The organism is Paenibacillus sp. J31P190 (genome assembly GCF_059692075.1).
This window is the reverse complement of the sequence record NZ_JCAUAS010000002.1, coordinates 1-57671: the sequence shown is the minus strand read 5'-3', so window position 1 is coordinate 57671 and position 57671 is coordinate 1. Positions and strand designations below refer to the sequence as shown.

Below are 57671 nucleotides of genomic sequence, written 5' to 3'. Positions count from 1 at the left end.
CAAACGGCAGGCAGTACCACAGCACCGTCTGCATCCACAGCTCCAGTCGCAACTGTAGATACCAGCAAGCCGAAGCCAGAATTCAAGGCGCTGCTGCAATATGCGCGTTTTGATCCCAATGCTGAAGTCGTGGCGAAGTTCCTGAACGAAAAAACCGGTTACAAAGTTACCTACGACATGCTGCCGGTCGAGAACCCAGACGATAAGCTTAATCTGCTCATGGCCAACAAGGAGAAATACAGCTTCATGCTGCTCAGTGGCCCACAGTATTCCAGACTCTCATCTTCCGGCGCGTTGGAGCCGATTGATGAGTTGGTGAATAAATATGGCACGAACATGAAGAACGTTATTTCCCAAAACTCTTGGAACGGGGCGAAGCTGAACGGTAAAATTTACGGTATTCCACAGACCGGATCGGGTACGATCGTCAACACAGCGCTGATCGTGCGCCAGGATTGGATGGATGAGCTCGGACTTAAGGCCCCGACAACACGCGATGAGCTGTACAACATGATGAAGACAATCAAAGAGAAGAAGAATGTCATGGCGTTGTCCGGCGGTAAATCTCCGCTCGTGCCTGAAATCATGCCGACCTTCGGTCTCACGCTGGTTCAATCTACCGCAACGACCGGCTGGCAGGATGTTAACGGAAAACTGGTCAATGTGGTAGAAAATCCGAACATGAAAAAATATTTAGAGTTCATAAAGAAGCTTTATTCGGAGAAATTGATTGACCAGGAATGGTCTCTCAATCAGGCGAACAAAGTCATCGAGAACTTCACGAGCGGCAAAGCGGCTATGATCTCAAACGGCTACTTCAACGCGCCTACTGTACAAAATGCACTTCTGAAAAACACGCCTAACGCCAAAATCGCAAGCCTTCCTTACCTGAAAGGCGATGATGGCAAAGTACAAGTTATGGGTTCCGCAGGTATCAGTTATTACGTAGGTATACCGAAATGGGCCGAAAACAAGGAAGAGATTATCAAATACCTGGATTTGAAGCTCGACAAAGACATTCACAAGGAAGCGACGATCGGCAAAGAAGGCGTTCACCACAAGGTGGAAAACGGCAACTACTTCCCGATTCTGCCGATTTTCAACGACCAGTATAATAACGCTTCTTCGTTTCTCACTGGCGTGGATGAGAAAAACTACCCGATCTACTGGCAGGCGCGCGTTCGTAAAGATCCTATCCTGACCGATGCATTTAACAAAAATCAGGAAGCTGCCAAAGGCAACATCGTCGTAGATCCGCTCTCTTTTGCACCTCCGCTTGAAGCAATCGGTAAATACAATTTAAAACTGCAGAAGTTGATGGAAGACACCTTCCTTAAGTACATTACAGGTGCAGAGCAGCTCGAAAATTATGATAAATTCCTAGCACAGTGGAAAACAGATGGCGGAGACGAAATGACGAAAGCTGTCAACGAATGGTACGCAGCGAACAAGAAGTAATTTTAAGCGCAATATTCCCCTGCGGTTCACGCCGTGGGGGTTTTATTTCTCTGAGGGAGTGAGAAAAGGATGAAAAAGATCGGATTTATTGACTATTTCCTAGACGAGTGGCATGCGGAGAAATATCCTGGTTGGATTGAAAAGGCATCGAGTGGCAGCATGAAGGTCGCGTACGCTTATGGCAAGTCTAATATCGAAGGAAAGCTTAGCAATGCGGAATGGAGCGAGAAGAAGGGAATCCAGCTTCTTGACTCGATCGAGGCGGTTGTGGAGCAGAGTGACTATTTGCTTGTTCTGTCACCGGATCATCCGGAGTACCATGAGGAATTGTCACTCATTCCACTTCGGTCGGGCAAGCCTACCTACATTGATAAAACGTTCGCGCCTAACCGGGCAGCGGCCTTGCGGATGTTCGAACTCGCAGACAAGCATGAGACCCCCATGTACTCGACTTCAGCTCTACGGTTCGCTTCAGAGTATATAGGACTAGAAAAACAAGGAATAGAGTCCATTTGCAGCCTAGGACCGGGACAATTTGAGAACTATTCGATCCATCAAGTGGAACCGATCGTCTCGGTAATGGGGACGGATGTCAAACGAGTGATGTGGACGGGAACGGCAAACACACCAGCGCTGCTAATCGGGTATGCGGACGGTCGCCAAGCAACGATCAACCTATATGGATGGGAATGTCCGTTCAGCATGGCGCTCCGTTATGGAGCGGGGTCATCGAAGTTTCTAAAGATCGAGTCGGATTTCTTTGGGGCGTTTATTGAGAATCTTATCGGTTTTTTCGAGACGGGTAAGCCGCCTGTTCCGCAGGCAGAAACGATTGCGATTGCAACGATTCTGGAATTTGGAAGTAAGGCGGCGAATACGCCATATCAGTGGTTGGAGCTGCCGTAAACGGCGATGGGAGCTTTAAGTTGCGCGGGTAATAAGCGTGTATTAAGCGTGTAATCCGGTGTGGAACTATTTTGTCAGCATAACAGCTCCCTAGCCTGGATTGAATGGAGCATATGACTTTGGCAAGTTGACCGGAGGTCTGAAAGCGGAACGAACTGTTGATTTCATGAGGGAAGCGGAACGACGATGCGCTAAAGTGCTGTAAAAGGCCGATATTGTGGTCAAACGGAACGACGATCCTCTATTTCGCAAGAATACAACTAAATGCCCGCATTTTGAAGAAATAAGGTATTCTCATTCCGCGAAGACTCCAATTTGAGCCTTTTGGCCGAAAATAAGGTACTGACGTTCCGCAGGTCATCGTAACCAAGTGATGGGGGAGTTCCTCGTGAGAACCAACGCGCAAGCACAATTCTAACCAATAGGCCTATTTGAATCTGCTCCAAAAAGAGGCTGTCCGAAAAGTCAATTTATGATTTTTGAGCCCCCACTTAGAAGCAGATTCATATGTAAAAAGAACCTCCATCTCCCACTTTAGTGGAATTGGAGGTTCTTTTGTTTAAATTTGGGACATGCTCAATCATGCGAGCACTTTTGGGACAGCCCTTTTTTCTGAACATGTGATGTTATCCGTTGTCAAACCTTAACCCATATCTCCAACTTCATTCTCTCTATTATCATTCGCTGCATCGTCGTACACGCCATCATCATTCTCTTTATCTTCGATCTTTTCTTTGTGCGTATTGAATACCTTGATCTTAATCTCCGATTGTTTGCCACGATAAGAGGCAGTAATGGTTGCGGATCCAGGCTTCACAGCTGTGATAGTGCCGTCTGCAGCTATAGTTGCAACTTTATCGAGCGAAGAGATGAATGTCGCCCCTTGGGTAATGTAACCCATTGTGCCATCTGAGTAAGTTGCTTTGAGCGGTGCTTGGAAGGTCTCACCTTTCACGAGACTGTGTTTATTCTCTTCAAAAGTAATGCTTGCCAGTTCGACGACAGTAACAACTGATTTGGCTGTTTTTCCTTCATATACAGCAATGATTTCCGCAGTTCCGGCCTTCAGCGCGGTAACCGTTCCGTCTGCGGCAACGGCTGCTGTCTCAGGATTGCTGGAGCTGAACACAGCACCGGTTACTACGGCTCTCGTCTCGTCCGAGTAGACGGCTGTTGTGACAGTTACATGCTTGTCGCCTGCCACTAGACGGTAGGCGGCAGAATCAAGCTCAATGCCTGTGATGACAGGAGCCGTACGCGTTATGTTTACGGTTTTTTCGTTCGTTTTGCGGCCGTCTACGTAAACGGAGATTTTTACGGGATTGGAACCAACTTCCAGTGGGACCATACCGCTAAAGTCTCCGTTGCTAGCCAGCGCAGCGGGAACGCCATTTAAACGAACATCAGCCGTACCTGGCCCAAGCACTTCAACATTGCCTTTGATCTCGAGATTCTTCAGCGGTGTGCTAACGTTTGCATAGGAAAGGTGACCGCGCAGCACGGCCGATCTGACAGCATCACCGACCTTGTATGTTTTGGCGACCAGCTGCCGTCTCGTCCGAACGCCTGAAGCATCCAGAGCAGAGATCACGAAGCCGCCCTGCGGAATAACGCTGTTATTGGGTGACATATTCGTCCAGTTCCAACTAAGCGCCTGTTGTTGGTTAACGACCTTAGTGACTTTACCGGTGCTGTCTACGATCGCTTCGACACCAAAGGTGCTGGTAGCTGTCGTTAGACCGAACGAATCCGTATAGACGTTGAGATTATTCTCATTCCGGCTTACATTGTACAAATCGCCTTCTAGGAACGATTCCGGATTGCTAGGAACACTTGAGCCTACCTGATAATCCTTGACGTACTCCACGTTCTGGAGCGATGCTTTAACAACCGACCAATTAACCTGCGAATAGTCGAAAAGCATCAAACCATTCGATTGCGACAAGCCAGCCTGGAACACCGACCGCTGAAGCGGGGGATCCTGGATGTTCGCCAGCGCGATACTAGCGTACATCGGAACTTCACCGTTCGTTACAATGTTGCCCAACGTAATGTGATGCTCGATTTCTTTTTGTGTTGTTTGATACGTGCCGATCATAAGGAAATCGATGTTGCCCGTGTAACCGGTTTGTGCGTAAGACTCAGTGTAAAGACTGTCGTCCGGGAAATGCAAACGGCTGTCGTATTTGAAATTGGGGCTGCCCCAGTGGACGCCGTTTAGGTAGTAAGAATCAAACCAGGAGCCTACATAGGCGGAAGAGTAGATCTTATGGCCTTTCAGTGCTGTGTACCGATCGGTAAGCAAACGGACTTCATCCGTAAATGTCTTGATCGTCTGCGAGCGGAACTCCCACCAATCGTTGATGAGCGGTCCGTATTGCCGGACATTGTTCACGTAAGTGAAGACGTCAGCAGGCCAATTTGTAAGCTGTTTACCGCGATCGGCGAGAAACGCCTCGAACTTCGAGCGGGTTAACGGGCTGAAGTCGGCAGTTTCATTGTCATAGCGGGTTCGGTCTAGCACGACGCCGTCAACATCGTAGTTTTTGATAACTTCTTCCATGTTTTTCAACTCAAAGGCTCTTACGTCATCATTAGCCGGGTTAACGAAAGCTACGAGTGATTTACCCGTTTTGTAATAGTTGCTTTCACGCAGCCGCAGAATCTGACCGCCATCCTCAGGACGGTAAACATGCTCTTCCCAGTCGAGGTGCTGGTTCAGCAGCCCATACTCGTTGTGCGCAGGTGAGCCCTCGGCAAAGACGTTGAACGCTGCATGGATTTTGATGCCGAGCTGATGCCCGTACCTGATGAACTCCTCCAGCATGTCAAGGTTCGGATTCGCTCCCGCACGGGTCGGCGCGGTCATCTGGGAGATATGCGGACGACCGGTCAGGTCGTTCTTCTTGTAGTTGGCGAAGCCTTCTACACCTTTAACATCTAGTGCAATTGCCGTGACTCCGGCGTCTTTTGCCTTGGTCAGCATATCGTGAACATTTTCAGGCGTTTGCAGCTTGAAAATATTCGTTCCTTGGTCGACCCATAGGACGACTTCCTTTGCGGTGCCCGTTTGTTTTTTGTAAAACACGACTAGCGTCTTGCGGTCATTGTCCGTCCCGTTCTTGATGGCGATGACGTCAAGATAATTGACACCCTCCGTGAGACCAACCTCGAGCTGAAAGGTGCCGTTCGCTTGCAACGCAGCCGTGGATAGGTTCACACGAATTGAATAGGGGATACCCTGCTCTAGGTTTTCCAGCTTGCCAGTGACTACTGTTTTCGGCTCGGTTACCGTAAACCATTCGTCGTTGTTCAGTTTAAGCCGAGCTTTGAGGCCTTGTCCTGTCATTAATTCAGAGACAGGAATGACTTCCCCGTTTTTACGCAGCTTGATTTTGTCACCGACCTTGAAATTTTTCGCGAGATATTGCTTATAGGTTTTGTTCGCCCAACTGTCATCATTCGAAACTAGGATGTAACCGCCTTGAGGGATGACTAGGTCAGTAGGCCCTGTCCAGACAGGCACTCCGCCGTTCACGGAAGGGTTTACCACGCGAGTCACTTGGTTAGCTCCATCGACGACAACGCCGACGGAAGTTTTGCCAACTGTAATCTGAGGTGCATATTCCGTTGTGAATAAAGCTACATAATCGGTAATACCGCTTACATCCTTATCAACAGCATTAATTTGCTTGCGAGGACCTTCAATATCAATGGTTATATCTACCGGAGCGGCTTCTACTTCAATGTAATCGGCGGCGGCCGGAGCAGCGGCAGTGGCAGCGGAGCCAGAAACGGTCTCCGCAGCAACAGCGGTCGTGGACCAAAGGGAAACGATCATTGTGACCAATAAGGTCAAAGACATCCATTTCGACTTATTCAACGGGTTTCACTATCCTTCCATTCATTTGATAGGGCTAGTTTTGGACCAGTTCAACTTTGAGGTTTGTCGTAAACCGTTTCTTAGAAGTGTATTTCTTCGCCTTTTTCGCTAGATTCATAGATACCGCAAAGAATTTTCATCATTTCAACGCCGTCTTGAACAGGAGAAATGGTTTTCTTAATGCCTTGGCATACTTCAATGAAATAATTGATTTCATCCTGAAACCCGGCAACAAAATCAAAAGACAGGTTGTTGATCTGCGGAGTGAGATTCAAGATCGTATCGTACTTCTCTGTGACGATGGATAGCTGAGGTTCCAATTCAGCGCCGCCTTTGTCGCCATACAGCTTCACGGTAAGCTCGTCTTCCTTCGCATGAAGCGTGAAGCTTACGTCTACAAGGATGGAGGCGCCATTCTCGAAACGAATCAGCGCATTCGCCATATCCTCTACGGTATTGTGGGAAGCGTCATAGTCCGCTGCCTTGTAGAAGGCAAGGTTTTTCACGTTGGCACGATTGCCGAGTCTTTTGTAGGTATTGCCGGAGACTGACTTCACCTTCGGTCGGCCCATCAGGTACCAGCAAAGGTCGATAACGTGGACGCCTACATCGATCAGCGGGCCGCCGCCAGAACGTTCCACATCGGAAAACCAGCCGCCAGGATTACCGAGACGACGAATGCACGAAGCTTTGGCGTAGTAAATTTCACCGAGTTCATCGTTTTCTAGAAACGATTTGATGATACGAGTATTAGATGCATATCTGCGGACGAAGCCGACCTGGAGCGTTTTACCGGAGCGGTGGACTGCTTCCTCCACGGCTAACGCTTCGTCTACCGTTTTGCAGAGCGGTTTTTCGGTAAGCACGTTTTTGCCGGCATCCAATGCGGCTATGGAGATCGGCGCATGGCTATTGTTCCACGTACAGATGCTGACGGCATCGACTCCTGGATCGGCAAGCAATTCTTTGTAGTCCGTGTAAATGCGTGTTATGCCGTATTTTTCGGCTTTCGCCTTAGCGCGTTCTTCGTTCAGGTCGCAGATGGCATAAAGCTCAGCGTCTGGATTATTTTGGTATGACCTCAAATGCATTTCAGAAATGGAACCGGCTCCGATGACCGCGATACGTACTTTACTCATTTGAAAAACTCCTCGTCTCTTGAATATTTTTTTATACCGAATGAATCGTTGGCCAAGCGAGTTCAATCCCATAGCTTATAAGCATATTCTGGAAGCTTTGAAGCTCTGTCTCCATACTGCGCACCTCTCGGGGCAGGAGTTCGCGGTCGATACAACGGCTTGCTAGAAAGCCAGCAGCCTCACCGATGTTCCATTCAACAGGATGGAGCCGGTAGCAGCCGTTTGTGATATGGGTGACGCCAAGATTTTTGCATGCCGGCAGCAGATTGTTTATGCGGACCGGAATCAGGCTGCCTAGTGGAATCTGGAACGGCAGAGAAGAGATATCGATATAATGGCGGTTCCCCGTGCTCGGGTGCAGATCAATTCGGTAACAGCCGATGCCGACAGAATCGGCAAATTGCTCTGCTTTACCATCGAGGCGGCAGGCTGTGCTCACATGCTGTTCCAGTACGGTAAACTGTGCTTTGATCCTGCGTGACTCCCGCATGTACGGAGACATGGCCAGTCCGTCCTCGGTGCCGACGATGTCTTTGCGCAGATGAAGCCCGGGGTAGCCGAAACCCCCGTCCGGCCGAGGCGCTTCCGTTTGCAGCCAGTAAAGCAAGGAGAGGCTAAGCTGCTTCGCATCCCACAGATTCCGTTCTCTTTCCTCATCGCTCACATCGATGACCGAACCAAGCCAGTAGTCATTCTGCGGCCAGTTGACCAGTGTAATGCTACCAGGATAAAAGCCTTCCTCGAAGTTTCTGCTGTCGATGATGCGCCGATAGTAGAACAGAGAGTACTTTTCGGTCCCTTCAAAAAGCTCATAAGTGACATGCTCTAGCGTATGAGGGCGGACGCCGGACCAGCTTAGCAGGCGATCGGGCCAAAAATCGGCTTTGTACTGCCGCCAGAAATCATAGCGCTCTGGACGTTCGATGGTGTGGTCTTCGCCTTCGATGTAATCCATCGCAAAGCAGTATGTAAAGCCCTGCATGTCCTGCGGAAGAGCTTCGCCTTCCACGGCATGCGGTTCCCCGGTTTGGCTCTTGGACTCCGCCCCAGTCACATATTCCGCCCCGGCAAGCGGCAGAACATCTCCACATTCCGTGGCGTCAAGGAAGTAGGCGGCGGATAGCTCCACGAGTTCCCCGGTAAGCAAATTCCTTACCCTTACCGTTCGTACATCATCACCGTCCACGGAAGCCGACTGGGCGCGATGACGGGTAAGAATCTGCAGCCTCCCGCTGTGAATATAAGGAGCCAGCATTTCCTGCAGAACTGCCAATGCAGCGCGTGGCTCATGGCACAACCGCGAAACGCCGCCGTTCCCGGGGTTAAGATGAATGCGGGACCGTGCTTCTTCAGTAAGGGGAAAGTGGCGCCGATAATAATCACGTACCCCATCCCGGAACTGCCGGTACGTGCGTGTGCAGCCGAACTGCTCAATCCAAGGGTGCTCATCTGGGGGAACAGCCTGACTCGTTAATTGCCCGCCGATCCAGTCTGTTTCTTCGGTCATGATCACCGTCTTGCCTGATTTGGCAGCGGCAAGCGCGGCTGCGCAGCCGCCGGTTCCCCCGCCAATCACGACGATATCGGCATGAAATTTTTGAATGTTGTGGTTGCTTTTCATGTGTGGCAACGGAAATATTCCCTCCTTTTTCCTCCTCGCCTGCAGGATTTCTCAGGCTATCCTCATTGTAATACAGCGGGAACGAGGTCACAGCGGAGGACCATGACTTCTTTTGGTACTTTAATAACCATTGCCTATGGAAAAAAAGGGATTGCTGGATCGGAGTCGAAAATGGATAACAAAGCCCCACAATGTGAGTGGATTTTAAGGAGTAAGTAGAGGAGGAATGTTAGATGCCAAATCAACAACAACCTGTTAACGCCGTGCAATTGGACGCAAACATGCGAATTCAGCAATCCGGCGGCAATCATGTTAATTGGTATTCACCGCTAGAGAAGCCCTTCCATATTGCCGGTTTCGGTTGGCTGCACGAAGAAAGGCTTTACCGCAGGCTGCCGGCAAAACCAGATTGGAAACTCCCAGAGGCGGTAGACCAATTGGCCAACTGCACCGCCGGCGGTCAAATCCGCTTCGAGACGGATGCTACATCGCTATCTGTCAAAGTAAAACTGTCAGGCGTTGCCAATATGTATCATATGCCCGCGACGGGGCAGTGCGGGTTTGACTGTTACATTGGAGGTCCAGGAGAGCAGCTATATTATGGCACAACGGTTTATGATCACACACTCGCCGAATACGAAGCTGTTATTTTTAAGGATATGGCGCGGGAGAGCCGGATCATTACGTTGAACTTTCCACTCTACCAAGGCGTAGAGGAAGTTTGGATCGGCTTGGAACGTGAAGCGCAGATCGCTCCGCCACCGGCTTACGAAAATAACGGAAAGATCATCGTTTACGGCACCTCAATCACGCAAGGCGGCTGTGCAAACCGTCCGGGGATGGCTTATACCAACATACTTTCCAGACGTATCAACAGGGAGTTTCTCAACCTGGGCTTTTCCGGCAACGGTAAGGGAGAACCTGAGCTCGCTCATATCCTTTCGGACATCCCGAACCCTGCATGCCTGATACTGGATTATGAGGCGAACTGCGTTTCTACTGAACTGCTTCAGACAACTCTGCCCGAGTTCATATCGATCTACCGAGATAAACACCCGCTGACTCCAATCCTTGTAATGTCGCGCATCACCTATGCGAAGGATAAATTTCATGATCAAATGGTGAAAGATCGGGCGGAACGCAAACAATTCCAGCTCCGAACCGTAGAGCAGCAGCGCGAGATGGGCGATGCCAACATTTATTTTTACGACGGATCTAACCTGCTGGGTGAGGATGCACATGAATGTACCGTTGACGGAGTCCATCCGACTGACCTCGGCTTTTTGCGTATGGCAGATGGGCTGATGCCAGCCCTACAGAAGATTTTGGCCGATTGATTGCTGGTTCATTATGCCTGGAGGGGTGGTTGAGTAATGAAAAGAAAAAGCGCGGCCATTCTAGCCTTACTCACTTGCTTCGCTACCGCCGGATGCAGCTTTCCGGAATGGTCAAAGAACCAAGATAACGTTTCGGAAGCTGTCCAGGATCCGGTCATTCGAATCATCGTCAACAGCCTGGGCATGAACTTTCCGGAAGGTATGGATGAGAATAACAACCCCTATCTTAGCTACATTGAGAAAAACATCGGCGTACAGGTGAATGTGACACTCCCGCCACTGAACGGATACGATGAAAAGCTAAACGTCATTATGACGTCTGGGGAGCCTCCCGATCTGCTGAACACGAGCAATCCCTCTTGGTTTATCAATTTCGTGAATCAGAAGGCGCTCACGCCTTTGAATGATTATATTGAGAAATATGGGGCGAATCTGAAAGCCAAAATCCCAAAAGAAGCTTGGGACAACGTAACTGTCAATGGCCATATATATGCAATACCCAGTCTTAATGAAGTGAAGGGAACTGAAATTGTTTATGCTCGAAAAGACTGGCTGGACAAGCTCGGCCTGCAGCCACCGCGAACAATCGAAGAGTTTACAACGGTGATGAAGGCCTTTGCCGAAGGAGACCCGGATGGAAACGGTAGAAAGGATACCTTTGGCCTCTCGATCCTGGAGCGTCTCAGGAGAACGTCGCCATTTCTCGGCGCCTTCGGCGTACAAATGAACGCTTGGTATGAGCGGGATGGTAAGTTGGTTTACTCCGGTATCCTCCCAGAAATGAAAGAAGCACTCCTATACCTTCGCAGCTTGTACGACCAGAATATTCTGGACCCGGAGTTCCCGCTCAATAAAATCGATGTACTTGGCGAAAAGATTGCGACTGGCAGGGTCGGCTTATATTCCGCAGCATGGTCTGACACACGCACCCACATTGCGGCTAACCGTAAAAACGATCCGAATGCGGTATGGATCCCGCTTGAATTCCCGGTCGGACCGAATGGTAAACACGGGGTCTACAGCACATCAAACGTTCGTTCTTACAATGTTGTGCCCATCAAGAGTCAAAACGCGGAAGCCGTTGTCAAATTTCTCGATTTTATCGCAGGCCCCGGTCAAACAAGCCTGAAGCTTGGTTTTGAGAACGAAATTTGGACTCGAGTGAACGGAAAGCTTTCAATCCGGTTTGACGAACACACGAAGCATGGCTATCGGGGTATCTATGGATCGCTGGTCGATACCGCGGAGCGGGACATAACGCGGGATCGGCTAGAGGGACTCGGCGAACAATTTCACCTTTACGAAAACCTGCAGCGGATCGAAAGCAACCTGATGGAAGATCGGTTTAATGGACCGCCGACACCCGCAATGGGCAAGCATTACGTCAAGCTGTCCAAGCTGCAAGAAGAGACTTTTACACGCATCATCGCGGGGTTGAGCCCCATCGAGGAATTCGATGCCTTTGTGAAGAAATGGAAGGATGCAGGCGGCGATGAAATAACTGGAGAAGTGAACGAATGGTGGCGAGAAACCGGCAAGTAGCCGGAAAGTAACAGGGCACGATTGGAGGGATCGCCAATATGTTAAAAGAAATCCTGCCTAAAGTGCGCAAAATACTGGTCGGTTATATTCAGATTCGGCTAACATGGTACTTTTTACTGATTCTGCTTCCGCTCGCCGGCTTCAGTCTTTTTGCCATCTCAAAATCACAGACGATTTTAGAAGTTCAAACGGGTGAGAGGACACAAGGGGCCCTGCATACGATGACGGATTACATCGACCTGACACTGCAGAACCTCGAACAGCTTTCTTCGCTGATCGCGTTCGACATGAACATGAACACGACACTGCAGTCCGTCGGACAGGAGCCGGAAAAGCAGTCGTTCGTTCATTTTGCACAAGTGATGGACCAAATCACGAACATGACGACGGTCAATTTAATCGTGGACCAAATCTCCATCATCCATATGCCGTCACGTACCGTCATTTCCACCAAACTGGGGGGGCGCAAGCTGCCCGAAGGCGCGGAGAAGCAGGAATGGTACCAACGTTTAATGGAATCCAGCGGGGGGACGGTTTTTTTTACGCCGAAGGAGGGGGAATCTTACTTCGATGCAGACAGCGTTCATCTGATTCGGACGATGGATCCTTATAACAGGACACTCATTAATCCGAATCTGCTTGTGCTTTCCGTCAAAAAAAGCGCTCTAATCGAGTTGGCGAAACCGCTTCTTCCCTCTAGAAATGCGAATATCTATCTGTTTGGCAGCGATGGAAGCTCGATCACGGGCACGGGTGCGAGTGTACATCCCCAAGTTTGGGACACCGTGAATGAAGTTAGGACGATCCGTAAGTCACAGCAAACCGGTACGGAAATGGTTACGATCAGTGTGAAATCAAAGTTTTCCGGTTGGTCGCTCATGATGGAGCAGCCCTTGGCGGAACTACGCAGCCATACCGACTCCTTAAAGGTGTTTAGTTATGGGATTTTAGGCGTTAGTCTGTTGCTAGCTGTTTGGATTTCCTGGATCATCTATAGGGGGATTTCCGCGCCGCTGCGGAAGCTAGCTTATGGGATGAAACAGCTCCGTACAGGTAATTTCACCATTCAACTGGAAGATACGCGCGTGGACGAACTGGGATACGTGATCGAATCGTTCAATCGGATGGCTGAGAACCAGAAGACACTTATTCGTGACCACTATGAGAAGCAGCTGTTACTGTCCAAAATGGAGCTTAAGTTTTTGCAGTCGCAAATCAACCCGCATTTTCTTTATAACACACTAGATTCCATCTATTGGACGGCCAAAAACTATGAAGCGGATGAAATTAGCGAAATGGTGCTTAATCTGTCGAAATTTTTCCGGCTAAGCCTGAATAAGGGAAACGAAACGTTTGCGGTTGGGGAGACCATCGAGCATTTGAAATATTACATTAAAGTCCAGCAGCTGAGGTTCTTAGATCATTTTACTGTCCGGTACGACATTGCCGAGGAAAGCGCTCCTTATCATGTGTTGAAGCTCCTCTTGCAGCCGCTTGTAGAAAATGCTGTGCTGCACGGTTTGGAAAAGCAGAGCGGGGGCGGAGAACTCTTCATTTCCTCGTATTTGGAAGGTAATCGGCTTGTGCTTGAAGTTTGTGACAACGGGGTAGGGGTCAATGACGAAAGGCTCGCCTATATTTGCGGCAAACTGGAGGAAGCTTCTAAGCTAGCGGCAGAAGGTATTTCAACGGACTTCAAGAAGGATAAGGATCTATTCGGACTGCGAAATGTGGTCACACGAATGATCATGTACTACGGCAAGGAATCACAATTTATCTTCGAGAGCGATGCCAAAAGGGGCACCCGGATCACACTCCTCCTACCATTGGAAAAATGTGTGTCGCCATTAGAAGATCAGGCGGGCTAAGGGTATCTCCAATGTGAAGGTGATGAAGGGAAATAGTGGCATTCTTGTTTCAAATAATATGATAAAATGGTGTCAACTTAAGTGTAACGAGGGGAGGTATCAGGATGAAAAATGAAAGTTTAGCGCGCAGGTCAATAGAAACTTCCACATTAAAGGATCACGAGTTGGCAGCTTCTACGCAAGTGCAAATGAGTCCAAATTATATACATAGCTTACATAAGACGATAGGGAATCGGGCTGTTGCCCAAATGGTGCGGGCTGGCCAACTAGCCAATCCGACACAAACGGTCCAGAGAAAGACAAATCATACAGGACTCCCGGATGATTTGAAATCAGGTGTGGAGAGACTTTCGGGGATTTCCTTGGACGATGTGAAAGTCCACTATAATTCTCCCAAGCCTGCCCAATTGCAAGCCCATGCTTACGCGGAGGGGACGGATATTCATGTTGCACCCGGACAAGACCAGCATCTCCCTCATGAAACGTGGCATGTTGTACAGCAAAAGCAAGGCAAGGTGAAACCTAGGATGCAAATGGGAGACGTTGCGATCAACGATGATGCAGGGTTGGAGCAAGAAGCTGATATCATGGGTGCCAAGGCCTTACAACATGTGCAAGGGGGGTCTGAGCCTTCACCTCCAGGCATTCAAAGAAGTTCGCTGAGCGATGCCGGCGTCGTGCAAAGAATGCTTGTTTCCAGTGACAAAAAACGTAACGGTGACGAGGATGAAAAGCATGTGGAAGCCTCCGATCTCGGAGACGCCAATGTCATATTTATGGAGTATGCACAATTCCTTGAAAAAGACACCTCTGCTTATGTAAAAGGAGAGGTGAAAAAAGGGATTGCAGGACTGAAAAAAGTGTTAAATGAAGCGGAAGTTGACGCCAGTGAGTTAAAAGAAAGCTTCATTGCCGGACTGATTCAGAATGAGTTATGGAAAAAAGCAAAAGCTAGCGATTTTGAATCGCTGCGGACACAGATTTCAACGCTTTATCCTGATTACGAGGGTGTTGATGCGTATACAGATCAGGAAACGATTGATTACTGTAAGGACGATCCCGAGCCATTGCAGGCCTGGTTAGAGGAAATAATAACATTAACTGGGGACAAGGTGTCTGATTTCGTCACTGGCGCTGCTGCCTTCACGGCAGAATGGAAAAATTACCTGGCCTATGTTCTGTATGATAAGGCTAAGGTTAAATTTTACGATATGACGGAAGAATTTGTCCCGTTTGTTCAGCCGTTTATTCAACTCATCGAGGATATCAACGCAAACCGAATTGACAGTTTGGATTATGTGAGAAAGTATGGTAACAACCCAGCAAATTACGGGGCTGAATTTGAGGTTTCGGGTCCTGCTGAGATGGTCGCGAAGTATGACAATAAAGCAGTTATACATACGCATTATGGCGCTAACAATACGCAACCAAATTATGGGCATACGAAACCGTATGATAAAAGATATGAAGCGGGTTACGGATATACCGTCGTAAATCTTCCCGAACTCCTTGGGATGGATGACACCCAAAAAACGTACAATGCCTTGTAGCTGATTGATTCCGCCACCATGTGTCTGGCGGTTTTTTTATTTTAATCATGTTGGACTATGCTTTTGCTAATTTGTCTCTGTCAGCAGCTTGTGGCGGTTATTCCAACCAACCATTCTCAATCAAGATATCTGATCCATCTTTTGCAAAATTCAAAATTTCGGCCGTTAGTCGAATGTAAATTTCTCCTAAATCAGTCCTAGGACTTTGACCAAGACTTCGGCCATAATGTGCAATTCCAGCCGAGTTTAACGCGGACGTATGGAACATCATTAGTTTTTCTGAAAATGGTGCATCGGTTGATTCTGTTGGTAGTGTATCCCACGCACTTGCAGATGGAAGATATTCTTTGCTTAGTAATGTTCCGAATATTTCAACGTGTTTATCTGCAATGTTCCTGCCCCGAATGAAATAATCGCGGACCTTTTTGTCCTTAGCAACTTGACTATATCCAATCAGCAATGACCGACCCAATTGATTTTGAATGAGGTTAAAATAGATATGATTTATTTCAATAGCACTTAACGGTCTGCCATGCCCAAACAAACCTGCAAGATAACTTTGATTTTGGACATACTCAACTTTTTTCGGAATTGGAATAAAGGGAGCTCTTATGAAAGTTCCTTTTTGTAACATGATTTCTGTTGCTTTATTTAGCAATCTAGCCGATTCATTTAGACATTCGGTAAAGTATTCACACATATCCAAACGAGCGGCATTGGCTAAAGCCAGAGTATAAAATTCAAGGCCAACTTTGCCAATATTCTGTATGTAAAAAAGATAAAAATCATCTAGAAACAAGCGTGGAGTTTCCAAATTAACATCTAATTTTTCTGAAAATCCGTCTGGAACAGGGTGTTTTTCCTCAATGAAAAAAGATTTTAATTTTTGTACGTGTGCTCGTGATAATTGCATGGCAAATTCAAGGACGGAACGAATTTCTGTGTCTTCCACATGTGACAAGTAAACCTCTAGTGTACAAACTGCTAATGTATCATTTATATATGCAGACCAAATGTTAGCGATTTCTGCAGATGTTAATAAAATCTTATGCTCTGTTTGCATCTTATCACCTTTCCAATGGTGTTATTTATTTACAATATTTCCTCCATTGGCATTAATATTCAATAACTGATATTTAGTGAATTGTCATCGGACAGGGCAAGTGATGTGTCCATCTGTCATAAAAAAGCCACTCCATAATGGAGTGGTTTGGTTATAAGATAAGAGTTTATATGTTTTGGGTGACAGAGAGGCAACCCATTAATACAGGTGAGATAAGGCCTGATATCCGCGCTGCGTGCAACTTGTAACGATGTTTTACATCGTTACAGATGTCTCAGCCGTGGTTGTCTCGCGCTGCTGCAACTTGTAACGATGAATTACATCGTTACAGATGTCCAAGTAGCTGGGAGGGGCTGGTAAACGAAAGACCTGGTAAATGGTCAGGGTTTCCTTATTTTTTATTGAGGGATTAGTCCTTCGCCCCCAAAAAAGGGGCTGTTATTTCGATCTCACCATAAATTGATAGGTTAGCGTTGACGCGCAGTGAAAATCTGAAAAACTACACCAAACTTGTCTATGACCATACCGTAAGCAGGACTGAAATGAGTTTCTTGCAGTTCCAAGCTCACTTGTCCGTCTTGTCGTAACGCTTCATATAGTTGCTCAGCTTGCTCCTTTTCAGAAGTTGTTATACAGATAGTAACTTGATTGCCAATGGGATGGGGTTGACCCGGAAAAATATCGGAAACCATCAGTTCTGTTTGGCCGACTTTTAGCACCGAATGTGCTATTCGATCTCTTGCATTTTCTGGTATGGATAATTCATCGGAATCCGGACTCTCTCCGAAGGTTTGGATAAAGACAACTTTAGCGTCTAATGATTGTACATAAAAATCGATAGCTTCTTTGGCATTTCCGTCCAACATAATAAAAGGTGTTAATTGTAAAATCATGATTAAACAGCTCCCTTGGTTCAATTTTTTTATTCTTTCGCTCACTGCCAATTATAATTTATAATAGTGACAGTACTTGTCATAAATATAAAAAACGGAGAATTGCTATGCCCAAATCAAAACGACTCCTGGCATTGATGATGACCGTTAACCGAAAACGGAAGTTTACTGTCAAGGAGCTTGCCCAAGAGTTTGAGGTGTCATCGAGAACGATTTTAAGAGATTTACAGGAATTAAGTGAGTTAGGGGTTCCTTTATACTCGGAAGTGGGACCTCATGGCGGTTATCAGGTGTTGAATGAAAGAATCCTGCCGCCCATTGCCTTTACTGAGGAAGAGGCCATAGCCATATTTTTTGCTTGTCATGCCCTGCGGCACTATGCCAATCTCCCTTTTAAAACGGAAGCTTCTTCGGCATTGAGTAAATTTTATAACTACATGTCTGGAGACGTCCGGAATCGTATTGATCAAATGAAGAATCGGGTTGACTTTATAACGCCGTCAAGGCATTCGGAATCCCCTTTTTTATCCATCTTGCTGGATGGGGCTATCGATCAAAAAGTCCTTCTCATCGATTATGAATCACGAGAAGGAATATCTAGTAGAGAAATACAGCCGATTGGCATCTATGCAAGCAACGGCTTATGGTACTGTCCAGCTTATTGCTTTATTCGCGGCGATATTCGTGTATTCCGATGTGACAGAATTCATTCGGCAGTTTCTTCTGCTTCGAAACCGATGGATCTTCGGCATGTTCATCTTGGAAATAGAGAATCACTTAGCAAAGAGGAAGAGGAAGAAGTTATTTTATTTGTGGAATTAAGCAAAGAAGGGGTCCAGAAGTGCGAGAATGAATTATGGACGGTATCTAAATTACATATCCGTAACGATGGCACAGGTTGGCTGGACGGTAACATAGCGAAAAGTGACATCCCGTTTTTCGTGAAGTTTATTCTTGGTTTGGGAAGTGAGGCGACCGTAAAAAGTCCAACGGAATTGGTGAATGGGATGAAAGAGCTGATGGCCGAGATCATGGCAAAATATAAATAAGAAAAGATGACTAGTAACCAGATTGCCGCGCAGTTCGACAAAGCTAGTAACATTCGTTATAATGAGAACTGCCAAAAGGAGGGAACTAACATGAACGAAACATTGCCACCAAAAACGTGTTCGATCGACCGACTCGTTACGAAAGAAGCTGAAGTTAACAAGGTACTTGCTGGTGAGAAAACAGCTTGCAGACGTAACGGACGCTATGCAGATATCGGTGAAACGATGGAATTGCAAGGCACTGCTTTTACAGTAACTAACGTTTACCAACAAGCTTTGGGTGAATTGACTGTGGAACATGCAAAAGCAGAAGGTCATACATCCGTTGATGAGTACCGTGATAGTATTTTAGCTATGCATCCAGGTATGCCATGGCTGCCGCATATGAAAGTATGGGTACACGAATTTCAAAAGGCTGAATAAGTAAGAACAAAACAGTGTGGATCTAAGGATCCGCACTGTTTTGTTGACCACATAAGAAAGTATAAGTTTTCGGTTTCCGAAAACCGCTTTCTTATTGGCGATAAAACCTAATATAGGGATCTTTGGTCGTAGATCAAAGTCTCTCCTCGTTATACGCGGTCGCTCATCTTTGAATGGCCTCGATAGAGGTTTTCTCAATTCCTCATATAGAACGGATGATGGTGTTGTCTTGGTACGTACTGCTTTTATATATCCATATATTTAGTGTTGTTTTAAGTATTGGCCCTTATTTTATCCTGTTTCCATTATTGGCTAGAATTCGTAATGCGCCATTCGAGCAATTGCCAGACTATCTAGAGCCATTTCGCATTACGGTTAGGCTTACCAAGCATGCCGGCCATGTGCTGGTTGCGACAGGGATTTTACTCACATGGTTAACGGCGTGGACGTGGAAGACATCATGGATTATCGTTACGGTCCTCATTATGGTTGCTTCGCTGTACTTTATTGCCCGTGCATTCTCGCCACTGCTTCGTAAGCTAAAGGCACCAAACGATAGTCGAGATTTCTTGGTCAACAAGCTGCGCAAGGCGTTAATCTGGTATGTTATCATTACGCTGTCTATGATGTGGTTTATGGTAGCCAAACCGACTCTTTGGTAGAAAGGTTACATTGCTGGCTTTCGAGCGTACATCACAACGAAATTGTAATATTTATAGACACAGTCAACGTCGATGAAGCCGCAAGCCCGAAGCCAGTTCAGCTGTTGATCGAGGGGAGCCATTTTATCCAGCTTCGTCCTTTCGTAGGCAGCTTGCACAGCTTCAGGAGTTAGATCAGTGGCTTCAACTTTGGCCTCCCAATCAGAACGGTACAATTGATCAAGGAAAGTGCTGCTGCCTTGGACTTGATCTGCGTTTATGAAGACCCCTCCTGGTTTAAGCAGCTTAAAAATTCTTTCATACAGGGCATGCTTATCCTGATCCTCGAGATGGTGAATGGAGAGCGAAGAGATCACGCAATCAAATGGTTCAGAAGTCTCGAATGTACGATAATCCTCAGCAATGTAGGTCATATTAGCTTGGGTTTCTCCAAATCGCCGTATGGCGATGTCGAGCATGCTTTGTGAGAGATCAATTAACGTTAATTTGGTATTCGGATATTTGTTTAGTACGAAAGAGGAGAAGAGACCTGTACCCGCTCCTAGGTCGAGAATATGTGGAGTTGCATGATCAACCTGTACAAGTGAAGTTGCTGTGTGGTAAAAATCATCAAAACAAGGAATAAGTTTTCTTCGCTGGCTATCATACTTCTCAGCAATTTCGTTGAATTTTGTTGTGATTTGTTGGTTTGCTTGCTCGCTCATAGTTTGATCACTCCGTTCGGTAGATTAGCTGATTTTGCTTCCTGGTCTCATTTTAAAGGGAAAAGCAGGAAAAATCTAAGATATAAAACCGATCATGTTTATAGGTATAAACTATCAAGATCGCATGAACTATTGCGAAATAGTTCAAAGGGTCAATGTTTTGTTCGACGCAACAGCTGATTAAGAACCTCGGAGAAAACTAGTCCGATCGCGATAGCACCAGATAACAGGAAGGCTTTGGCTGCTAGCTGTACGGCTAGATCATAGTGATTGAGGACAACATTACGCATGGCATCATAGGCTAAGCCGCCTGGAACTAACGGGATGATACCCGATACACTGAATACGATAACGGGTGTTTTATATATTTTCGCAAAAAATTGACTGATAACAGTTACGAAAAAAGAGGCAATCAACGTGGCCAGGATGGGGTCTAAAGGAATCATTTGAATGGAAACATATAACATCCACCCACACATACCCACGAAGCCGCACTGCAAAAGTGTGCCCTTAGGAACATTGAAAAGAATAGCGAATGCTGCAGTCGCAATGAAACTCGTTAAGAGCTGTTCAATCATCATCATCCTAAACGCCCACCCCGTTATAAAATGAAAGTACAAAGGCAATGCCGGCTCCAATGGCAAAAGCAGTTAAAAAGGCTTCAGCGCCTTTGGAAACCCCTGAAACGAAATGGCCTGCCATTAAGTCGCGCACGGCATTCGTAATGAGAAGTCCCGGAACAAGCGGCATGACAGAGCCAATAATAATGGTATCAAGTGCATGACCAAACCCCACTTTGACAAACAAGAAAGCCATGGTTCCAATGAGTAAGGACGCCAGAAATTCAGCGAAGAACTTAATCGGCACTAGCCGATTAAAATAATTAAGGAAGGCTAAGCCAGCTCCGCCAGCAACGAACGCAGGTAGGAAATCATGCCATTCTCCTTGGAACATGATTAAGAAACAACCGCTTGCAACAGCAGCGGACAGTATTTGAAACCAAGCGGGATAACGCATCTGGGCCACATCAATGTCCTCAAGCAGCCGATAAGCTTCTGTGGGCGTTAGTTCCCCCTGGCTGATTCGTCTAGAAATCGCATTCACAACCGTAACTTTGCGAAGATCGGTCGAACGTGCGGATATACGAATTAGTCTTGTGGTCTGCTCAGGTCCATCTATGGAGAAAATGATGCCAGTAGGTGTTACAAAACTATGGGAGTTCGGTACGCCAAAGGCTTCTGCGACATGGGTCATGGTATCTTCGACACGATAGGTTTCACCACCGTTTTCCAGCATGATTTTACCAGCTAGTAAACAAACTTGTGCAATTTCGTAGTTCGTAGCAGCAGGATAAGCCATGGTTTGTTCTCTCCTGAAAAAGTATTTGCCAAAAGTATAATATATCACGGAAACCATTGAAAATCCTAAGTTGAACCCATTTGGTGTATGCCCAGCTACAATAGGCCATGTCTCCGCATGTTCTTAACGACAAAAGGAAATCGTAAAAGATAAGTTACCAAAGGAGGAATATCATGAGAGCTTTTAGAAATACAATTCTTGCTATGTCGGTTGTATTACTCATCATAACGAATAGCACGACTATTTATGCAAAAAAGCCCGCCGAACTGCTGAAAGCAGCATTCGTTCGAAATGGCGACCTATGGATTAAAGCTGGTGACAACGAAAGACAACAAACCCGAGGAGCATACATATTAAACCCGAAATGGTCTTATGACGGCCAGTGGATAGCCTATACAAAGGGCGAAAATGAACAAGAACTTTGGCTATTACAGGTTCAAACTGGACAAAGTCATCTCGTAGCACAGGTAGGCGGAAGGAACTTTCAATGGCAACCTAACCGGAATTCTCTCGCATTTCTAACCGCCCAGCAGCTTAATTGGATAGACTCCGATGAACTAGCAAAACCAAAGAAAGTTGCAGAGGGGATCGGGAATTTTTCCTGGTATCCGGATGGGAGCGGTTTTTTAGTTTCAACGGAAGCCAAGCTCTTAGACAACGAATGGACACCGATACGAATAATGAAAATACCATTAACCGCAAATGCCGATCCAACCGGCTTTGAGACGTTGCATGTACTGCCAAAGCAGTCTGATGATTTTTTTGCTGTTAGTACAAGCATCTTCAAATGGTCTGCAAACGGACGTTGGATTGCCTTCCTGGCTAAACCTACCGCATCGCTGTCGGCCGATGGCAACACACTGTGTGTATTGTCCGCAGACGGTTCAGTTTTCAAAACAATTGATCAAATGGTTAACAACGAGATGTGGTTTGAGTGGGCGAGCAAAGATGAGACACTTGCCTATATCGAAGGCGTTGGAAGAGAAGCTACAACGAATAAACATTTGAAAGTTATGCGGATTCCTGCCGGAAAATCTGTTTCCTACACACCTAAGGGTTACGTCGAGCAAAACTTCACTTGGTATGGTCTTCGGAATATCGTTACTTCAAGATCCAAAGAAGCGGAGTGGTCGATAGACCCAGCCAAACGGCAATTTCCATATTTGGTTAATGTGAAGCTGAAGAGTCAACATCAGAAATTATTGACGCAGCCATCGGAAACTTACGGCGATTTTAATCCCATTTCTCTACCATCACACCAGTTGGCATGGATTAGATCTAATCGCAGCTATTCAAATGTCATAGTCACCGATCCTCATAGCAAAAATGCTGAAACTTGGATCGAAAACATAGACCTTGGAGCCAACTACTACGAACAAAGGAATTGGAATACTGTACTAAGCTTCTTTATTCGAAAATGACGAATGAAACTGTACTTAAATAGACTTGCTGCAACCTGAGCCAAATAATAGTTGGACTCAGGTTGTTTTGTTTTGCTCCTATTGGATATTGGAGTGTCTAACCAACGAGATTGAGGCTAGAATGAAAGCAAATAAGGTATTATTGGTGTATAATGGAATTAAAAATGTTGTGGGGTTATGCGATGCCGAAGTATATTGCACTTTTGCGAGGGATTAATGTAAGCGGTCAGAAGATTATTAAGATGGACAAGCTGCGAAGCATTTTTGAATCCATGGATTATAAAAATGTGATTACCTATATACAAAGCGGTAACGTCATTTTTGATTGTGAGGAAAATGATCCTGCAGTCGTACGTGATCGAATTGTGAGCGAGCTCAAGGTTCAACTTACTTTCGATATTCCTGTCGTCATCCGAACATTAGAGGAATTGCACGAGGTTATAGAAAACACGCCTTACCAAATAGTCAATGCAGAAGCGAATGAACAAAGATATATAACCTTTTTATCTCATTCAGCGACTGATGCGGCTATCGCAAAATTAGAAGCCTTTCAAAATGAAGTGGACGAGTTCCGTGTCAAAGGGCAAACCGTATATTTACTCATTCGTAAAAACTACGGAGAATCAAAGTTCAGCAACAATTTTATCGAAAAGAAGCTAGGTGTATCCGCGACAACAAGGAACTGGGAGACCGTGAATAAATTGATTCAACTTGCAGAAGGAGGGAGTTAAACTAAGATGGCCTATGATGATGAACACATGAGTTATAAGAATACATTTATACAGGTTTCTGCTGATTGTCCAGTTGAAGTAGGGATTGTACCTTCCATGAAAAAGGATAGTAAAACCGCTCATTTGATCCAATACGAGCTGCTGTCTCAGAATCCTTACAAATATACCCAAGGAGAGCTTATTTATGAAGTCTATTTGCAACATAAGCAAATTCCTCAGAGCGAAATCGAAGCTCGTAGTGATGAAATTCGTGAGGAGCTTTTTTCTAAAAACCACCCTTGTTTAAGAGCATCCATGCTTCCAAAGAAGCACGGTTGGGGTGTACATTACAATGAAGAAGGTAAAATTGCGATTTATCCCATGGAATCTGAAGCTTACCAGCAATTTGTTGAAGCAGGTACGGGACGTGAAGATGGTCCAAAGTTATTATTTGCGATGAGAAATTCTCGCGGGTGAAAGAAATAGGAAGTGAAAACAAGGAATCCTTTTATCGGAAAGGGATTCTTTTTTTTGTGGGTTTGACTTTTTTATAAACAGAATAATATAATGTCTATTATATCATAAACTTTATTGGGATGTGTTTGCTTTGGAGATGTCCGAAATGTTCTGGAAAGCCTCACTCGATGAGTGGAAACGAGGCTATCTACAGGAAGATGATGGTTACATTTGTTTGCTTTGCGGCAAGAGAACGGAAGCGGGAATTATTTATCCCCAAGACGGTGTCTTGTATGAGGCAGAGCGTTACCTGAAATGGCATATTGGGCATGCGCATGGATCTGTCTTTCAATATTTGATCGGGTTGGATAAAAAGCTTACAGGTCTGACTGATCATCAAAATAGTTTGCTTCAGCTTTTCTATGAAGGAAAGAGCGATAGTGAAATCCAAAAGGAATTGGGAATTGGCAGTGCTTCAACGATTCGCAATCATCGATTTGGATTGAAGGAGAAAGAGCGTCAAGCCAAAATTTTTGTGACGATGATGGAGCTGTTGAAAGAGAAGGACCAGCATGCGCCAGCTTTTGTAGAGATTCATAAATCGGCCAAGATGGTGGATGAACGATACAATATGACGGAAGATGAGTACGAGAAGATCGTTAAGAAGTATTTCCCTGATGGCACGTCAGGTGAACTAGTCTCATTTTCACAGCAAGAAAAGCATAAAGTCGTTGTGCTGCGTGAAATCGCCAAACGATTTGAACAGGATCGCATGTATGGAGAAAAGGAAGTAAACGAGATGATCAAGCCAGTCTTTCACGACTATGCCAAAATACGCAGATATTTGATTGAATATGGCTTTCTCGATCGACAACCAGACGGAAGTCAATATTGGCTGAAAGGATGAATAGGAACAACATGAATAAAAAAGAGAACAACGAGATGAATCGTAGACAAGAGCTGCAGCAGCAATATAAAGAAACGAAGAAGGAAGCTGGTGTATTTCAAGTCCGGAATATGATGAATGGAAAGCTGTGGGTTATAAGCACGAAGAATTTAAAATCTATGAATGGGAAGCTAATGGAATTACAAATGGGCACGCATCGGAATCAGCTTCTACAGAAGGAATGGAACGAATTTGGTGGCGATGCCTTCGTGCTTGAGGTTCTAGAAGTACTTAAAGTGAAGGAGACCGGATACTTCGACGAAAATGATGCGCTGAAAAAGCTGGAAGAGAAGTGGCTTGAGGAGCTCCAGCCATATGAGGATCGCGGTTATAATAAGCGGAAAGTGTAGGGCGTGAGAGGTTTAGCAGGGATTCTGCTGAACCTCTTTTTAGTCAAATTATTACATTTCGCATTCATCTCTTGCATCCTAAACACGAAAAGGAATTATATAATCATGCACATGACTACAATGCTTTTACGTCCCCGTTTGCTAGGGATGTAATTCAAATATTGGAGATAATACGGGGATGAAATGTGTGGAGTATAAGATATAAGACATGTCTTATGAGGAGTAAGTGAAGTGAAGGAGATAATTGTAGAATGAGGTGTGTGAACGATGAATGGTAGGGGTACTAATAATTATTTGCGAATTGTGCGAACGCTTGCGCCTATATTCGCGTTCGTGTGGCTCTGGCTGGCATGCTTCGCGCCAGCAGTAACCCGAGCATCCGCATCCCAAGTCGCGGCGGAAAGGCAGCAGCACGGTATCGCGATTCCTGTGCTGAACTACCACAGCATCGGGGTGGAGCCAGGGAACACGTACGTGCTCCACCCCGATAAGTTCGCGCGCCAAATGGACTATTTGGCCGCGCATCACTACACCCCGTTGACGCTGGGCGACTTCGCGCGCATCATCGAGAAGAAACAGCCGTCACCGGAGAGGCCCGTGCTGCTCACGTTCGATGACGGCTACGCGAACAACGCTGAGGTGGCGATGCCGATCCTCCAGCGGCACGGCTTTCCGGCGACGCTGTTCCTGTCGCCAGGATTCATTGGCCAGCCAGGTTACTTGAGCTGGCCACAAGTGCAAAAGCTGAGCGCGGCGGGGTGGGACATAGCGCCGCACAGCATGACACATCCGCATCTCCCGCAGCTCAGCATTGAACAGCAGCGCGAGGAGATCACGGAATCGCGCCGGCGTATTGAGCAGGCGATTGGGAAGAGCGCTGACGTTTTCGCATATCCGTATGGCGAGTACAACGAGGATACGTTGAAGATCTTAAAAGAGGAGGCATACCACTATGCCTTTACAACGAAGGAAGGCTACGCTTCGTCGAACCAATCGCCATATGAACGAAGTCGAATTGTCGTTCATGGCGAAGATGATTTCGCTACATGGGTTCAGAAGCTTCTATATTCGGAAGAAGGAAGTAAAGTTTCCCATTCTAGAGCTAATAAGTTCTAGTCGGTTTAATTCACTTAAGAATTAAGTAGACTATAGCGATGCGTATTGTAGAATTGAATGTTTGTTTAGACATATTAGAAATTAATGTTTTGGGTTTGTGGCAGGTAAAGCTTACTTTTATTTGTTAGTTAAATTGGTTAGCTTGGTTGGCTAAGAAAGAATGTGAAGGTGAATTTTTAGTATGTGTTTTTGTTTGCGGTTATAGGGGAAAAGGAGATTTAGAATACCAATTTGACTGCCTGCTCTTGGTTTCGTTGAGGGGAAGTTGTACATCGTACAACAATTATCGTTGGTTTCTTCTCAGATAGCTAACAATGTTGTATTCTGTACAACAATTAAGCCTTATTTGCTTTTATAGAGCTACTTTTGGACAAAAAGGTTGTATTTTATGCAACAATCGAGTGCTTTTCGCGGTTTTTCTTGCTTATTGTTGTACAATATACAACAACTTGAACCAAGATTTACTTGAACCAACCTATTTTGACCTAAACCGAAACATTACTTGAACTGAACCAAACATCAATCTAAAAACACATCCCAAAAGACAACATAAGCCGTTTACCCTTGGATCAATAGGTCCTACCAAACCAATCTCAGTCCATTTTTTTAATTCACACTAAAGCTTTTAGTTTAGCAGTGGATTTAACGAGATTTTTTAGTATAATCGTAAATAGAGATGATAAGCTCAAACTACACTATTTCGGTTAAGGAGTCGTACAATGTCAAAAACACTAATTTTCGGACATAAAAATCCGGACACTGATTCAATCACATCAGCAATTGCTTATGCTGCACTAAAAACGAAATTAGGCCAAGAGGTTGAGGCTGTTCGTTTAGGCAGTGTGAATGGTGAAACGCAATATGCATTGGATACTTTTAAAGTTGCAGCGCCTCGTCAAGTTGAGACTGTAGCGAATGAAGCAGCTAATGTCATCTTGGTTGACCATGTTGAGCGTCAACAAAGTGCTACAGACATCGATCAAGTACGCGTTGTGGAAGTGATTGACCACCACCGTATTGCTAACTTTGAGACTAGCCACCCGCTTTACTACCGCGCAGAGCCGGTTGGTTGCACAGCAACCATCCTCAATAAATTGTACAAAGAAAACGGAGTTTCTATCGACAAAGACATCGCAGGTTTGATGCTTTCAGCTATCATTTCGGATTCCTTGTTGTTCAAATCCCCGACTTGCACAGAGCAAGATGTTGCCGCTGCTCGTGAACTTGCTGCTATTGCTGGTGTAGATGCTGAGACTTATGGTCTGGAAATGTTGAAAGCCGGAGCAGATCTAAGTGACAAAACGGTTGCACAATTGATTTCTTTGGACGCAAAAGAATTCCAAATGGGCAGCTACAAAGCTGAAATTGCACAAGTGAATGCGGTTGATGTTAATGATGTTCTTTCCCAGCAAGCTGAAATTGAATCCGCGCTTAATGCCATCATCGCTGAGAAAAACCTGGATTTGTTCTTGTTTGTTGTTACAGACATTCTTAACAATGATTCCGTTGGTCTTGCACTTGGACGCAAATCAGATGCTGTGGAGAAAGCATACAACGTAACGCTTGTAGACAACAAAGCGCTGCTCAAAGGCGTTGTTTCACGTAAATCTCAAATCGTTCCTGTTCTTACGGATATCTTCAACAACCTGTAAGATTCAGCTTTATTACGAGGACACCGTTCTGAATGAACGGTGTCTTTTGGTTGTTTGCTCATCTTTTGGTATGATAGAAGGGATATGAAAGGAAGAGGTGAAGTTGAGATGGTTGATAACGTTGAGCAAGGCAATTATGAAAAGGCAACTTTTGCTGGTGGATGTTTCTGGTGTATGGTTACACCATTTGAGGAACTGCCAGGTATTATATCTGTAGTGTCAGGTTATATTGGCGGTCACACAAGCAATCCGACTTATAAGGAAGTATGCTCGGAGACAACAGGTCATGCAGAAGCCGTTCAAATTACATTTGACCCCGAACTATATCCTTATGATAAATTACTTGATACATTTTGGCGTCAGATTGATCCCACCGATGCAGGAGGTCAGTTCCATGACCGCGGATCGTCTTACCGGACTGGCATTTTTGCCCATAGTGACGAGCAGAAAGAGAAAGCGGAAGCTTCCAAGCAAGCACTTCAGGATAGCGGTCGATTCGATCGGCCTATCGTGACGGAGATTGTTCGGATTGATGCTGAAGCCTTTTACCCAGGGGAAGATTACCATCAGGACTATCATCACAAAAATCCGCAGCATTACAAGGCCTACCGCAAAGGATCAGGACGTGATTCCTATATTGAAAAGCATTGGAACACAGCCAAGGATAAAGCGGAACGTAAGCAAAAATTAACACCGATTCAATTTGAGGTAACGCAAAACAATGGGACTGAGCGGCCATTTGAGAATGAGTTCTGGGACTCTCATGAGAAAGGCCTGTATGTGGACATCGTTTCAGGCGAGCCGTTATTCAGCTCCTATGACAAATTTGATTCAGGCTGTGGTTGGCCTAGTTTCACGAAACCGGTATTCGAAGGCAGTGTGAAAGAGAAAGCAGATCATAGTCATTTCATGATACGTACAGAGGTGCGAAGTCATGAAGCGGATTCCCACTTAGGCCACGTGTTTAATGATGGCCCAGGGCCTAATGGTCTTAGATATTGCATTAATTCGGCTGCACTTCGTTTTATTCCGATAGCCGACCTGGAGAAGGAAGGGTATGGAGCTTATCTTCGTTTTTTTGAAGAGAAGTAAGACCTTTAAGGTGAGATATACAAAAAAGACGCTAATCAGGATGAAGATCCTGGCTAGCGTCTTTCTCATTTACATGGATGTACGGTTTACTACATAGATAATCAGTGCAAGCACTCCAAGGGCAATAGCAAACACATAGAACAACGTAAGTCGAGACCAATTGCCTTTGGTTTTGTTGTCATATTCGGGATTGCCTTCTTTATTTGTTCGGGAGTGACCAATGATCACTGTAAATAAGACTGCCGCTATTAAAATGACAGAGAAGATTAAATAATAAGCATTGCTTGACATTACAGCACCGCTTTCTGTTTTTTTTCAAGTTGTTGAGCCCATTATAAACTTATTTTTATTAATTGAAAAATGGACAGTCATTCTTTGTACCATGGGTTCAAATGGATAAGGACTTCATCTACATCACCATGCTGTTCCATAATGGATTTCTTGATAGCACGGGAGATATCATGACCTTGCTGGATCGTGAGCTCACCTGGAATCGCAACTCTGGCATCTACTAAAATGTAATGACCGTGTTCCCTTGCGCGAATACGATCAATTCGTTTTACCTGTGGAACCGCTTGGATTAACTGTGTATACTGGTGCAGCTTTTGTTGATCCACCGTTTTCTCCATTAGGACATCAAAGGCTTCCTTGCCCATTTCCACAGCTAATTTCAAAACCAATAATGAAACGATAATTCCCGCCGCTGCATCTCCGTAGGATAACCAGTGTATGTTATAAGTTTTACCAACAAAGGCCAATCCAATTCCAATAACTGCCGCCAGTGAGGCGTAGACATCGGCCAAGTGATCCTTGGCTGTTGCAATTAGCCCCTTGCTGTTCGTTCTGCTGCCAATCCGCATCGTATATACATAGAGGACGTATTTCCAAACCATAGACACAGCTGCTGCAATAAAGGCAATTAAGCTAGGTGTTAGAGGATCGTGGAAAAATGCGGCTGTCGAATGATAAGCAATATAAATGGCAGCAAGCGCAAGGATAAAAGCTACAAAGCCAGAACCTAACACCTCTGCTTTGCCATGGCCATAGGGATGGTCTTCATCGGCTGGAAGTTTGGAAATTTGCATTGCACTAAGTGCAGCGATCGTGGCGATAATATCGCCTGCGTTATGAACCCCGTCAGCTAATAAAACCTCACTATGAAACAGCAAACCAATGACGATTTTCATGATGGTGAGAATGATATTGCTGATTAAGGATAGCCATATCGCCCAAACTGATGATTTGTTGTCGTTGTTCATCAATGATGACCTCCTACAGAAGTGTTTCCCCAAGGAAAAAAAATCCCTTGACCAAGGGTCAAGGGATTAGCTTCATTTTTATATGGGAATCTAGCAAATTATAATAGGACATGTTCAACACTTCACTTTACACAAATATCTTTGTATAATACCACACATAGCAGTAATTAACAAATCATGTTTCCATCGTATACACGTAGGTAGAAACAAGATGGAAGGGGAGCAGAAAAAGTTCTATGTTAAAGATTTGGTTGATTGAAATAGAACACCAATTGCTCCCGAATTTGGAGCTTTACAGTAAACAACCCTACGACCCAATTGTTGTACACTATATACCAAAGCCATGGAAACTTGTTGGTTCTGGTAATTATGCAGCTGTACTTGCACATCCGGATTACCCTGAGATCGTTGTTAAAGTATATGCGCCAGGCAGACCGGGAATTGGAGAGGAAAAGGAAGTATATAAACGACTTGGGAAACATCCCGCATTTTCAGAATGCTTGCATGCAGGGGATCATTATTTGGTATTGCGGCGTTTGACAGGAGTTACGTTATACAAATGCTTACATCGAGGGATTCCGATTCCACGCCAAGTCATTACAGACATAGATGAAGCACTCGCTTACGCAGTTAGCAGGGGCCTAAATCCTCATGACGTACATGGGAAAAATGTAATGATGAAAGATGGCAGAGGATTAGTTGTCGATGTGTCTGACTTTATGAAAATCGAATATTGTCCCATGTGGGACGATCTCAAAAATGCTTATAATCGTTTCTATTATCCGTGGGTCCGTAAAATGCCCTTTCCCGACTTTGCCTTGAATGTTGTTCGGAGAAGCTATCGTAAATGGAAGAAATACCGCAGAAAGAGCAAGTGAACCGAAATTTATATAAAAGGTAGGTTTGTTTATGAGAGTACATGAATTTGAGATCCATTCAGATTTACAACGAGCCGATTTATCGGCCATCTCTGCAAAGTCTTCACATTTTATATCAGATATTACAATAGATTTTGAGTTTGACCATAAGCACCACACTGTGGATGTGAAAAGCCTACTGGGCATGCTTCTAGTCCCGATCAAAGCTGGAACAACACTTCGTTTGCTCACAAAAGGCAAAGATGAGGAAGAGGCCATGCACTTTATGTTTGATTTATTTGCGCCATATCGAGGGGATTAATGACTAGGCACAATATTTGACCCTATTCTCACAAGATTGGATAGAGAATGTCCCTAAGAAAAGGAATAAAATAAAGCGTAACAAGGTAACTATACGCAATTTAGGGATGATATTGGAGGAATGTGCGAGATGGGTAAGTATCACATCGTGGTCGTTGGTTGCGGCAGCATGGCGAATGTATGGGTCGAGTATATGTTAAAACGTGAGGATAGCGACATTGTGGCGCTTGTTGATATTAAGACGGAATTCGCACAAGCCATGGCTGACCGCCATGGTCTTACCTGCGGCGTCTATACCAATCTGGAGCAAGCTATTCAAGAAAGCGGTGCTAATCTGGTGCTGGACATCACGATTCCGTCCAGCCATTTCCAGGTGTGCGGTACAGCACTCCGGCAGGGATGTGACGTCTTCGGTGAGAAACCGATGGCCGCCACGATGGCGGAAGCGCGGGAGCTAGTGCAGCTGGCGGAGCGGACGGGAAGATCCTTCTCCGTCATGCAGAACCGCCGCTACGACGCGAACATCCGCGCACTGCGGGAAATCATTAACGCGGGCACGATCGGCCGCGTTGGTTATGTCGGCGCCGATTTCTTCTTGGGGCCGCATTTTGGGGGCTTTCGCGAGGCTATGGAAAGCCCGCTCATTCTAGACATGGCGATCCATACCTTCGATCAGGCTCGGTTTATTACTGGGGCAGACCCCGTTTCGGTGTACTGCCAGGAATTCAACCCTCCCGGCTCGTGGTACGCCGGGAATGCCTCTGCGATCTGCATCTATGAGATGTCAGACGGCACTGTGTTCTGTTACCGCGGCTCCTGGTGCGCGGAAGGGGCGCCGACCTCTTGGGAGGCGGCTTGGCGTGTGACCGGCGAGCAGGGCACCGCTCTCTGGGACGGAAGCGGCGCACCGTACGCCGAGATCGTCGCCGCCGGCGGCCAAGCCGGCAAGTTTATCCGCGACTACACAAGAATGGACGCGGATGTCAACTGGCCCGGCCGCAGCGGTCACGCCGGCTGTTTGGACGAGATGTTCGCGGCGCTGGAAGAAGGCCGCCGCGCGGAGACGGACTGCCGCGACAACATCAAGAGCATGGCGATGGTCCTTGGCGCCCTCGACAGTGCAAAGCTTGGCCAGAAGGTTGATCTAAGGAACTACTGGAACTAGGACGCGTGGGTGATGATGCTGTAAGGAAACAAGGGTAACTTGTTGGTGACTAAGTTTCCCCCGGCTACGCAGCATCCATCTATCGTAGCAGTTACTCCGGCTATTATAAGATATGCACCACTGCGCTCAACGCTTGGGACAAAGATGTACAGAATTAGCTACCAGTAATTAATGCTACTAGTAAGCGAGTTCATATAGGATGATTTGCAACAAAATGGAGAGACAACAACCAACAAGATGCAGAATGTGCAGCAAATCTCAGATTATTTAATATATCCTCTTTAAGACCAAAGTCTAATCGTACAAAAAAAGCAAAGAAGAGGTTAAACAGAAAGCTCTGTTTAACCTCTTCTTGCTATTTCCCTTTAATGAATATCTTTCTTTTTAAATCTTCCGCCCTTTACATCATGGATATTGCCTATGGCGAGGAAAGCTTTGGGATCCAATTCGTCCAAGATGGACTTCAGCTTGGCTTCTTCCAGCCGGGTAATGACGCTGAAGATCACTTTCTTGTCATCCCCTGTAAAGGCGCCTTCGCCTTTAAGGTAGGTTACGCCACGGCCTAGTCGGGAGGTTATGGTATCCCCAATTTTGTCGGATTCATCGCTGATAATCCAGACGGCTTTGGATTGATCCAGGCCTTCGATGGTGATATCAATCATTTTGAAGGCAATGTAATACGCAATGAGCGAGTACATCGCATGATCCCAACCGAAGACAAAGCCTGCGCTGGCGAGAATAAAGAAGTTGAAGAACATCACGATTTCACCAACGGAGAATGGCGACTTTTTACTAAATACAATAGCTACAATTTCAGTTCCATCGAGTGAACCGCCTGAGCGAATGACTAGTCCTACACCAATACCAAGTATGATTCCACCGAAAACTGCGGCTAACAAAGGATCAATGGTAATCGCTTGTACAGGATGCAGCAGGGAGGTTCCTATGGACATAAGGATAACGGAGAATAAGGTTGAAATGGCAAATGTTTTGCCGATTTGTTTGTATCCTAAAAGTAAGAAGGGCAAATTCAAAATAACGAGAAATACGCCTAATGGGATTTTCGTCAAATGAGAGACGATGATGGATATCCCTACAACGCCGCCATCAATAATATTGTTGGGGACTAAGAAAATTTCCAAACCAACAGAAAATAGGGCTGATCCGACGATCATGAAAAAAATTCTGCGAATAAATTTAAGGCGGGTTATTTTTTGATGTTGGGAGCGTGCTTGTTCAGCTCCAGCCGATAAGTTTGACATGATGGGTTCCTCTTTTCCACATTTCATTCAGTTGGGTCTAATGAATAATGAAGGAATGAGGCCCGTGTAACCCGATATGAATTTGAGAAAAGCTAATAAGATATCTCTCAACTGTTCCCATATTTTGGATAATAAAAAAATAATAAATACAACAAATACGGTCATTTCATATTGTTTGTCATAATCTTCGTGTCTCTGAATCTGGTCTTCGTGAGCTCGTATTGTTTCTCTGGATGGCGGATGTGCTTGAACAGTTAACACATGGGACGTATTGGATAGAACGATTATATCGGTATCGAAAGAATAGTGGTGTGAAATTGGCGGTGTCAAAGGAAATACGAACAACCCAAGAATGATCCAGACCAAAATCGTCCATTGCCATTTATGTTTAATATGATGCAGGAGCATTCCCTCCAATCATGATTTGCAACCAAATTTGCTTGAATTGTAGCACTTCAGTTCCACTGAGTCAAACCTGAAAGCGGTATCATTTTTATTTTCAATTCATGAGCAGCGTGATAAGATTGGAGTATATTTTTGAATTTTGATTTGTAAGCGCGCTCATTATTTATCCCTACTCAAAACTCCTTCTAACCCTTGACCTTAACCTAAGGTTAAGGTTTATTCTTAGGAAAACTTGAAGGAGGAATGAGCATGTCGCGAGATCATAACATTTATAAAGATAACGCAGAAACATACGACCTATTAATTAGTAAGCAGCCCAATTTAGCAAAGGTGATTCATGAGATAAGGCCTTATGAGCATTTGGATGTGGTGGACTTAGGGGCAGGGACTGGAAGGCTTTCTATGTTTCTGGCTGCTGATGCGAATTCACTCTGGTGTCTGGATAGTTCCAAGGCCATGCTGAATATGTTAGAAAAAAAGTTAACTACTTCATCTTCTAAGACTAACTGGCGAACGATTGTTTCCGACCATAGAGCGCTGCCAATTGAGGACGCTAGCAAGGATCTCGTCGTAGCTGGGTGGAGCTTATGTTATCTAGCTAGCTCGAATAATGTGGATTGGGAGAATAATTTGAAACAAATGATGTCTGAAATTAGACGCATTCTTAGACCAGATGGTACCGTGATTATTCTCGAGACCTTGGGAACAGGGTTTGCAAAACCGATGAGATATGATTTTTTGGCACCTTATTATCAGTTATTAGAAACTGAATATGGGTTTGAACACACCTCGCTAGCCACCGATTATAAGTTCAAAGATGTGAATGAGGCTGTACAGTTAACCTCGTATTTCTTTGGAGAGGATTTTGGAAATCAAGTAAGGGCAAATAAATGGCATGTGGTACCTGAGTATGCAGGCATTTGGTATAAGCACTTCAATTCTTAGTACCAAAAAATATCGTAACAACTTATAATGGACAATTTTCCATGGATATAGTCCAATAGACCTATAGTCTTTGTGAATCGCTTGGTTTAGAAAAATGATCCAGCATCCTTGGGGGGAGTTTGCATGTTGAGGATCTTATTACAGAAAAACAGTTGGTTGAGGTATGTGATAGCAGGCATCGTTTCGTTCTGCTTATACATCGGTTTATCTCACATCATCACCGTTGAAGGAGCCGACAATAATCCGCGATTCATAATGCTTAGGTTAGAGGACATAGGTCCTGGCGGCTATTATAGTACACCTGAAGGGCTCGGAAAGTTGAGAGCCGTCTTTGACTATTTGCATCAGCAGCATGTTCATTACAGTATGGCGGTCGTCCCGCGTTGGATCAATATAAGTCAAGACGGTACACGTTATGATCGCGCAATCGATCAATTGGATAATGACTATATTCAAGCTTTTGATCGAGTTCTACGAGAAGCTGCGGAGCATGGCGGGTCCATTGGCATGCATGGTTATACCCATCAGGTAGGGGATGTTTATCGTGAGGATGGACATCAAGCCTCGGGTATAGGCAACGAATTTAATGTCATTGATAGGCCTGAAACTGCGACTACTGCTTTTGCCGAACAGCGTGTGCAAGAAGGTTACCGCCGTTTTCGCCTTGCTAATTTATCGCCACATTTCTGGGAAGCGCCGCATTACCATACAACCCCAGAACAGGATAAGGTGTTTCGTTCTTATTTCGGTCTCTTTTATCAACCAGATGTTACGATCGATTCCAACCCGCCTGCAGCTCAATATAAGAATGCTCTAAATAAGGGCTTCGGAAATACGTCGTTTGGCAATGTATTCGTACCGACAACTCTTTCATATATACCTAGTGGCAAAGATGAGAAGTTTATTCTTAATCAAATGGGGAAAACAGATCGAATTAACTCTTTTTTCTATCATCCTTTTTTGGAGTTTAGCCATCTGGTGCCGGTTGTGGATGAGTGGGGCGAACAGCTGCTTAAGGACGGTATACCGCAATATCAATACGCTGGTGAAAATAAAAGTGTGTTACAAAGGCTAGTCACACAAATTCATTTGAAGGGTTATCCGTTCTATTCCATTCATGATTATGTACCCTTTGCACCATCTGTGAGTCTGAAGGTTGGAAGCGCGAAATCTACGCTCGTACAAATTGGCAATGTAACAGACAGGAATCAAGCTGACATTGTGACATGGGATAAGAAGACCTCCAATCTGTCGGTCATTCAAGCTCAGTACAAAGGATTACGAAATGAAAACCAACCTGCACCACAGGTTTGGGCATCCTTGCCATATGCAGATGGCTCATCATTTACACTTAATGGGATGAATGATGGCCATAAAAAGGGTCTTTGGGTCGTTCGACCTTCGGGCAAGCTTGAGAGCTACTCTTCGGATGGGTCAACATTCACGCGGGAACAAATTTGGACGATTCCGGCCAAGCGTTGGTACGATTTGTATGAATTGCGTCAGCCCAATGGGGACTGTATCCTTGCCGGTCAATCGCAAGATCGAAGTCAACTTCTAGGTGTTTATATGCATGGTGGGAAAGTTAAAGAAATTAAGCCCTACACGTTCAGGTCCAATTCTTCAAAGGATCTACTTGTGAGAAATTTGCGGAATGAAGAAAGCCAACGCTTGTTTTTGTTTAAAGAGAATACCTCCCAAGGCGTGGAATTCGAATTGGATACAGCGAACATGCAATGGAAGCTGAATAAGGTTTCACTGAACATTCCTGATGAGCTTGGCGGCGTCCGGTTCGGTGATTTTAACGGGGATGGCAAGGAAGATATTTTACGCTCTGATCCCAAAAATTTAACGAACCGAGTATATTTACAGACAACGGAGAATGAATACAAGTTGCTCTCGGTTTATGGACCATGGGGGCGAACGAATGGACGCTTAACAGTTGCTGATTTCGATGGAAACGGGAAGGTTGATATCGCGATGTTACCAAACGAGGATGGTCAATTGGACGTTGCTTTGTCCTATCAGAGTCTAAATGTTAATGACTAGGAAGCATTAAGGGGGCCATTTGGCGCCCTTTTTTGTTTCAGTTAGATAATTGAGACCGTCGATTGATTATGCCTCCTCACAACTGGTAAGCATGAAATGACGGTTTCCCAATTTACAATACAAAGTTCAATTTGATAATATTAGTTAAACGTTAATAGCATTTAAAGGAAACATGATAAGGATATGCGAATCAAGGGGGATCATTTTGAGAACACCTATTTTATATGGCTCTGTGCACGTATTGTTTTATCGAAATGAAGAGGTTTTATTATTAAAGAGACAAAATACCGGGTTTCAAGACGGCAATTGGAGCGTTGTTGCAGGCAGGATGGATGGCGGTGAAGAGGTCATCGCAGCTGCAATAAGAGAAGCGGAAGAAGAAGCAGGAGTCGTCATCAAGCCTACAGATATTGAAATTATCGGTGTCATGCATCGTAAAAATACGACGTCGGAGTGGGTGGACTTCTTTTTAAACGTACATAGCTGGCAGGGTGAGATAACGAATAAAGAGCCAGAGAAGTGCGAGCAATTGAAATGGTTTCATTTGAAGGAGCTGCCTGACAATATGGTTAACTATATTCGGCTTGCTTTAGAGAAGAAACAACAGGGAGTTTGGTTTGAAAGTATAGGATGGTGAGGATATGACTAGTGCAAAGATCGAAATCAGAAATATCCGGGTAGAAGAAGCGAAGGACTATTGGGCGCTGCGGCTTGAGGCTTTGCAAAAACATCCGGATGCGTTCGGCGCTGCATATGAAGAATCGGTCTTGCTGCCAATGGAAGAAGTGGAGAAACGAATTGGTCAAGACACCAGCAATTATATATTGGGTGCTTTTACAACAGAAGGTCAGCTTATCGGTACAGTAGGATTTAAACGAGAGCAAAGTCTAAAGCTAAAGCATAAAGCCTTTATTTGGGGTGTATACGTATCAGAGAACTACCGCGGGCAGGGCATTGCGAAACAGTTAATGTTAGAAGTGATCCGTAGAGGCAAACAACTAGAAGGTTTGAAGCAAGTGACCCTTTGCGTGGTCACCACGAACGGAGCAGCTACTGAACTCTACCGCAAATTAGGTTTTGAGACGTATGGCGTTGAACGAAATGCTTTGGAATTTGAGGGACAGGGCTATGATGAGGAAATGATGGTTCACACATATAAGGAGTAATAGTTTAAAACGTAGAGCTGCCATTGTGCAGCTCTTTTTTGCAACGATTTGGACCAGGTGAACGCTGACTGCATACAGTGTAAAAGATGATCCTATTAGACGAAGGTGATGACGTGCGCAGTGTGGTTGGAATTCTTCTAGATCGAAGAACTTATTTAGGCATTCACAGGCAGCAGACTGGGTATGAGCGAATCGATCTATACAATAAAGCCGCTGAAAATCTCGGGATGACGCCTTTCTACATGTGCCTTCAGCATATTAGTGAGAAGTCTGCTCTAGGATTATGCTATGAAAATAAAAAGTATCGGCTTATTAGGCTGCCTATTCCTAAAGTGACTCATAACCGTGCGATGACGCTTACGCCGTATTTACAAAAACAATTAAAGCTTCTTTCCAAATCAAGTATTGTATTCAATGGGCAAAATCGCCATGATAAACTTCGTATTCACAAGTTATTAACGACAAACAAATCAATTCGAGAGTATCTTCCTGAATCTATGGCCTACTCACGAGAACAACTGGTAGACGCTATGGAAAAATATCCATCTCTTTACGTTAAACCAACGAATAGCAGCATTGGGAAAGGGGTGATTAAAGTCACTCAGAAGGAAAACGAAGATTGGCAGCTTTGCTGGAGTAATAGCGAACCGAAAATGCTCAGTGAAAAGAAAGCCCAAGCTTTTATCCATGAAAAGGTTGGAACACAAAGCTATCTCATCCAACAAGCGATTTCTTTGGCAACATATCATGGGCGACCGTATGATCTAAGGATTTCTGCCCAGCGCGGGGATAAAGGGATATGGCAAATAACGGGTATTGCTGGCAAAGTTGCTGCATCAGGTAGACATGTTACGAATTTGGCTAAAGGCGGAGAAGCTAGGCGATGTGAAGAATTGTTTCGGGCTAGCGGCTTCGATCCTAACCGAATGAAGGCTGCTGTTGAGCAAGTTTCTTTGATGATAGCTGAAAACCTGAGTGAGCGAATCCCGACCATGGCAGATGTCGGATTGGATGTTGGTGTCGATTTTAATGGGCAAATTAAGCTTATCGAAGTGAATGGTAGAGATCAAAGATATGAATTCAAGCAATTGAAAATGCATCAGACTTTTAATAATACGTATGAGACACCATTACGGTATGCTAAATATCTATTAAACCGTTGAAGTTTCAAAGAATCTAGCCCTATCTTCGGTGGGGCTATTACATAGGAATTAGAAGAAATGGGGATTAACACTACTATAATTGGCTTATTCAACTAGGACACAAACAACGTGATGCGAATAAACTTTAATATGGCGTTGTAAAGGTGGAATCCAAAGGTGAAAAGTCGTATATTAGTTATCAAAAAGAATTTATTGCCCTGGTACAATGAACTTGATGATCATATTGATATCGATCATTCAGACTTCCCAAGGCTTGTCCGTGAACAAATAGAAGCAATTGGCGAGTATACAATTGTCTTCATAACTCGATTTGAAACGAGATTGAAGCAAATTAGCAAGAGCAAGAATACTTAGCCAATTACTTCCGATGCTGATGTTGTAAGGTTAAGAAGTTTTTTGCTTTGCTTTCTTAGTGTAATCTCGATACTCTTTATACCATTGAAATAGCCAAACTCCAAATGTGAAATAGACCCCGCTTGCCAAGTATCCGCCAATGACATCACTCGGGTAATGAACACCAAGATAAATCCGACTCATACCAATAAGGATGATCATAACGACACAGAGAATGATGATGATACTTCTTCCTAGTCTCGTAGAGAGATGCCGCCAAAGTAGAAAGGCAAGAGACGCGTAAAGAGCGAAGGCTTCCATGGAATGTCCGCTTGGAAAGCTGTAGCCAGTTTCCTGTATAAGTCTATGCAGATCGGGTCTTTGACGAACAAAATATAATTTGAGTAGAAGATTAATAATGGCGGTACCAGCAACGATGGAGATAAATAAAATGAGCTCATAACGATGATGTAAAACAAAATAAAGAAAAAGTATAGCAGAGAGGGCAATGACGACAACTATCGGGGTTGAACCAATGAAGGTGAATACTTTCATGAGTAGGGTGAGCCCAGGCGATTCCATTCCTTGAATGAAGGTAATCAGATTGTGATCGAATTGCACGATCTGTTGGCCCTGAATGAGGGTAGCAACTAGGGAGAAGCAGACAAGAGAGAGGATACAAAGAATAAGAACATAAGTAATCTTAAGTTTTGGGATCATGGTAGTTCTCCGAATTCACAATATTTAATGTTTACAAAAATTTAGTATAGCATAAGGTGTATTTATGTATACGAGCCTATATGTGATATAAAGGTATTTCATGCAGCCGATTAGTCTTTTACTAGATCAATTAATGGCATTAAATGTTGAGGTGAGATTTACAAACTCAGGGAAGCCATTCTTGCTTCAACGCTCACTGATTTTGGCATTCATCGTTTTGAACATGCGAAGCTGTTATAGGTGATTTAATGTTTTAGAGTTTTTAGAGTTTGAATCTCTCTATCTGGTCCCATTTATTCTCGAGTTCTAATATTCGCTTTTGCATGGGGCCGAAGAGATCGAAGTGTGGATAGGAAGGACTATGGTGAATATATTGCGGGTTGAGTCCATGTGATATACACCATTGGGATAACCGATCCAAATCCGAACAGCCCACCTTCGTGACGGTTCGAATGCCAACAAAGCGTTTATCCAGCCAGTAATGAGTCAAAAAGGCAATCTCGCCGCGGCTTACGGCAGCCTTCCATTGTTGAAGTTCTTCTCTTTTTATGCCAAAGGCCATTGGGATTCCATCCTTTTTGCTTAGAATTCATAAAAGTGTGTTATAATTATACAATATAAGACAAGATGAGGCAGGGAATGACCTGCTTCTTTTTATTTTTAAAAATGAATTTGGCTTTTGTATTGCTTCATACCCATAAAAACAAGTAAAATAGAAGAGAAGCATTATTTGATCGATGTAGTGCCAACGATGCCAACTAGGGATTGGATCCTTTTCAATGAGGAAGAACCATACGGTCAGCATGTTTTTACCCACAAGAAAATAAACGGTTTAAAGGAAAAGGGGACATTTAAAAGTGAACGTTCATTTAAATTTTACGAACAAGGGAAAACTGGTTATTGAAAATTTTAACAATGAGGAATTAATTGAAATTTTCAGCCGATACATCAACACGTTAACGAAGAAATACGCGGTAGATGTTAAGGTTCTTGCAGAAGCTAATCAGAACATTGTCGAAGACGGTTCATTCAAAGTTATCCTTTCCAATGTACAGTGTGATGTTGAAACTTTTTTCAAAGAACTCGGAAGAGACATTAAAGTGCCTTTGAAAAAAAGATCAGATGGAAAATTGGAGAACGTATTTAAAATTCAGGTTATTGATTAAGTTACGGAGGCTTGTATGCTTAGTTTAGATGAAAAATTAGCTATCGTGGAATCTTTTCCCGAGCTAGAGCGGAAAAATGTATCCCTTGGACGGATCAATTTCCATTATGAAGATAGTGCTTATGATAAGAAGACTGTTGTTTATCACCTGCACCCAAACGGAAACGGATTTGTATACGCTGAATATATCAAAGGATATGCAACGGACAGCAAAGGGTTAATTAATATCCGTGATTTCAGCGCGGAAGAGCTGCGAGACATTATTGAGAAGTCGATTCATTCTTTAACGGGTCAGACATCTAAGAAGCTTCCAAAGTTGGATACTGAACAACAAGAAGAGCATTGGATCGATGAAGACGGCCATCTCTTGGTCGTTACCTTCGTTGAAGATTTATGGTATATCTATGCCGGCAGCAATCTAGACTGCGCTTTTGAAACCTATGAAGAGGTCCAAGAGTATTTGGAAGAAGAAGGATTCACTAAAAAGTAAATCTTATTGGTACAAATTAAGAAAACCTCATCTACGGATGGGGTTTTCTTTCTTAAGAAATGCTGTCAAGTAAGCAGCTGCTGCTAAAAGTGTACCAAAAACTAGGTAGATCATCGGATGACAGTAGAAAGGAAGTTCTTCACAAGTTCGTGATAGATCTGTCATAGGGAATACTTGAAAAAATAGGGTAGGACAGGGCTGCTAACGCAAAAGTTAACCCGTATAAGCTAATGAACAAGACAACTAATTTCAAGCAATGCGGAAGAATATCTTTGTAGGTTCTATCGGAAAGATTCATTTGATCAGCACCCGCCAGGATTAGAATTGGAAGTATTAACCATATTACGATAACACAGAGATGATATTGTGAGCAACTTGCCCTCACTAAAGGGCTATTTGTGCTATAATTGATGGAAAATTGATCTAGCAGCAATAGAATCTAGTGGGGGTATATTCGTGAAATTTAGACCTTGCATCGATTTACACAACGGTAAAGTGAAACAAATTGTAGGTGAGACATTAAGTACAGAGGGAAAGGAAATCATTGAAAATTTTGTTTCCTCTTATGACTCAACCTATTATGCCGCGATGTTTAAAAGAGATCATCTGCTTGGAGGCCATGTCATCATGCTCGGTGACGGAAATAAGGATGAAGCTGTGAGTGCGCTACGTGAGTATCCCGGCGGGTTGCAAATTGGCGGTGGTATTCAGGCGGAGAATGCCAGCTACTATCTTGAGCAAGGCGCCTCGCACGTAGTTGTGACCTCCTATATTTTCCGAGACGGGCAGCTGAATATGGACAATCTTAAACGAATCGAAGCTGAGGTAGGAAAAAACAATTTGGTCATTGATCTAAGCTGTAAAGAGAAAGATGGCAAATGGTTCGTTGCTACAAATCAATGGAAGCAATTAAGTAACTTTGAATTGAATAAAGAAAATATTCAGTTTCTTGAACAATATTGTGATGAGTTTCTGATTCACGCTGTTGATGTAGAGGGCAAACAAAGCGGGATTCAGCAAAGCCTGGTCAGTACGTTGGCAGATTGGGTTGTAATTCCTACTACCTACGCTGGAGGGGCAAGATCATTCGCGGATCTTGAGCTGTTCAAAGAGTTGTCCAGCGGCAAGCTTGATATTACCATTGGTAGTGCCTTAGATATTTTCGGTGGCAAGCTCTCTTATGATGAAGTCGTGAAATATATGAACGAGTTAACTTAGTTGGAAGCAGCAGATACCTTATGATTAGGGTGTCTGCTGTTTTTAATTAGAGGATCAGCTCCAATTGTTGTTAGTAGGATTTAACGTTATTATTAAAGCTGTACGTTAATGAATGGCAGACTTTTATGATTCGGTGAAATAGGGGATGTTTGAGGGATGACGCGCTGGCAAAGACTTTACTACTTGGGTATGGTTTTAGCCCTGATATTAGCTGTAACAGGGGAATTAATTTGGCTGCCAGATCCCTTGCGTTTAGGGACAAGGCTTTATTGGATTGATGCGATTGATCTACTGATCTATGTTCTTGCCTTGATTCCTATTATTTGGATGGCAGGCGCATTCTGGCATATGTTCTCGCAGGGAAATGCTTGGGTTCCCGTTCGAAGTACCGCGGTTATCGCAGCATCCCTGGCGAGTGTAATTATTCTGCTAACGATTCCGAAAAAGGTTGAAATTTCGGTGAGTACTTTTCTTATAACTTGGTTATTAGTATTTATAGATTTATTTTTCCATGAACGGATGCGTCGCAAGATGCCTGTTCAGAGTATAACTTTGTTTGGTTCCACTTTGTTATTATTGCTTGTGATGTTCTGGCCGACGAATTCGATGGTCACTTACCCAGGATTGACCCTAAATATGAATCGTTACGCACAGGCAAATGAGGGAAATGTTCATGGAGAAATTTCGGGTGTGCTCGTGTTTGAGCGGCCAGCATTCCCGATCGATTGGCTATATGCGAAGCTATTTGCTAAGTATTCATTTGAACCGAAGAATCTAGGTATGTCTTTGGGAGAGTACAACCAAGAAGTACGTACGATGAAGGAGGATGCGAACGCCGCGGGAAGTGCAATTGCTTATCAAAAAGTAGGTAAGGGCAAAGGAATCACCTCGCACGGCGTTCGCATCACGGCTATTCTAAAAGATAGCCCTGTCTCTGGTATCTTGCAGCTGAGCGATGTAATCGAGGAAGTTAATGAATATAGCGTTACAACGGTTCAAGATTTGACAGCTCGCATGAAATTGACCAAGCCCGGGGATCAGGTGAAGGTGCTGGTGCTGCGCGGCGGACAGAAAGTTAGTCTTTCAGTTAAGACTCGAACAAATCCAGACGACCCGAGTCGTGCTGCATTCGGCATTCAAGTTGCGAATGAGATGCAATATGATATTCCAGCGCCGGTGAGATATCATAACTATTTATTGCATGAGGGAGGACCCTCGCATGGGGCGGTGCTGGCACTAACATTGATTGATCAGCTTACACCTTGCGGTGTCACTTATGGCAATCGTGTTGCAGGCACTGGAACCATGGAGCCCGATGGTTCGATCGGTCCTGTAGGAGGCTTAGAACAGAAAGCCTATAGCGTCAGCAGAACGGATGCCGATGTATTCTTTGTTCCATCTCAAAATGAGTCAGAAGCAAGACGAGGAGCACCTGGGCTCCTTATTGTACCAGTGCATACGATTGACGATATGTTGAACTGGTTGCGTTCAAATCCTAAGCAGAACAATCAGCCAACTTGCTCTTAGCCAAAAAAGCGCATGTTGTCTATTCGACAATTTGCGCTTTTTCACAGTCTACTTAACAATGCTTATATTTTCTTAACAATATTTGTATAAACTATATAAATAATAGACTATTCATTGGAGGTCATACACAATGGACAGGTTAATTGAAATAGAAAAGAAAATAGAAGCGAAAAGAGATGAGCTTAATCATGCGGGAAACATGTACGAGCTGCGGTCCGAATTCATATTGCGATTATCCGGCGAGTTGGACGAATTATTAAATGCTTATCAAATTCTGATAGCTTGTTAGTCCCTGGATGCTTCATAAAGCTTTCTTGCAATGAGTTTAGGCTCGAATTGTGCAGTTGACATGTGATCACCATGTGCTTGAATAAATCGATATAAACCCAATCGGCTTGACATATGCGGATGCCAGCCAAATTCTGGATTGCCAAGTGGTATAGCAGTGTCTTCCATCAGATGGACATAGCTTTTGGGTACTTGCAGGCTGTAAAATTTCTTCAAGTCAAACTTTTCAAATAAGGGCCCGGCAGGTTCAGGTGTGACTTTTTTATAGAGCTGTTGAGCTTGCGCATAACTTGCTAGATTGGCAAAGGATTCTCTGAAAAGAGGAAACGGAAGCAATACTGTATTGTCCTTTGAGCTTTCTACGAGCTGCTTGAACATGGCTTTCATAGAGGGAGGAAACTCATCGGCAAGCGATCCGCCATCTTTAAGTACAAATGCGTTCAAAAAGACGAGTCTTTTCAGACGATCAGGAACAAGCTCTGCTACTTTTTGAACTAAACTGCCTCCAAAGCTATGTCCAACCAAAATAATGTTTTTTAAATTGTGAGATGTTACGTAATCGGCGATGGACTTTGTCATCATCGCATGTGTTGCAGCTTTGTTAGGGTCAGCGCCATGTCCTGGGTACTCAGGAACATAGACGGTATGGCCTTTTTTGCGTAATTCTGCAGCAATCCCAGACCAAAAGCTCGCATCTGCCCAAGAGCCGTGAATCAGAACAAAAGTGAGAGGCTGATCTCTTTCACGGAAATCATGTTCTAAATCCTGAGCCCAAGTAGCCTGAGTGTTGTAAGGCCAAACGGAAGGGGGAAATGGGGGTTGGATAGGATGCTGAAACGTCCAAGTTTGGAGTGGCTGCGGCAAGTTTTCATAATTGTAGGTCATCATGGTCTTCCTCTCGAAGTTTATGCATTAGTGTATGCCCAGTACGCCCAGATGCCACAACAAAACAAAATGACGTCCGAACTGGACGTCAACGTTTAGAAAATGCGTCCACCAAAACTGTCGCCTTTGCGCGCAGAGGGCAGATGAATCGTTTTTACATGCTCACTATGCAGAATCGATTTCCCGGTTGCTGTATGAAGCTCAAGAAAAGGATGATCCGCTTTGTGCAGGACGCCGATTTTACTTGGATTTTCTCCAAGATCCAGGACAACAAACTGGCTTTCCAGTTTTTTTAACTGCTGATCAAACGTTCGTGAAAACGTAACTTGAGAGGGTTGAACGAGAAAATGCTCCATTTTCATCGAGTACGGTGTCGTATTAGGATGGTAAGGGATCACATATTTGACGTGCTTCATCGAAATGAACATCGTATGAAACACAGGGGAGTGGAAGGCAAAATAATCATTCATGATATGGGTCAAGTAACCATGTATACTTTGATTGCCAGTGATATATATTTCAACGAACATCCCTTTAGCGCTCATCAACATCTTTCGATAAGAGATTGACGTGGACTGAAGATCAAAAGGATATTCCGTAGGCGGGTCTATGGAAGAGCTTGCATAGGTATCGAGCTTTAAATATTGTAAATGAATAATTGGAATATAGTAAAAATGAAATTCATTATATATCACGATAAGATCACTGCCTACCTCAAGGAGCACTCCCTTTAAGGGTTGCTGCATCCCCGAAAATGAAAGCTCCACTTGTTTATCAATTAACATAGTCATAGTTTCCATTGTTCGCACCTCCTTTCAATCTAGTAGAAATGCTTTATCCTTATTGAAATTGTGCATAAATAACCCCAAATGGCGCGCTGAATGCCGTAGCAATCAGCGCGCCTGCGACGAGATTGGGGTTATAGGATATGGGTATCATGTAGCAAGTTCTACTAAATTTAATTAGAGCGGTATTTTTTTAACATAAGTTTAATAGCTACGATTTGTGCAGCAGTTGCTTTGTTGCTTTTATTGTTGTTTTTATTGGAAGAGCTATTGGATTTGTTGCCATTGCTTTTATTTTTGTTAAAGACATTAATACTTTTAATATGGAAGATTGGAATGCGGACAATTTCATTATTTACAACAAGCAGCAAAACGTTATCCCCGGAATATACGAGAAGACCTTCAACTTTCTCAGGGCCACCGCGGTTGATTTGAACATTTGTGTATCTCAATTGACCCAAGAGACCTTCAAATGTATACGCATTTTCATAACGTTGAGGAGCTCTGTTACTTCTGTTACTTCTGTTGCTTTTGTTACTTTTGTTACCTCTGCTAGCATTGCTGTTCATACTACTAATGCTTTTGATATGTTGCAATTGGATATAGACAATAGTGCCATCTTTGATTTGAATTGCTAAATAATCATGATGGACGGATACTAATCTACCTACGATAGAATCAGGACCTCCGCGATTGATTCTAACCTCAGTGCCAATTAATGAACCTAAATAGTTTAAACTCATTTTGTCATTTCCCCTCTCAGGAACGTGGTTTAGTTTGGATATAAGCAGCGTTTACTAGTTTGCGTTCACCTCCTGTACCAATGTCATTGCTGCTCATTTGTAATATAAGTATATGTATCCGTTAGAGATGAGGTACTAGATTCCAATCTATTTTTGCAATAATTCCACCAAAAGAATGGAACCTACTAATAATTAATTTTTCCATATCAACCAATATCTCTATCCAATTCAAATCTCCTATCATAGACTGCACTATAAACTATAAGGAGGTTTTTAAAGATGGAGGTTATTGTTTCTAACAAAGGTAATAGCGACAAAACAAGAGGCACCAATACCGAAAAAACAAGAGGCAACAAAAATGAGCAAACAAGAGGCACCAAAACTGAAAAAACAAATGCCCAAAAGAATGACAAAACAAGAGGCACTAAAACCGAGAAAACAAATGCCCAAAAAAATGACAAAACAAGAGGCACCAATACTGAAAAAACAAATGCCCAAAAGAATGACAGAACAAGAGGTAACAAATCGGGTGGAAACAAAACAAGAGGTAACAAATCTGGTGGAAACAAAACAAGAGGTAACAAATCTGGTGGAAACAAATCAAGAGGCAACAAATCTGGTGGAAACAAATCAAAAGGCAACAAGTCTCGTGGAAACAAAACAAGAGGTAACAAGAGCCGTGGCAATCGTTCATAATCACGAATAAATTACTCTAGAATGAAAGTCTATCTACTATAGATAGGCTTTTTATTATGTATAAAGGCGGTGTGCCATGATACCGACTCGACATATCGTAATCCAGGAACAGCAGCTTAGAAAGTTGAATGAAGATGTTTGGAGTAAGCAATTCGTAAACGGTGTACTTATTAGTAAAGGGAAACGTGCTTCTATTAAGGTCCGTTATCGGGGTGGGCACACCCGAGAATATGAGAAGAAGTCGTATGAAATTGTAAGCGAGGGTAAAACTTACCATCTAAATGCGGAGTATGACGATCCTTCGATGATCCGGAATGCGCTATCATTTCGATTTTTCCAACGTATTGGTGTGCCTAGTCCACAGACAAAGCATTTTGAATTAGTGCTAAACGGACAGAGTCAGGGGGTTTATTTAGAAATAGAAGCAGTTGATAAAAATTTCTTCAAGCAAAGGAGGATTAGTGCGCAATCCCTTTTCTATGCCGTGGATGATGATGCCAACTTTGAACTGTTTTACCCGGAAACAAAAAGAAATAAGAAGTCGATGTTTGAAGGGTACGAGCAAATCATGGGCTTAAGCACCGAAAGAAAAGAACTGTGCACATTCATTTCCAAGATCAATAAACTGTCAGGGAAGCCATTAGCTCAATACTTACAATCCCATTTGGATATTGATAATTATTTACGATGGTTAGCAGGAGCCGTTTTCACCGGAAACTTTGATGGGTTTGATCAAAATTATGCGATTTATCGTCATAAGCCTACCAAATTATATCGCATCATACCCTGGGATTACGAAGGCACGTGGGGGAGAAATTGCTACGGGAAAGTATGCGGCAGTGATTTGGTACGAGTTAAGGGCTATAATGGTCTAACTGAAAAATTGATGAGTTTCAAGAGTGTTAGGATACGTTATAAACAAATTCTTACTTCCATTCTTCGTACATCGTTTACAAGGAAACAGATATCCCCGATGATTGCACATTTACACGGTACGATAGCCCCTTATATGCTGAATGATTATTATCGTAAGTGGCCTTATTCGGAATTCAGAGGTGAGCCTGAATTAATTATGAACTACATTAAGGAAAGGCGGGAAATTATTAAGAAAGAAATGGAAAAGCTTTAGCCAACCAAATGCTCCATAGCATTTGGTTTTTTTGTTGTTCCATCTCTTCTTTTACTAGACAAGAGTGGAATATTTGAAAGAGGGGGTAACCGTTTATAGCAAGATGAGTACAGGTCCCGTATACATACAGTACCAGTATCTACTAATGATAGATGGTGGTAGATGGTAGAAGGGAGGGGATGACAATGGTCGTCATGCTTATCATTATATTTGCAGGGATACTACTTTTCTTTTTACTTAAACCGCCTTTACAGCCCGATATAGAAGTCGTTTATGAAAATGTATCTTCCGTAGATTTGAGTATACCAGAAGTTGCCTATATCAAGAGAATAGACGTATGACACAGTGGACTCAGAATTACAGTAAGATGACTTTTTCTAAAAAGCGGGGTGAAAATTTATGAGTGGTTCCGCAACGATAACCCTTACGATAGCTGCATTTGTGATGACGGTTATCTTAATTCTTTGGCGTCCTAAGGATATGAATGAAGCGATCCCCGCAACGGGAGGTGCTATCCTTGTTCTTCTAAGCGGAAGCGTTTCTTTCGCTGATTTACTTCAAATTACAGATACCATCAGTGACGCCGCTATCACGATTATGGCTACTATCGTCATGGCGATTGTACTAGAAAGCTTTGGTTTCTTCCAATGGGCGGCTGAAGGATTAATGGCTAGAGCCAAAGGATCAGGGATCCGTCTATTTTGGTATGTTAATCTACTTTGTTTTTTAATGACACTATTCTTCAACAATGATGGTAGCATAATGATAACAACACCCATATTACTCATTGTTCTTGAGAATCTAGGGTTAAAAAATCACCAGAAAATACCCTATTTACTCTCAGGTGCCCTGATTGCTACAGCTTCTAGCGCTCCAATTGGAGTTAGTAATATTGTTAATCTTATTGCGCTCAAAATTGTTGGAATGGATTTATATATGCACACATTAATGATGTTTATCCCCTCTACGCTGGGGTTAATCGTATTCTTGTTGCTATTATTCCTCTGTTTCTATCGTATTCTTCCAAAGAAATTACCATTAAACGGGATAGGACCAAGAAAACATCCCTTAAACAACGTTAAGCTTCCAAAAACGCTGCCAGCCATTAAAGATCGAACAAAATTCATGAGAAATATATTATTGTTTGTATTCATGGTTAGGGTAAGCCTATTTATTGCTTCCTATTACGGTATACCAGTAAGTATCGTAGCTGTGCTAGGTTCAACTGTTCTACTTGTATGGCGTTGGTTTTATCTTAAGATATCTCCAGTCGATATGGTAAAAAAGACACCATGGCATATTCTCGTATTTGCCTTTGGAATGTACGTTATCATATTTGGATTAAATAATATTGGTCTAACCCATATGCTTGTTAGTGCCTTTAAACCATTGGTTTCTGGCGATATATTAAACGGGAGCTTACTGATGGGAGCACTAGTCACACTCCTTTCTACGTTAGTAAATAATCATCCTGCATTAATGATTGGTACCCTAACGTTAACCGGTATGGAATTAGATCCACTAACATTAAAAGTAACCTACTTAGCCAGTGTAGTTGGTAGTGATCTCGGGGCTCTGCTTCTACCTATTGGGACGCTAGCTTCGCTAATTTGGCTCCATATCCTTAAGCAGCATAAAGTGAAAATGAGCTGGAAGGATTACTGTAAGGTCACGTTTATAACAATACCCCCTGCTTTAATATTTACATTGATATGTCTTGCCTTTTGGGTTTACTGGATTTATTAAAAAAATATGCTAGATAAGGAGGTTATCAACCATGATGTTTTTCAACACGTATATTGGAAAGATGGTACAGATTGAGTTGATTGGGGATGGGGATAAAATTGGCTACCTAATCGATGTAGGACCAGATATTATTGTGATTTACATGGAAAAAAAGTACTTATATTTACCTATCGCTCATATTAGAAATATCACATTAAATCTAGACAAATCGATCTCGGATTCTCCACCTGACCTCACGATGCAAACTGGAGAGATCACCTGCCACCAAATCTTAAGCAATGCGATTGATCGATTCGTAGAAATTCATATCTCCAATAATCAGACAATCCACGGTTATGTGAGACATATTTCCCAAGACTACTTGGTGTTTCATTCGCCCCTTTATCAGATCATGTACATTCCTTTGTTTCATCTAAAATGGATTAGTCCATATCAAAACAATCAGACTCCGTATTCACAATTACGTATGCAATCGACACCTAGTTCACCCGATCCATCTTTTGCATTGCTCCCGAATACCTTTGAACAATTGTTGAAAGATTTGGTAGGAGAGATCGTCTGTTTTGACTTAGGCTTACACGTGAACAAGATTGGCTTGCTGCAGAAGCTGGATCTCCCATTTGCTGAACTGATCACGGCTGATGAGAAAAAGCTGCATTACAACATTCAACATATCAAGAATTGTATTCCCTTTAATAAGTGAAAGCATTTTTCTTAACCTTGTAGAAAGGTAGTTAACCAGAAAGTGGGTAACTGTCTTTCTATTTTTGATTAGGAGGTACTTTATGGTAAGATGGGAGTTGTTTTTTCATAAAATGGAGTAAAGTAGGTTCAAGAAGATGACACATACAGATCAGAAGATTTATCGTTTCAGCGAGGCACCCATATGGGAGTTACAGCGAACTTATTATGAAGAGCAAGGTATTGGTGCATGGCAGAGTGAAGATGTTCCACAATACATAACTAGTAACCCAAGTATTGCGGTAGCGTATGCCGAGATCATTTTTGGGTTTCTTCAAGATAGAGCGAAGCTTGGTTACACGTTGGAACCGGTGACGATTTTGGAGCTTGGAGCGGGTTCGGGCAGACTAGCCTATCATATCGTAAAAGAACTATGTGAATTAAGGGATTATTCAGGGATAATACTTCCGCCATTTCGATATGTTATGAGTGATCTAGCGTCCAAGAATATCGCCTTTTGGCAGCAGCACCGCAGCTTACTTCCCTTTGTTGAGCAAGGGGTTCTGGACTTTGCACAATTTGATGCTGTGCAGGGTACCGAACTTCATTTGACGCAATCTAGCGATCGAATTAGAATGGGTGACTTGCAGCAGCCTCTGCTGGTTATTGCGAATTACTTTTTTGACAGTATTCCACAAGAACTGATCTATGTAGACGAAAACAAAATTTATGAATGCATGGTTTCTTTGCACTTCCCGGAAGGTGATGCAGAACGCAGTGCTGCTGATATGCTGAAGAACGTCATTCCCGAGTATCATTATCGAAGAGCCGATGAATATGAACAGGAATCTTACCCTTATCGCGAGGTTGTAGGGTTGTATTCACAGAAGCTGGAAGATTCCCATATCCTCTTTCCGGCTGTTGGCCTGCAATGTTTGGAACGACTTTGTCTGCTCTCGCAAGAGGGGTTTATCCTGCTCACTGCAGATAAAGGTGACCACCGAATTGAAAACTGGGAATATAACGAACCTCCCAAGTTGATTCATCATGGAAGCTTTTCCCTGACAGCCAATTATCATGCCATTGGGTATGTTTTTGAGCAAAAGGGTGCCATGAGCTTATTTACATCTCATCCTTATAACCATTTGAACATAGGGTGTATGCTTATGGTGCCAAATCCACACAGTTATGGTCATACACGCTTAGCCTATCGACGGTTTGTTGAGCGATTTGGTCCAGATGATTTTTTTAGTATCAAGGAATGGTTTGATTCGCATTTGAATCTCATGGAAATTAACCAACTCTTAGCTTTTTGGCGGTTGGGTGGGTATGATGCGCAATTGTTCCTCCAAAGCGCGAAGCGCATCTCGAATCTAATTCCCGCGTGTGAGGAAGAAGAATTATCGGACATTCGACAAGGGATACTTCTGATGTGGGAAGGGTATTATCCGATGGAATTAAACCGTGATTTAGCTTTGGACTGCGCGATGTTATTATATCAAATGGAAATGTTCAAGGATGCATTGTTATTCTACAAACGGACTAACAATGAGTATAGGAATGACGCTTCTGTACTTTATGAGATGGCCATTTGCTATTACGAGGTAGGAGAAGATGCTGCTGCTGGGGAAATGGCGCGCAATACCTTAGAATTAGCACCAGAACACGAAGGTGCTTTAGCGCTTATGACACTATTACCATAATTCGCAAAGACTATACAATAAGAGTGGTGAGATTCGTGGAAGAGCAACAGCAGAGAGCCAAAGAATTATTCGATTTGTATCGAGGGCATTTTTTTCAAATGCATCGTGATGGTGTTTTGGAAGAATATAAGACATACGAAATAGAAGGTCAGATCGAAATAGACTGGTACAACGAATGGATTGATAACTACACGAATCAACTATCGATAAGAGATTGGGATGCGATCACAAGCTTAGAGTCACTAGCAAAATATTATCAAGACCCTCGAATTCTTGACAATGTGATTGCTTTTGCTTCGCGCCATATTATGGGAGCTGATAGTATCGTTAAACTTATGTATGCCGAAAAACTGATGGATTTAATTAAAGCCTTAAAGAAGGTAGTTTCTAGAGAAATAAGGCATACGGCTTATCAACTTACTTATAAGATTCTAGAAGATATAATGTTAAAACCATTGATAATTGACCCAGGACATGAGCTGTATCAATATAACTTAAAAGACAAGAAATCGCTCAACAGCAGGGCTAAAAAAAGTATGGACGAGATTAGAAATGTTCGGGATTGACTTATATTTCATGTGAGATTAGGCAGAACCTTCGGTTCTGCTTTTTATGTTTGTTACATAATGGCAATTGTACAAGCGAACTGGTAAAAATTTCATAGTATGAATCGTATATTCATAATCCGTATAAAGGAGAGGAAAGATATGGCTTGTGGCGCGCAAGCTTTGGGGGTTTGCTCTGAGGCAGAAGGAAATAGTACCGTGGCGAGTGGAGATTATTCTCACGCGGAAGGCTTAGGTACGTTGGCGAGTTCCCTTGCTTCTCATGCGGAGGGATATGTAACCCAAGCGTCGGGTCCAGCTTCTCACTCAGAAGGCGGTGGTTCTACAGCTCTTGGCGTATACTCTCATGCCGAAGGGCAGTCAACAAGTGCTGAAGATTTGGCGGCTCATGCGGAAGGTTTTTTGACCCGAGCGCAGAGTTTTGCTTCTCATGCCGAAGGGAGTGGTGCCCGTGCAATTGGACTTCATTCACATGCTGAAGGGCAGCTCACTAGAGCCGATGGCATTAATGCCCATGCAGAAGGCGAGTTGACGCAAGCAACGGGTCTCGATTCTCATGCCGAAGGCTTAGAAACGATCGCGTCTGGCCAAAGCGCCCATGCGGAAGGCGAGAGCAACACAGCTAGCGGCAGAGCCTCTCATGCCGAAGGTAACTTAAACGTAGCAAGCGGGCTTTGCGCTCATGCGGAGGGGCAGCGGACATCGGCTTTGGGGGATTTATCGCACGCCGAAGGGAATCAAACCATAGCTAGCGGTCAAAACTCCCATGCGGAAGGTGCATTGACAACCGCGAGCGGCTTCACTTCCCATACCGAGGGTGTTAACACATTGGCGAACAGTTTTTTTTCTCATGCAGAAGGACAAGGAACTTCAACGAACAATTTGGAAGGTGTGCACATCATGGGGCAATTTGGTGCCGCCAATGAGCTGACTTATTCTTGGTACTTAGCCAACGGGACAAGCAGCGAGGCACCTGGATTAGCTGCAAAAATATTAAGCAATGGCAATGTTAAAATAGACGGGACGGTAAGTAGTCCAGCAGCAGATTACGCGGAGATGTTCGAGACCACAGACGGCAACCCCATTGAACCTGGCTTTTTCGTCGCTTTGGAAGAGGACAAAGTTCGCATAGCTGATCCCACGGATCGCTATGTAATAGGGATTACAAGTGCGAAGCCAGCTTTTCTCTCGAACAGCGGGGAAATGCGCTGGAATCAGAAGTATCTGACGGATGAGTGGGGAAGAACCCTATACCATGAAGTGAGCGTGCCGGCATTGACAGATGCTCAAGGGGAAATCGTCATACCCGAACGAAATGAGCGACAACCGATGTTAAATCCGGAATGGGACCCTGCACAAGTCTATATCCCTAGGGGAGAGAGACCCGAATGGGTAGCCGTAGGGATGCTCGGTAAACTACTGGTACGGGATGATGGTTCCTGCCAAGCAGGCGGACTTTGCGGACCAAACGAGAGTGGAGTGGCTACAGCATCTGATCATGGTTTTTATGTGTTAAAAAGAACCCGTCCTAATCAGATTCTAGTACTCATGGGGAAATCGTTTTAAGATATGTGATAGATGTAAAGAGATGTCAATACGTCTTCCTCCACAGATTGAACCATCCCACGCTGCAGATCACACACATGGCGGTGATGGCCATTAAATCGAACCATTCCTCTTGCAGCAAATGCAGGATGTTTGGTTCTTTTTTTAACTGAAGGACAGCTAACTGAGCTAATAAGCCAGCGATGGCAACTTCAATCCAAGGCATTTTTGCAATGAATTCTTCCATTTTGGAGGAAAATATAAAGATGAGACATAAAGCCGGCAGTACACCCATTACGATGAATAATAAGTTATCTGATAGCCTTGCTGTCAGCAAGATACTTTCAATACTCATGATTAAATCTAAGGTTACAACACTGCTGAAGATGAACAGATAGGTTAAGTGTCTTCTCATCATTTTCTTAGGCATGACCATCCGAATGGCGAAGAAGAACATAATGAGGGCTGTTGCAACGTTGATGTAAGGCACATCTGACATCGATTGCACACAGGCAATATATAGAATTCGAAACAAGCAGAGGAGCATAAAAAGATAAAATTTCATTTTGCTACTGAGATGATATTTATGAAGGGTAAGTTGGATCATAATCGCGTTATCGATATTCGTGAATAAATTGTACATGAAAATAATGAACCAATCCTGCATATAGGGTTGTCCTCTCATGTAAATAACTCATGCCTGTCCGTCAGAAGCTAAGATCATTATATGTGACTACTACCCAAATAAACCCAATACTTCCTAAGAAGATGAAATGGCAAAGAACCCTCCTTTAAAATGAAGTGCACCCCTTAGAATAGACATTGGAAAAACCCCTGGGTTAAACCGATGAAAATTCTAGGGGGTGCATTTTTTATGCCAGCGAAAAAAGGACAAAAGTATAAGGCTTATGAAGAATCCATAAAGGTAGATGCCATTCGTTTACATGTTGAGGAGGGTTGGAGCTATCAAAAGATTGCCAATCATCTAAAGATTAATGACAAAGACCGCGTGAAGATTTGGATGAGAAAGTACAAACAATTAGGCCAATTTGGATTGCTAGATCAGCGAGGACGTCGTGAGGAATATATCAATCAAGACAAGTATGTACAAAAGCTCAAGCGAGATAATGCGATGCTAAAAAAGTGTTTAAAAATCTGGTTAGAGGAGGGAAACAATGCAAATACGAAGCCATAGAAAAAGCAAAGCATTGGTACAGTGTCAGTGAGCTCTGTAAGCTCTTCGGTGTCTCTAGAAGTGGGTACTACGCGTACAGCAAGCGAAAGCATGTGGACAAAGACAAGTCGATGAAAGAACTTATCCAAAGAGTCTATAAACAATATGATGGCAAATATGGCTATCGGCAAACTCAACTCTTCCTACTTCAAAATCACCGTGTGTGGATGAACCATAAGAAGGTGCTGCGTCTCATGCAAGAGATGGGATTACGTTCGCGGATTCGTCGCAAGCACCGCTGCAACTATTCTTCATCGCACGCTGAACGAGTGGCCGAGAACATCCTACAAAGAGATTTCAAAGCCGAGAAGCCCAATCAAAAATGGGTAACAGACATCACGCAGTTCCGCGTAGCCGACACCTGGTTGTACCTTTCTGCGATCAAAGACTTGTTTAATAACGAGATTGTAGGGTACCGTATGAGT

Annotated in this window: 57 protein-coding genes (1 of these 57 running past the window's edge); 40 read left to right on the top strand and 17 right to left on the bottom strand. The window is 43.8% G+C overall.

The features are described from left to right. Positions 1 to 1458 carry the 3' portion of a type 2 periplasmic-binding domain-containing protein gene (locus AC58U0_RS03795; RefSeq protein WP_497377732.1) on the top strand. The gene continues 75 nt to the left of window position 1, outside the view, so the window shows 1458 of its 1533 coding nt (coding positions 76-1533); its start codon lies beyond the left edge, outside the window; its stop codon occupies positions 1456 to 1458. Positions 1459 to 1527: 69 nt separating this feature from the next. Continuing rightward, positions 1528 to 2364, top strand: a complete 837-nt coding sequence (locus tag AC58U0_RS03790; protein ID WP_497377731.1) for a Gfo/Idh/MocA family oxidoreductase — start codon at positions 1528 to 1530, stop codon at positions 2362 to 2364. A 643-nt stretch (positions 2365 to 3007) separates the two neighbouring features. Here the strand turns inward: AC58U0_RS03790 and AC58U0_RS03785 are convergent. The 3 genes from AC58U0_RS03785 to AC58U0_RS03775 all read right to left on the bottom strand — a co-directional run bounded on the left by AC58U0_RS03785 (position 3008) and on the right by AC58U0_RS03775 (position 9007). Continuing rightward, on the bottom strand, positions 3008 to 6247 hold the full coding sequence (locus tag AC58U0_RS03785) for an Ig-like domain-containing protein (protein WP_497377730.1): 3240 nt from the start codon (positions 6245 to 6247) through the stop codon (positions 3008 to 3010). 80 nt (positions 6248 to 6327) lie between these two features. Beyond that, complete coding sequence (locus tag AC58U0_RS03780) at positions 6328 to 7386, bottom strand: Gfo/Idh/MocA family protein (protein ID WP_497377729.1); 1059 nt, start codon at positions 7384 to 7386, stop codon at positions 6328 to 6330. A 31-nt stretch (positions 7387 to 7417) separates the two neighbouring features. Continuing rightward, the gene (locus AC58U0_RS03775; RefSeq protein ID WP_497378239.1) at positions 7418 to 9007 is read right to left on the bottom strand and encodes an FAD-dependent oxidoreductase; all 1590 of its coding nucleotides are present in this window, start codon (positions 9005 to 9007) and stop codon (positions 7418 to 7420) included. Positions 9008 to 9240: 233 nt separating this feature from the next. On the opposite strand from AC58U0_RS03775, the gene AC58U0_RS03770 reads away from it, so the two are divergent. From AC58U0_RS03770 to AC58U0_RS03755, 4 genes are all read left to right on the top strand, one after another. Then, on the top strand, positions 9241 to 10344 hold the full coding sequence (locus tag AC58U0_RS03770) for an SGNH/GDSL hydrolase family protein (RefSeq protein ID WP_497377728.1): 1104 nt from the start codon (positions 9241 to 9243) through the stop codon (positions 10342 to 10344). Positions 10345 to 10380: 36 nt separating this feature from the next. Beyond that, the gene (locus AC58U0_RS03765; protein WP_497377727.1) at positions 10381 to 11886 is read left to right on the top strand and encodes an extracellular solute-binding protein; all 1506 of its coding nucleotides are present in this window, start codon (positions 10381 to 10383) and stop codon (positions 11884 to 11886) included. 38 nt (positions 11887 to 11924) lie between these two features. Beyond that, a complete protein-coding gene (locus tag AC58U0_RS03760) occupies positions 11925 to 13754 on the top strand; it encodes a cache domain-containing sensor histidine kinase (RefSeq protein ID WP_497377726.1) in 1830 nt (609 codons plus the stop codon). Between the two features lie 104 nt (positions 13755 to 13858). Continuing rightward, positions 13859 to 15304: an eCIS core domain-containing protein gene (locus tag AC58U0_RS03755; RefSeq protein ID WP_497377725.1), complete on the top strand. Its 1446-nt coding sequence runs from the start codon at positions 13859 to 13861 to the stop codon at positions 15302 to 15304. 97 nt (positions 15305 to 15401) lie between these two features. Here the strand turns inward: AC58U0_RS03755 and AC58U0_RS03750 are convergent, their stop codons facing one another. Next, positions 15402 to 16367, bottom strand: coding sequence for a DUF3231 family protein (locus AC58U0_RS03750; protein ID WP_497377724.1), 966 nt, complete (start codon positions 16365 to 16367; stop codon positions 15402 to 15404). Positions 16368 to 16834: 467 nt separating this feature from the next. Continuing rightward, a complete protein-coding gene (locus tag AC58U0_RS03745) occupies positions 16835 to 17260 on the bottom strand; it encodes a VOC family protein (RefSeq protein ID WP_497377723.1) in 426 nt (141 codons plus the stop codon). A gap of 107 nt (positions 17261 to 17367) precedes the next feature. On the opposite strand from AC58U0_RS03745, the gene AC58U0_RS03740 reads away from it, so the two are divergent. The 3 genes from AC58U0_RS03740 to AC58U0_RS03730 all read left to right on the top strand — a co-directional run bounded on the left by AC58U0_RS03740 (position 17368) and on the right by AC58U0_RS03730 (position 19394). After that, positions 17368 to 18309, top strand: coding sequence for a helix-turn-helix transcriptional regulator (locus tag AC58U0_RS03740; RefSeq protein ID WP_497377722.1), 942 nt, complete (start codon positions 17368 to 17370; stop codon positions 18307 to 18309). Positions 18310 to 18399: 90 nt separating this feature from the next. Beyond that, positions 18400 to 18732 (top strand): ASCH domain-containing protein, encoded by a 333-nt coding sequence (locus tag AC58U0_RS03735; protein WP_497377721.1) that lies wholly within the window; start codon positions 18400 to 18402, stop codon positions 18730 to 18732. Between the two features lie 218 nt (positions 18733 to 18950). Further along, on the top strand, positions 18951 to 19394 hold the full coding sequence (locus tag AC58U0_RS03730) for a hypothetical protein (RefSeq protein ID WP_497378237.1): 444 nt from the start codon (positions 18951 to 18953) through the stop codon (positions 19392 to 19394). A gap of 5 nt (positions 19395 to 19399) precedes the next feature. Here the strand turns inward: AC58U0_RS03730 and AC58U0_RS03725 are convergent, their stop codons facing one another. From AC58U0_RS03725 to AC58U0_RS03715, 3 genes are all read right to left on the bottom strand, one after another. Next, positions 19400 to 20098, bottom strand: coding sequence for a class I SAM-dependent methyltransferase (locus AC58U0_RS03725; RefSeq protein WP_497377720.1), 699 nt, complete (start codon positions 20096 to 20098; stop codon positions 19400 to 19402). Positions 20099 to 20250: 152 nt separating this feature from the next. Beyond that, positions 20251 to 20679 (bottom strand): threonine/serine exporter family protein, encoded by a 429-nt coding sequence (locus AC58U0_RS03720; protein ID WP_047677780.1) that lies wholly within the window; start codon positions 20677 to 20679, stop codon positions 20251 to 20253. Positions 20680 to 20683: 4 nt separating this feature from the next. Next, positions 20684 to 21457, bottom strand: a complete 774-nt coding sequence (locus AC58U0_RS03715; RefSeq protein ID WP_057302740.1) for a threonine/serine exporter family protein — start codon at positions 21455 to 21457, stop codon at positions 20684 to 20686. Between the two features lie 173 nt (positions 21458 to 21630). Here AC58U0_RS03715 and AC58U0_RS03710 point away from each other — a divergent pair, with 173 nt between their 5' ends. From AC58U0_RS03710 to msrB, 8 genes are all read left to right on the top strand, one after another. Beyond that, entirely contained in the window at positions 21631 to 22878 is a 1248-nt protein-coding gene (locus AC58U0_RS03710) for a TolB family protein (protein ID WP_497377719.1), read from the top strand. 182 nt (positions 22879 to 23060) lie between these two features. Next, positions 23061 to 23609, top strand: a complete 549-nt coding sequence (locus tag AC58U0_RS03705) for a DUF1697 domain-containing protein (protein ID WP_497377718.1) — start codon at positions 23061 to 23063, stop codon at positions 23607 to 23609. A 6-nt stretch (positions 23610 to 23615) separates the two neighbouring features. Next, complete coding sequence (locus tag AC58U0_RS03700) at positions 23616 to 24065, top strand: DUF6157 family protein (protein ID WP_497377717.1); 450 nt, start codon at positions 23616 to 23618, stop codon at positions 24063 to 24065. 130 nt (positions 24066 to 24195) lie between these two features. Then, a complete protein-coding gene (locus AC58U0_RS03695; protein ID WP_497377716.1) occupies positions 24196 to 24951 on the top strand; it encodes a DUF2087 domain-containing protein in 756 nt (251 codons plus the stop codon). A 35-nt stretch (positions 24952 to 24986) separates the two neighbouring features. Beyond that, positions 24987 to 25340, top strand: coding sequence for a GIY-YIG nuclease family protein (locus AC58U0_RS03690; protein ID WP_497378236.1), 354 nt, complete (start codon positions 24987 to 24989; stop codon positions 25338 to 25340). 267 nt (positions 25341 to 25607) lie between these two features. Beyond that, a complete protein-coding gene (locus AC58U0_RS03685; protein ID WP_497377715.1) occupies positions 25608 to 26456 on the top strand; it encodes a polysaccharide deacetylase family protein in 849 nt (282 codons plus the stop codon). A 719-nt stretch (positions 26457 to 27175) separates the two neighbouring features. Continuing rightward, positions 27176 to 28108: a manganese-dependent inorganic pyrophosphatase gene (locus tag AC58U0_RS03680; protein WP_497377714.1), complete on the top strand. Its 933-nt coding sequence runs from the start codon at positions 27176 to 27178 to the stop codon at positions 28106 to 28108. Between the two features lie 108 nt (positions 28109 to 28216). Then, complete coding sequence (gene msrB, locus AC58U0_RS03675; protein ID WP_497377713.1) at positions 28217 to 29200, top strand: peptide-methionine (R)-S-oxide reductase MsrB; 984 nt, start codon at positions 28217 to 28219, stop codon at positions 29198 to 29200. A gap of 69 nt (positions 29201 to 29269) precedes the next feature. Here the strand turns inward: msrB and AC58U0_RS03670 are convergent, their stop codons facing one another. Both AC58U0_RS03670 and AC58U0_RS03665 read right to left on the bottom strand, forming a co-directional pair. Further along, positions 29270 to 29491: a hypothetical protein gene (locus AC58U0_RS03670; protein WP_497377712.1), complete on the bottom strand. Its 222-nt coding sequence runs from the start codon at positions 29489 to 29491 to the stop codon at positions 29270 to 29272. A gap of 77 nt (positions 29492 to 29568) precedes the next feature. Next, positions 29569 to 30459, bottom strand: a complete 891-nt coding sequence (locus AC58U0_RS03665) for a cation diffusion facilitator family transporter (RefSeq protein WP_497377711.1) — start codon at positions 30457 to 30459, stop codon at positions 29569 to 29571. A gap of 236 nt (positions 30460 to 30695) precedes the next feature. Here AC58U0_RS03665 and AC58U0_RS03660 point away from each other — a divergent pair, with 236 nt between their 5' ends. From AC58U0_RS03660 to AC58U0_RS03650, 3 genes are all read left to right on the top strand, one after another. Further along, positions 30696 to 31337, top strand: a complete 642-nt coding sequence (locus AC58U0_RS03660) for a serine/threonine protein kinase (RefSeq protein WP_497377710.1) — start codon at positions 30696 to 30698, stop codon at positions 31335 to 31337. A gap of 31 nt (positions 31338 to 31368) precedes the next feature. After that, positions 31369 to 31638: an HPr family phosphocarrier protein gene (locus tag AC58U0_RS03655; protein WP_497377709.1), complete on the top strand. Its 270-nt coding sequence runs from the start codon at positions 31369 to 31371 to the stop codon at positions 31636 to 31638. 129 nt (positions 31639 to 31767) lie between these two features. Further along, entirely contained in the window at positions 31768 to 32802 is a 1035-nt protein-coding gene (locus tag AC58U0_RS03650) for a Gfo/Idh/MocA family protein (protein ID WP_497377708.1), read from the top strand. Between the two features lie 365 nt (positions 32803 to 33167). Here the strand turns inward: AC58U0_RS03650 and AC58U0_RS03645 are convergent, their stop codons facing one another. Then, positions 33168 to 34064: a YitT family protein gene (locus tag AC58U0_RS03645; RefSeq protein WP_060647894.1), complete on the bottom strand. Its 897-nt coding sequence runs from the start codon at positions 34062 to 34064 to the stop codon at positions 33168 to 33170. 654 nt (positions 34065 to 34718) lie between these two features. Between AC58U0_RS03645 and AC58U0_RS03640 the strand changes: the two genes are divergently transcribed. From AC58U0_RS03640 to AC58U0_RS03620, 5 genes are all read left to right on the top strand, one after another. Then, a complete protein-coding gene (locus AC58U0_RS03640) occupies positions 34719 to 35414 on the top strand; it encodes a class I SAM-dependent methyltransferase (RefSeq protein WP_497377707.1) in 696 nt (231 codons plus the stop codon). A 123-nt stretch (positions 35415 to 35537) separates the two neighbouring features. Then, positions 35538 to 37463: a DUF2334 domain-containing protein gene (locus AC58U0_RS03635; RefSeq protein ID WP_497377706.1), complete on the top strand. Its 1926-nt coding sequence runs from the start codon at positions 35538 to 35540 to the stop codon at positions 37461 to 37463. A gap of 205 nt (positions 37464 to 37668) precedes the next feature. Further along, positions 37669 to 38100 (top strand): NUDIX domain-containing protein, encoded by a 432-nt coding sequence (locus AC58U0_RS03630; RefSeq protein ID WP_497377705.1) that lies wholly within the window; start codon positions 37669 to 37671, stop codon positions 38098 to 38100. A gap of 4 nt (positions 38101 to 38104) precedes the next feature. Next, positions 38105 to 38629 (top strand): GNAT family N-acetyltransferase, encoded by a 525-nt coding sequence (locus AC58U0_RS03625; protein WP_497377704.1) that lies wholly within the window; start codon positions 38105 to 38107, stop codon positions 38627 to 38629. Positions 38630 to 38742: 113 nt separating this feature from the next. Further along, positions 38743 to 39792 (top strand): YheC/YheD family endospore coat-associated protein, encoded by a 1050-nt coding sequence (locus tag AC58U0_RS03620; protein WP_497377703.1) that lies wholly within the window; start codon positions 38743 to 38745, stop codon positions 39790 to 39792. 384 nt (positions 39793 to 40176) lie between these two features. Here AC58U0_RS03620 and AC58U0_RS03615 read toward each other — a convergent pair whose 3' ends face one another. Together AC58U0_RS03615 and AC58U0_RS03610 are read right to left on the bottom strand one after the other, a co-directional pair. Then, positions 40177 to 40845: a phosphatase PAP2 family protein gene (locus AC58U0_RS03615; RefSeq protein WP_497377702.1), complete on the bottom strand. Its 669-nt coding sequence runs from the start codon at positions 40843 to 40845 to the stop codon at positions 40177 to 40179. Positions 40846 to 41107: 262 nt separating this feature from the next. Further along, entirely contained in the window at positions 41108 to 41407 is a 300-nt protein-coding gene (locus AC58U0_RS03610; RefSeq protein WP_497377701.1) for a hypothetical protein, read from the bottom strand. A 295-nt stretch (positions 41408 to 41702) separates the two neighbouring features. Here AC58U0_RS03610 and AC58U0_RS03605 point away from each other — a divergent pair, with 295 nt between their 5' ends. From AC58U0_RS03605 to AC58U0_RS03585, 5 genes are all read left to right on the top strand, one after another. Beyond that, positions 41703 to 42011, top strand: coding sequence for a hypothetical protein (locus AC58U0_RS03605; RefSeq protein ID WP_057304633.1), 309 nt, complete (start codon positions 41703 to 41705; stop codon positions 42009 to 42011). A gap of 15 nt (positions 42012 to 42026) precedes the next feature. Then, a complete protein-coding gene (locus tag AC58U0_RS03600) occupies positions 42027 to 42500 on the top strand; it encodes a hypothetical protein (protein ID WP_497377700.1) in 474 nt (157 codons plus the stop codon). A 456-nt stretch (positions 42501 to 42956) separates the two neighbouring features. Beyond that, positions 42957 to 43718 carry a phosphoribosylformimino-5-aminoimidazole carboxamide ribotide isomerase gene (gene hisA / locus AC58U0_RS03595; RefSeq protein WP_497377699.1) on the top strand — a complete coding sequence of 254 codons (762 nt, stop codon included), beginning with the start codon at positions 42957 to 42959 and terminating at the stop codon, positions 43716 to 43718. Between the two features lie 156 nt (positions 43719 to 43874). Then, positions 43875 to 45245 (top strand): PDZ domain-containing protein, encoded by a 1371-nt coding sequence (locus tag AC58U0_RS03590; protein ID WP_497377698.1) that lies wholly within the window; start codon positions 43875 to 43877, stop codon positions 45243 to 45245. Between the two features lie 130 nt (positions 45246 to 45375). After that, on the top strand, positions 45376 to 45534 hold the full coding sequence (locus AC58U0_RS03585; RefSeq protein WP_497377697.1) for an aspartyl-phosphate phosphatase Spo0E family protein: 159 nt from the start codon (positions 45376 to 45378) through the stop codon (positions 45532 to 45534). On the opposite strand, the gene AC58U0_RS03580 is transcribed toward AC58U0_RS03585, so the two are convergent. The 3 genes from AC58U0_RS03580 to AC58U0_RS03570 form a co-directional block, all read right to left on the bottom strand. Beyond that, positions 45531 to 46418, bottom strand: a complete 888-nt coding sequence (locus AC58U0_RS03580; RefSeq protein WP_497377696.1) for an alpha/beta fold hydrolase — start codon at positions 46416 to 46418, stop codon at positions 45531 to 45533. The two genes, AC58U0_RS03585 and AC58U0_RS03580, sit on opposite strands and share 4 nt — an antisense overlap. A gap of 95 nt (positions 46419 to 46513) precedes the next feature. Beyond that, positions 46514 to 47218: a YwrJ family protein gene (locus AC58U0_RS03575; RefSeq protein ID WP_060647885.1), complete on the bottom strand. Its 705-nt coding sequence runs from the start codon at positions 47216 to 47218 to the stop codon at positions 46514 to 46516. Between the two features lie 158 nt (positions 47219 to 47376). Further along, entirely contained in the window at positions 47377 to 47946 is a 570-nt protein-coding gene (locus AC58U0_RS03570) for a DUF2642 domain-containing protein (RefSeq protein ID WP_497377695.1), read from the bottom strand. 279 nt (positions 47947 to 48225) lie between these two features. Here AC58U0_RS03570 and AC58U0_RS03565 point away from each other — a divergent pair, with 279 nt between their 5' ends. The 8 genes from AC58U0_RS03565 to AC58U0_RS03530 all read left to right on the top strand — a co-directional run bounded on the left by AC58U0_RS03565 (position 48226) and on the right by AC58U0_RS03530 (position 56033). Continuing rightward, positions 48226 to 48642 carry a hypothetical protein gene (locus AC58U0_RS03565; RefSeq protein ID WP_497377694.1) on the top strand — a complete coding sequence of 139 codons (417 nt, stop codon included), beginning with the start codon at positions 48226 to 48228 and terminating at the stop codon, positions 48640 to 48642. Between the two features lie 76 nt (positions 48643 to 48718). Then, on the top strand, positions 48719 to 49771 hold the full coding sequence (locus AC58U0_RS03560) for a CotH kinase family protein (RefSeq protein ID WP_497377693.1): 1053 nt from the start codon (positions 48719 to 48721) through the stop codon (positions 49769 to 49771). A 185-nt stretch (positions 49772 to 49956) separates the two neighbouring features. Further along, the gene (locus AC58U0_RS03555; protein ID WP_156390092.1) at positions 49957 to 50112 is read left to right on the top strand and encodes a hypothetical protein; all 156 of its coding nucleotides are present in this window, start codon (positions 49957 to 49959) and stop codon (positions 50110 to 50112) included. A 58-nt stretch (positions 50113 to 50170) separates the two neighbouring features. Continuing rightward, positions 50171 to 51517, top strand: a complete 1347-nt coding sequence (locus AC58U0_RS03550; protein WP_497377692.1) for an arsenic transporter — start codon at positions 50171 to 50173, stop codon at positions 51515 to 51517. Positions 51518 to 51548: 31 nt separating this feature from the next. Further along, positions 51549 to 52220: a YwrJ family protein gene (locus tag AC58U0_RS03545; RefSeq protein ID WP_497377691.1), complete on the top strand. Its 672-nt coding sequence runs from the start codon at positions 51549 to 51551 to the stop codon at positions 52218 to 52220. A gap of 136 nt (positions 52221 to 52356) precedes the next feature. After that, complete coding sequence (locus tag AC58U0_RS03540; RefSeq protein WP_497377690.1) at positions 52357 to 53901, top strand: SAM-dependent methyltransferase; 1545 nt, start codon at positions 52357 to 52359, stop codon at positions 53899 to 53901. A gap of 35 nt (positions 53902 to 53936) precedes the next feature. Next, on the top strand, positions 53937 to 54467 hold the full coding sequence (locus AC58U0_RS03535; RefSeq protein ID WP_497377689.1) for a hypothetical protein: 531 nt from the start codon (positions 53937 to 53939) through the stop codon (positions 54465 to 54467). Positions 54468 to 54608: 141 nt separating this feature from the next. Further along, positions 54609 to 56033, top strand: a complete 1425-nt coding sequence (locus AC58U0_RS03530; protein ID WP_497377688.1) for a peptidase G2 autoproteolytic cleavage domain-containing protein — start codon at positions 54609 to 54611, stop codon at positions 56031 to 56033. A gap of 25 nt (positions 56034 to 56058) precedes the next feature. On the opposite strand, the gene AC58U0_RS03525 is transcribed toward AC58U0_RS03530, so the two are convergent. Further along, positions 56059 to 56697, bottom strand: a complete 639-nt coding sequence (locus AC58U0_RS03525) for a TerC family protein (RefSeq protein WP_497377687.1) — start codon at positions 56695 to 56697, stop codon at positions 56059 to 56061. A 189-nt stretch (positions 56698 to 56886) separates the two neighbouring features. On the opposite strand from AC58U0_RS03525, the gene AC58U0_RS03520 reads away from it, so the two are divergent. After that, entirely contained in the window at positions 56887 to 57207 is a 321-nt protein-coding gene (locus AC58U0_RS03520) for a helix-turn-helix domain-containing protein (protein WP_497377686.1), read from the top strand. After that, positions 57156 to 57671, top strand: a 516-nt coding sequence (locus AC58U0_RS03515) for an IS3 family transposase (RefSeq protein ID WP_497377685.1), incomplete at its 3' end; no start/stop codon positions are given. The genes AC58U0_RS03520 and AC58U0_RS03515, both read left to right, overlap by 52 nt.

What these genes read in the sequence shown, in the direction of transcription:
- AC58U0_RS03745 (WP_497377723.1), bottom strand. Translation starts at nt 17,260, where the DNA reads ATGATTTTACAATTAACACCTTTTATTATGTTGGACGGAAATGCCAAA.
- AC58U0_RS03655 (WP_497377709.1), top strand. Translation starts at nt 31,369, where the DNA reads ATGAGAGTACATGAATTTGAGATCCATTCAGATTTACAACGAGCCGAT.
- AC58U0_RS03585 (WP_497377697.1), top strand. Translation starts at nt 45,376, where the DNA reads ATGGACAGGTTAATTGAAATAGAAAAGAAAATAGAAGCGAAAAGAGAT.
- AC58U0_RS03530 (WP_497377688.1), top strand. Translation starts at nt 54,609, where the DNA reads ATGGCTTGTGGCGCGCAAGCTTTGGGGGTTTGCTCTGAGGCAGAAGGA.
- AC58U0_RS03590 (WP_497377698.1), top strand. Translation starts at nt 43,875, where the DNA reads ATGACGCGCTGGCAAAGACTTTACTACTTGGGTATGGTTTTAGCCCTG.
- AC58U0_RS03610 (WP_497377701.1), bottom strand. Translation starts at nt 41,407, where the DNA reads ATGGCCTTTGGCATAAAAAGAGAAGAACTTCAACAATGGAAGGCTGCC.
- AC58U0_RS03525 (WP_497377687.1), bottom strand. Translation starts at nt 56,697, where the DNA reads ATGAGAGGACAACCCTATATGCAGGATTGGTTCATTATTTTCATGTAC.
- AC58U0_RS03520 (WP_497377686.1), top strand. Translation starts at nt 56,887, where the DNA reads ATGCCAGCGAAAAAAGGACAAAAGTATAAGGCTTATGAAGAATCCATA.
- AC58U0_RS03545 (WP_497377691.1), top strand. Translation starts at nt 51,549, where the DNA reads ATGATGTTTTTCAACACGTATATTGGAAAGATGGTACAGATTGAGTTG.
- AC58U0_RS03750 (WP_497377724.1), bottom strand. Translation starts at nt 16,367, where the DNA reads ATGCAAACAGAGCATAAGATTTTATTAACATCTGCAGAAATCGCTAAC.
- AC58U0_RS03765 (WP_497377727.1), top strand. Translation starts at nt 10,381, where the DNA reads ATGAAAAGAAAAAGCGCGGCCATTCTAGCCTTACTCACTTGCTTCGCT.
- AC58U0_RS03540 (WP_497377690.1), top strand. Translation starts at nt 52,357, where the DNA reads ATGACACATACAGATCAGAAGATTTATCGTTTCAGCGAGGCACCCATA.
- AC58U0_RS03670 (WP_497377712.1), bottom strand. Translation starts at nt 29,491, where the DNA reads ATGTCAAGCAATGCTTATTATTTAATCTTCTCTGTCATTTTAATAGCG.
- AC58U0_RS03685 (WP_497377715.1), top strand. Translation starts at nt 25,608, where the DNA reads ATGAATGGTAGGGGTACTAATAATTATTTGCGAATTGTGCGAACGCTT.
- AC58U0_RS03735 (WP_497377721.1), top strand. Translation starts at nt 18,400, where the DNA reads ATGAACGAAACATTGCCACCAAAAACGTGTTCGATCGACCGACTCGTT.
- msrB (WP_497377713.1), top strand. Translation starts at nt 28,217, where the DNA reads ATGGTTGATAACGTTGAGCAAGGCAATTATGAAAAGGCAACTTTTGCT.
- AC58U0_RS03775 (WP_497378239.1), bottom strand. Translation starts at nt 9,007, where the DNA reads ATGAAAAGCAACCACAACATTCAAAAATTTCATGCCGATATCGTCGTG.
- AC58U0_RS03720 (WP_047677780.1), bottom strand. Translation starts at nt 20,679, where the DNA reads ATGATGATTGAACAGCTCTTAACGAGTTTCATTGCGACTGCAGCATTC.
- AC58U0_RS03715 (WP_057302740.1), bottom strand. Translation starts at nt 21,457, where the DNA reads ATGGCTTATCCTGCTGCTACGAACTACGAAATTGCACAAGTTTGTTTA.
- AC58U0_RS03665 (WP_497377711.1), bottom strand. Translation starts at nt 30,459, where the DNA reads ATGAACAACGACAACAAATCATCAGTTTGGGCGATATGGCTATCCTTA.
- AC58U0_RS03660 (WP_497377710.1), top strand. Translation starts at nt 30,696, where the DNA reads ATGTTAAAGATTTGGTTGATTGAAATAGAACACCAATTGCTCCCGAAT.
- AC58U0_RS03650 (WP_497377708.1), top strand. Translation starts at nt 31,768, where the DNA reads ATGGGTAAGTATCACATCGTGGTCGTTGGTTGCGGCAGCATGGCGAAT.
- AC58U0_RS03755 (WP_497377725.1), top strand. Translation starts at nt 13,859, where the DNA reads ATGAAAAATGAAAGTTTAGCGCGCAGGTCAATAGAAACTTCCACATTA.
- AC58U0_RS03690 (WP_497378236.1), top strand. Translation starts at nt 24,987, where the DNA reads ATGAATCGTAGACAAGAGCTGCAGCAGCAATATAAAGAAACGAAGAAG.
- AC58U0_RS03740 (WP_497377722.1), top strand. Translation starts at nt 17,368, where the DNA reads ATGCCCAAATCAAAACGACTCCTGGCATTGATGATGACCGTTAACCGA.
- AC58U0_RS03790 (WP_497377731.1), top strand. Translation starts at nt 1,528, where the DNA reads ATGAAAAAGATCGGATTTATTGACTATTTCCTAGACGAGTGGCATGCG.
- AC58U0_RS03615 (WP_497377702.1), bottom strand. Translation starts at nt 40,845, where the DNA reads ATGATCCCAAAACTTAAGATTACTTATGTTCTTATTCTTTGTATCCTC.
- AC58U0_RS03600 (WP_497377700.1), top strand. Translation starts at nt 42,027, where the DNA reads ATGCTTAGTTTAGATGAAAAATTAGCTATCGTGGAATCTTTTCCCGAG.
- AC58U0_RS03575 (WP_060647885.1), bottom strand. Translation starts at nt 47,218, where the DNA reads ATGGAAACTATGACTATGTTAATTGATAAACAAGTGGAGCTTTCATTT.
- AC58U0_RS03730 (WP_497378237.1), top strand. Translation starts at nt 18,951, where the DNA reads ATGGTGTTGTCTTGGTACGTACTGCTTTTATATATCCATATATTTAGT.
- AC58U0_RS03700 (WP_497377717.1), top strand. Translation starts at nt 23,616, where the DNA reads ATGGCCTATGATGATGAACACATGAGTTATAAGAATACATTTATACAG.
- AC58U0_RS03560 (WP_497377693.1), top strand. Translation starts at nt 48,719, where the DNA reads ATGATACCGACTCGACATATCGTAATCCAGGAACAGCAGCTTAGAAAG.
- AC58U0_RS03780 (WP_497377729.1), bottom strand. Translation starts at nt 7,386, where the DNA reads ATGAGTAAAGTACGTATCGCGGTCATCGGAGCCGGTTCCATTTCTGAA.
- AC58U0_RS03705 (WP_497377718.1), top strand. Translation starts at nt 23,061, where the DNA reads ATGCCGAAGTATATTGCACTTTTGCGAGGGATTAATGTAAGCGGTCAG.
- AC58U0_RS03725 (WP_497377720.1), bottom strand. Translation starts at nt 20,098, where the DNA reads ATGAGCGAGCAAGCAAACCAACAAATCACAACAAAATTCAACGAAATT.
- AC58U0_RS03625 (WP_497377704.1), top strand. Translation starts at nt 38,105, where the DNA reads ATGACTAGTGCAAAGATCGAAATCAGAAATATCCGGGTAGAAGAAGCG.
- AC58U0_RS03645 (WP_060647894.1), bottom strand. Translation starts at nt 34,064, where the DNA reads ATGTCAAACTTATCGGCTGGAGCTGAACAAGCACGCTCCCAACATCAA.
- AC58U0_RS03550 (WP_497377692.1), top strand. Translation starts at nt 50,171, where the DNA reads ATGAGTGGTTCCGCAACGATAACCCTTACGATAGCTGCATTTGTGATG.
- AC58U0_RS03710 (WP_497377719.1), top strand. Translation starts at nt 21,631, where the DNA reads ATGAGAGCTTTTAGAAATACAATTCTTGCTATGTCGGTTGTATTACTC.
- AC58U0_RS03565 (WP_497377694.1), top strand. Translation starts at nt 48,226, where the DNA reads ATGGAGGTTATTGTTTCTAACAAAGGTAATAGCGACAAAACAAGAGGC.
- AC58U0_RS03570 (WP_497377695.1), bottom strand. Translation starts at nt 47,946, where the DNA reads ATGAGTTTAAACTATTTAGGTTCATTAATTGGCACTGAGGTTAGAATC.
- AC58U0_RS03680 (WP_497377714.1), top strand. Translation starts at nt 27,176, where the DNA reads ATGTCAAAAACACTAATTTTCGGACATAAAAATCCGGACACTGATTCA.
- AC58U0_RS03635 (WP_497377706.1), top strand. Translation starts at nt 35,538, where the DNA reads ATGTTGAGGATCTTATTACAGAAAAACAGTTGGTTGAGGTATGTGATA.
- AC58U0_RS03760 (WP_497377726.1), top strand. Translation starts at nt 11,925, where the DNA reads ATGTTAAAAGAAATCCTGCCTAAAGTGCGCAAAATACTGGTCGGTTAT.
- AC58U0_RS03770 (WP_497377728.1), top strand. Translation starts at nt 9,241, where the DNA reads ATGCCAAATCAACAACAACCTGTTAACGCCGTGCAATTGGACGCAAAC.
- AC58U0_RS03640 (WP_497377707.1), top strand. Translation starts at nt 34,719, where the DNA reads ATGTCGCGAGATCATAACATTTATAAAGATAACGCAGAAACATACGAC.
- AC58U0_RS03580 (WP_497377696.1), bottom strand. Translation starts at nt 46,418, where the DNA reads ATGACCTACAATTATGAAAACTTGCCGCAGCCACTCCAAACTTGGACG.
- AC58U0_RS03555 (WP_156390092.1), top strand. Translation starts at nt 49,957, where the DNA reads ATGGTCGTCATGCTTATCATTATATTTGCAGGGATACTACTTTTCTTT.